The organism is Legionella sp. (genome assembly GCF_049790535.1).
Lineage (GTDB): Bacteria > Pseudomonadota > Gammaproteobacteria > Legionellales > Legionellaceae > Legionella.
This window is the reverse complement of record NZ_JBAQZB010000064.1, coordinates 1-50039: the sequence shown is the minus strand read 5'-3', so window position 1 is coordinate 50039 and position 50039 is coordinate 1. Positions and strand designations below refer to the sequence as shown.

Genomic DNA, 50039 nt, shown 5'->3' with positions numbered 1-50039 from the left:
GGGAAGAATTACGTAATGGATTATCGCCTCAAGCCGCAATTTATGCTGGTTATGAACGTGCATTCTCTACCATTCTCGATGCGAACGTTACTACGTTAATTGTGGCAATCATTCTTTTTGCAGTGGGCACAGGACCTGTGCGTGGATTTGCGGTAACTTTGTCTTTGGGGTTATTAACTTCTATGTTAACGGGTATTACTTATACTCGTGCTCTTGTAAATTGGTATTATGGTGGCCGTACTGTAAAAAAATTATCTATTGGTATTTAAGACGAGGCTCAGATGGAATTTTTTAATCCAAATTCAAAAGTGGACTTTATGGGGGCTCGTCGTTGGACAGCCTTATTCTCCATGTTAATTTTTGTCGTTTCGATTGGTGCTCTTCTTATACATGGACTGAAATGGGGGCTTGATTTTACCGGTGGTACACAAGTTGAAGTGTCTTACCCGCAAGCTGCTGATTTAGCCGCGATTAGGGAAAGCCTCAGTAATGCTGGTTTTAAAGAAGCTCAGGTAGTGAGCTATGGTACTTCTAAAGATGTATTAGTCAGTATTGCACCGAGACAAAATACGGATCAAACTCATGTGATTGATCAAGTCATGAATGCTTTGCCGGGTGCGGTGAAACAACGTGTTGACTTTGTGGGACCGCAAGTAGGTAAAGAACTAGCGACAAAAGGGGCTTTAGCAGTTCTCGTTTCCTTACTAGCAACAATGATTTATATCGCCATGCGCTTTGAATACAGGCTAGCCGTAAGTTCTGCTGTAGCACTAATTCATGACCCTATATTAATTTTAGGCATTTTTGCTATTTTTGGTATTGAGTTTGATTTAAAGGCATTGGCAGGTTTGTTAGCGGTTATCGGTTATTCATTGAACGATACGATTGTGGTCTTTGATAGAGTTCGTGAGAATTTTATTAAAATTCGTCGTGGTACACCTGTAGAAATAATGAATATTTCCATCAACCAGACATTGTCTAGAACAATTATGACGTCATTGCTGACTCTATTTGTGGTGGTTGCCCTTTTCATTTATGGTGGTGAAGCTATTTATGGTTTTTCTTTAGCATTGATTATTGGAATAGTTATTGGTACTTATTCTTCAATCTATGTAGCGGGAGCTTTAGCTGTGGCTATGGGACTGAATAAAAACGATTTTATGCCAAGCCAACGTAAAGAGTTGGATAACCGTCCTTAATAAGTGATCGTTTTGTGTAATAATAAAATTTATTTCGAGGTACCTAAAGTTATTTCTTAAAAACTGGAGAATGTAATGGTTTTTTTAGAAAATTGTACCAATCATTTCATTCTCATAAGTTTGAACACTATGAGCAGCTGTCTCAAGAACTAAAGAAGGAAATAGCGAAGAATTTATCGTCAAAAGATGTAAGGGCTTTACAACGAAGTTCAAAAGACAATTACCAATTATTTCAGCCCATTCTCGATGTCCGAAAACTGCTACGCCATTTAGTTCGTGGCGAGCAGGAAGCCGCCAAAGCCCTGTTAGAAGAAAATACCTATTTGCTATGCAAAAAAGACCGTGTTACTGATTACTCAGGCCGCACTTTTTAGATCTGAGTCCTTTTCAACGTGCTCTATGGGCCTTAGATAAATACATGTGGGCCATGATGCTCGATTGTTTACCTAAAAATGAATAAAGCAAACGGATAAGAAAAAACTTATATTGGATACACATATTGGTTTTATTTAGCAATTAATACTCTGAGATGATGCTTTTTTTCAGGAGTGTGATACTTTAAAATGTAACCTGGAAAAGCAGTTGAATCTATGATGATGCTGCGTGTGTAAAAAAGGTGATTGAATTGACAGATGAGATGATAAAGGTAAGTTTCATGCAGCGGCTTAAACATTTGTTTATGCTTCTTCGTGTACCTCATTGGGCTAAAGCAGTTTTTGTACTGTTAGGATTTTGTTATTCACCGGTCCCAGGATATTTTGTGCCTGCATTATTGGCATCTCTTGCATTTTGTTTAATTTCCAGCGCAGTGTATATTTATAACGATATCGAAGACAAAACCGAAGACAGTTTGCACCCACATAAACAATATAGACCTTTAGCGAGTGAAAAAATTTCTATAGCTGAAGCGATATGTATATTGTTTTTATTGTTGATTATGGGTCTCATTTTAAGTTGGTTTATTTCAAAAAAATTAACACTGATACTCTGCACTTATTTGATTGTTAATATAGCATACAACCATGTTTTAAAACTCATTCCTATTTGTGATGTCGTGTGTATTGCTCTGGGGTTTATGTTACGAATTTTAGCAGGAACAGTAGGTATTGGATTGCCTATTTCAACTTGGCTTACTTTAGCCGCGACTTTATTGAGCTTATTTATTGCTTTAAACAAGCGCAGATTGGAGATGCGATTAGGATTAAAACATTCAACACGCCAGGTTCTTAGAAAATATCATCCTGCACTATTGCGTGCGTTGATTATTGGTATTGGAATTGCCACGTTTGTTACCTACATTCTGTATATAATTTATGCTCGCAATGAATCCTTTTATTTTATGCTGACCGTTCCTTTTGCAGCCATTGCCTTGTGGCGCTTTGGATGGCTTGTAACTCAGGATATTGATAATGATGATCCGGTTATTGTTTTTTTAAGTGATCGCTTGTCGCGAATCAATCTTTGGTGTTTTGTTGTTTTAACCTTTATGGCTTTAACACAGTGAAACTTAAATTACGATGGTATGACTGTTTTTTTATTTTTCTTTTTATTTATTTATTTGTTTTACAAATATTGGCGATTTGGCCATTTACAATTGATGATATGTATATTTCCTTACGGTATGCCAAAAATTGGGCCAGTGGCAATGGTCTGCTCTGGAATGTACATGCTCCTTCCGTAGAAGGATACTCCAATTTTAGTTTTGTTGTTTTAGGCATGTTAATTTTATTATTCAATGGTAATCCGGTAATTTTTTTAAAAATCGTAGGGGTGTTCGGCTTATTTTTTACCTGTTGTTTTATTTATTTGATTACCCGTTTTTGGTTTCCCCAAAGAAAATCTCTTCTCCCTTGTCTGGCTCTCTTGTTTTATAAAGGACAAATTATTTGGACCGCTAGTGGATTAGAAACAGCGGTATATGAGGCGCTAATTAGTGGTTCGGTGTATTTTTGTTTACGTGGGATGGGCTATCAATTATTTCCGCATAATCGTGGAAAACCGAAACCTAGTTCATTTATTTTGACTGGATTATTGCTGGCATTGGCTGGGATGACACGCCCTGAAGCACCAGTCTTAATGCTCCTATTATTGATTCTTATCTATTTTGACAGACCTAAAACGGAATTAAGTTATTATTGGAATGGTGTTTTTCTTTCTTGCCTGATGTTAATGATTTTTTATATACCATATTTTGTCTGGCGTTTCTTTTATTTTGGTTATTTATTTCCTAATTCAGTGTATTGTAAGGGGATTGCTCAAGTCTTTACCTTTTCTTTGGATCGTGCTTATCTTAAATTGATATGGCCTTTCGCGCTTCTTGCTTTACCAGCTTGTCTGAAAGCTCAGGATAAACGTCACTATTTTTTATGGTTACCTAGCCTTGTCTATTTATTGATGCTTGCAGATTCTGATCCAGTAGTTGCTTTTGATAATCGACTTTTTTTGCCGGCCTTTATTTTACTTCTTCCTCTGGTACTTCAGGGCATAGATACCATCGTATTTTGGTTTTTGCAAAATAGAAGTATTGGAGAATTCTTTTTTTATTTTTTCTTTTTCTGGACGGTTTTTTTCTTTATTCCAGGAATGACTTTAGCAGATTATCGTTATTTCAGTGAAAATCCAGTTAAGGGTGAGGAATTGCGTGGAAAAGTACTGAGTTGGTTAAAAACTTATACTGCGCCTGGAGATGTTATTGTATTAGCTGATAGCGGAATGATACCTTATCACAGCGATTTAAACTTTATTGATTCATATTGTCTGAATAATGTGTCTATGGCACATTACAATGCAAAGCAACGTTATCAACAATTTTGTCAGGAACTCTTGTATGAAAAACCAGCTGTAATTATTTTAACTTCTTTAATCAAGGGGAAACGGATCCACTATACACCTGCAGATAAGTGTTTGAAAAAAATGCTTGATAAACAGAAGGATTATAAATTCCAACACGCTTTTGTGGGTAACGCTTCTGATTCAACATATCGTTATGAATTATATATTCGAATGTTGAATGATTAACATAAATGTTAAATAAATTATCATACTTGAATTTAACTAATGATTCTTAGTGTTATAAAGACTGACATGGTATATTATCTTAATAGATAAATTGAACGTCTTATATTTACGATGCAGAAACTAACATTATTTATGAGAAAATTCTTCTTAAAATTACCTGTGCTTTTGTACGATGTTACTGTGATTTCTATAGCATGGTATGCTGCGTATTGGTTGCGTTATAACATGCAACCATTTCCTAAAATGTTAACCTCTACTCCTTCCTTTATGGCATTATCTTTATTAATTGCTATTCAGACAGTATGTTATTATTATTTTAAAACGTATCGGGGATTGTGGCGTTTTTCTTCCTTAAACGATGTATTGCGTATTATAAAAGCTTCTCTTAGCGCTATGATGCTAGTTATTCCTGTTTTTTATTTATCCTCCATACTTCATCATTTACCACGAAGTATTCTTCCATTGTATTGCATGATTTTAACTATCTTTCTGTGTTCAGGACGCTTAATGGTGCGTATTTATTGGGATCGGCGTGCACGAGGTTATGAGACAAAAGAAATTAAGCGAGTGCTTATTGTTGGGGCAGGTTTGGCAGGAGAGGGATTAGTTCGTGATTTAAAGCGTAGTAATTATTATCAACCCGTGGGTTTTGTCGATGATAATAAGAGTAAACGTGGTTTGGACGTGCACGGAGTCCCTGTTCTAGGTACTATCGATCAAATTTCCGAACGTGTCCGCGAATATTCAATTGATTTAATTTTCATTGCAATTCCATCAGCACGTTCTGCTGCCATGCGGCGGATAGTAACTTATTGTGAGAAAAGTAACGTTCTTTTTAGAACCTTACCTAGCCTTTCCGCCTTAGCCTCTGGGCAGGTTGAAGTAAATGCCTTAAGACCCGTAAATATAGAAGATTTATTGGGGCGAGATGAAGTTAATTTGCAATGGGATAAATTAACTGCAGGTATTGCTGGTAAACGTGTATTAGTTACCGGAGGCGGTGGTTCTATTGGCTCAGAATTATGTCGACAAATTATGGCAATTAGACCTGCCAGTTTAGCTATCGTAGAAAATAGTGAATTTAATTTGTATCAAATTGATCAGGAGTTGAGTGAAAAATTCCCTGATATTCCAATGCAGCTTAATCTGGTCAGCATCACTGATAAAGTTGCTATCAGCCGTTTATTCGCTGATTTTTCACCGGAAATTGTTTTTCATGCTGCAGCTTATAAACATGTTCCTTTACTGCAGGATCAAGTGCGGGTCGCGGTATTAAATAATGTACTTGGTACACAGGTTATAGCAAAAGCTAGTGTGGCTTCCGGGGTAGAAAAATTCATTTTAATTTCCTCTGATAAAGCAGTGAACCCCACTAATATCATGGGCACCACCAAACGAGTTGCTGAAATTTATTGCCAAAATTTAGATCGTCGTGTGAAAACACAATTTATTACGGTTCGTTTTGGAAATGTTTTGGGTTCAGCAGGTAGTGTTGTCCCTTTATTTCAAAAACAATTAAAAAGCGGTGGGCCGATCACAGTAACACATCCTGAAATGCAGCGTTTTTTTATGACGATTCCTGAAGCATGTCAGTTAATTTTACAAGCGATGGTGAATGGTTCGGGTGGTGAAATTTTTGTCTTAGATATGGGTGAACCCGTTAAAATTAATTATTTAGCAGAACAAATGATTCGTTTGGCAGGGAAAGAGCCAGGCAAAGACATTCTGATTGAATATACTGGGTTACGCCCTGGAGAAAAACTATTTGAGGAATTATTCTATGAGTCGGAACAATTAGAATCAACAGAGCACAAAAAGCTTTTTAAAGCTAAATTTCGTGAATTGAATTGGGATGACTTATCGCAAACCATGTACTTACTAAATACAGCTTGTACTGAGTATCAGAATGGAGAGTTATTTATTTTATTAAAAAGTTTGGTACCTGAATTACGCTCCACCACTTTATCACTTGCTTAATTGAAACACTTAAAAAGATGTCTTAGACTCCTGCCGTTTTATTAAAGTACTCATCAATTTTTCAATATTAGTAACATACGGATGTTCTTGTAATAAAAGCGCTTGGGTCCGCTCTTCACAATAGCCTTTAACTTCTTTATCCGGAAAAATATAAAACTTTTTTTGTTCCACATCATGCACGATGTTTTTTGCTGTGTCTAAGGCGGGTCGTGAGTGTGATAAAAGTGCTTGTAATGCGCGGTGAAATGATGAATTTCCTTCTGCATTGTTTGATAATAACCCAGTATCCGTAAATGACGGAAACGCAATGGAAACACCTACGGGTTTGTTTAAACGGGTTAAATCGAAATATAATGATTCTGATAACGCAAGCACTGCATGCTTGGATATGGAATAGGAGGCAGTTTGTGAGCTGGCACATAATGCATATAAACTGGCTATATTGATAATATGTGACTTTAAATTTTGCTCAAATAAAAGAGGCATAAAGGATTGAATAATGTGAATCATGCCATGCAAATTCACATTCATTACATGTTTTACATCTTCAGGATCTAACTCCCAGATAGGATCTAATGGACCAATAATTCCTGCATTATTATAGATCCAATCCACCCGTCCTAATTTGTTTTTTGTTTGTTGTGCTAGTTGAGCTACTTCATTTTTATTGGCGACATCACAGCAAATTGCTAAAACATTTTCTGGAAATTCAGTGTTTAACTGCTCAATTTCCTGATTTAGCTTGGTTTTATCTTTATCAACCATGACTACAGTGTTACCGCGTTGTAAATGAACTTGGCTTAACGCCAGCCCAATCCCATTTGCAGCTCCGGTTATTACCGCTACTTTCATTTGATTTTTATCTCCAGAATTAAATTGAGCCTAGAAAACTTTTAGAATGTGCTGCTTCGGTTGCTACTTGTGACAACAATTTCTACAAAGAGGCGATTACATTTTCCAAGATTATTATACTTTATATCGAACTTAATTTTGCTATAATTTATGTGGCTTGTACAAAAATAGGAGGTTATTTTGAAAAATGACAATGAAATGCCATCTCCAAACGAGTTTCCTGAAATCCCTAATGAGTATCCATCTAATCCAAAGCCATACGAACCTGATTATCCTGTTACTCCAGAGCCTGAGCCGGTTGATGTACCGGAACCTGATTTAGAATAAATATTCTCTGCGAATGATTTATCATCAATAAATTTTTTAACAACTGTTCGGAAATGAGTGTAGAAGAAATTGATTTGAAGTCGGTAGTTTGAGTGGCCAGAATCGGGTTTATTAAGCTAATCCCTAAAATAAAACTTAAATACCCTTGCTTAAAATGAGACTGTTTAATAATTAAATTCCTTTTAAAGGATAAAACAATAATATTAGTGTGATGATTTTGCAATATTTTAACGGTAATTTAATAAATTAAAAGTTTCTTATACCGAGCTGAGATTATCTTAAAAAATTTGCTAATAATTGATGGCCATATTGCGTCAAAATGGCTTCTGGATGAAATTGGAGACCAAAAACCGGGTAGTGACGATGTGAAATTGCCATAATTGTATCTCCTACCCAGGCATCTATGGAAAAACACTCAGGTAGACTGGATTTTTCAACTGCGAGGGAATGGTAACGAGTTGCCTGAAACTGATTGGGAATTTTTTGAAATATACGTTGCTGGTTGTGTTGAATCAGCGAGGTTTTGCCATGCATAATTTCTGGGGCTGAGATAATTTGACCCCCGAATGCTTGAGCTATGCATTGATGTCCAAGACAAATACCTAGGATGGGAATATCTTGATAAAATTCATTAATGACAGCTATGGAAATGCCGGCATCGTCTGGCGCTTTAGGTCCTGGGGAAATAACCAGATAGTCTGGGGCGAGTTTTTTAATTTGCGGTAGGCTGATTTGATCATGCGCATAAACAGCTACTTCCTGTTTTAAGCATTGAAAATATTGTACTAAGTTGTAAGTAAATGAATCGTAATTATCAATAATAAGTAGCATGTCCGGATCACACCATATTTTTTATGTAACCATCCAGCCTGATCTTTCTCCAAGAGTTAAGATCTTTCCCTGAACAGATACTTTTACAACGTAAAGTCTTCACCTAAATACACAGTTCTCACTTGCTGATTCGCAAGTATTACCTGAGGTGTTCCTTCACACAATATTTTTCCCTGGCTCACTATATATGCCCGCTCACAGATATCTAATGTCTCGCGGACATTGTGATCGGTGATTAAAACACCAATTCCTTTATTGCATAGATGCTGAATAATTTTTTTAATATCAATTACTGATATAGGGTCTACTCCAGCAAAGGGTTCATCTAAGAGAATAAATGAGGGTTCAATAGCCAACGCTCTAGCGATTTCAACTCGTCGTCGTTCACCCCCAGATAAGGCCATACCTAAGCTATTACTAATATGTGTGATATGAAATTCCTGCAATAATAAATCGAGCTTCTCTTGCCTACCCTGTTCATTTAAATCAGTACGAAGTTCCAAAATGGCCATAATATTTTCAGCAACAGTGAGCTTACGAAAAACAGAAGCTTCCTGAGGAAGATAGCTAATTCCTCTACGTGCACGTTGGTGCATAGCACTAAGTGTGATATTGTGTCCATCCAGAATAATCTGTCCTTCATCACAGGATTGCAAACCGACAATCATGTAAAAACAAGTGGTTTTACCGGCACCATTAGGCCCTAGTAAACCCACACATTCACTTTTTTTAATCTGAATGCTAATCCCATCCACTACTGTACGTGATTTAAAGGATTTTTTTAGATTTCGCGCTTCCAGACAACCTTTTTGCTTATCCTTTTCACTCCCAACAACAGGAGATGATGAATTGCTTGGATGAAATTTTTTACTAATGTTTGTCTCCGCAGGCTCGATTATGTCTAATAAACTCATATTTATTTCTTCTCAGGATGATAGATTATCGTTATTCTTTGTTTTCCATTACCTTGAGACAGTACGTGTTGCTTAATGGTGTCATAAATTATTTTAGCTGCGCTGAATGAATTATTACCTTGTTCTACGCGAGCATTACCAATTAATTCAATCACATGACGTACAGGATAATACTTTATGGTATCTGCATAAGCATGGACAATAGGCTTATTGGGTTCATTTAACGTCCAATAATGTGCTTGTTTGTCTTTGCTGCCATTGGCTATGGCCAAAACAAGTTGATTTTTTTCATCTCCTTGAGTAATTGCAGTATCTGCACGCAAATTCGTTGTACCTTGGATGAGTTCAAAATTTCCCGTATAGGCACCCTTATGTTCATGTTGCCTCAAATCTGCGGAGTCTGCCATCACCTGCATCACTTGTTCTTTATCCGTGGCTAGCGCATAGACTGAAGAATGGTATGTAAGAAAAAAAACAGTTAGGAGGAGGTAATTAACCATTTTGTGGAACATATCTTCCTCGAGCTTGATGGAGCAACTCCACTCTTTTTTCATCTAGATAAGCATTCATGCCCTGAGATTGGATGATATTGCCTGGTTGCTCATAGGTTACTAAAAGATCGGTACTTGCTTTTTTTTCTTTAGGAAAATAGGTAACTTCTTCTGTTTTTAATGTACTTTCATGCGTTTTGCTTCCTTGTTTTTGATGTACGATGACATTACCAGAAAAAAGGATTCGCTTACCGCCTTCAAAAGATTTGCCGCTGTTAGAGTGGATATCCCATGGTGGTTGTTCCTCCTGACTTACTAAAATATGTGGGTTTTGAAAAAGGTAAACGTCACCGTTTTGAATATGCTGCATGATTGGGGTGGTTAATAAATTAACTAATGTACCTTCAGTATTGAATTGGTGTACTTTTAAATTAGAAACTGTTGTTTCAACTGAGTTGTTTAAAGTCTCACGATCAAGACGTTTAATGAGCGATGAATGTGTGTAGTACCAACCTGAGCAGGCTAAGGTAATTAACATGAAAAAAAGCCAAATAATTTGCTTTGCGGCATTCATTGTTTTAGGTAGCCCATTACTGCCAAATCCATTTTATTCTGCGCGTAGAGAATAAGGTCACATAATTCTCTTACCGCCCCACGACCACCAGAACGTTCTGTTTGCCAGGTAGCAATTTCTTTGACCTGATGTACCGCATTTGCCACGGCAACACTTAATCCTACTTGCTGCATAATGGGTATGTCAGGTAAGTCATCTCCAATATAAGCGAATTGTTCATCTTCCAGATTTAGCTTTTTTTTCAATTGCTGATACATATCATTTTTATCCAATTGATCTTTATAGTAATATTTAATGCCTAATTGTTGCATTCGGTGATCAACCACGGGATTAAAAGAACCGGTAATAACTGCTATCTCAATTCCTGCAGTCATGAGTAATTTTAAGCCTACACCATCATGAATATGAAAAGTTTTCAGTTCATTAAAATGATTATCTATATATAATAGACCATCAGTTAACACACCATCCATATCACAGATGAGGCAGCTTACTTTTTTTGCTAAGGATATGATTTCACTCATTTAAAATACCCCTGCTTTTAATAAATCATGAAGATGAAGTACTGCAAGAGGACAATTATCATCATTGGTAACAATCAATGATGTGATACTGTATTTTTGCATTATGGCTAAAGCCTCCGCAGCAAGCATTCCTGGACGAATTGTTCGCGCATTACGTGTTATAACCTCTTTAAGTGGCGTTGTATTAATATCACATTGACGTGTTAATGTACGACGAATGTCTCCATCAGTATAAACACCAACTAGATAGCCTTTATAATCAACAACACAGGTCATCCCCAGTTTTTTAGCAGTGACTTCAATTAGTGCCTCGCTAATCGTAGCGTTTTCGTTAATTAGTGGCAACTCGTTTTCTTGATGATATAGTTCGTCAATGCGCAGCAAAAGTCTTTTGCCCAAAGAACCGCCTGGATGTGATAAAGCAAAGTCTTCTTCGCTAAATCCTCTCGCCTGCAGTAGAGCAATTGCCAATGCATCTCCCATTACTAAAGAAACAGTAGTACTGGTTGTTGGCGCAAGGCCGAGTGGGCAAGCTTCTTGTTTTATACTAACATCCAAATTAACGTCTGCAGCACGAGCTAAAATAGATTCTTTATTTCCAGTTAAAGTAATGAGAGGAATCTCTAAACGTTTTAATACGGGGAGCAAAGTAACTAATTCAGTAGTATTGCCTGAATGTGAAATGCCGATTACTGTATCTTGGCGAGTGATCATCCCTAAGTCGCCATGACTGGCTTCACCTGGATGCATGAAGAATGCAGGACTACCTGTACTCGATAAGGTCGCAGCTATTTTGTTGGCAATATGTCCAGATTTACCCATTCCGGATACGACAATACGTCCTTTGCACGCGAGCAATAATTCACAGGCTTTTTCAAATCGGGCATCAATACGTTGAGTTAATTCAAAGACAGCCTGTGCTTCAGTTTCGATAACAGCAAGTCCAAGGGTACAAAAATTCATAAGTTATTTTTTGTTTTTTGTGTGTTTTTCATTCTAACACAATGATTCCTCGTTTCAAAAGTGAGTGAAATTATGAGCTATTATTGTACACTAGTAAAAAAAATTGCAGATGAATCAAGAAAGGCAATTTTTTTAGATTAAAATAGAGCTTAAATCCTCTTTTTTTTTAGGAACCGGTATATACTTATACTTTAGGTCATCATTGGAAATTAGAGCATGTCTGAGACTTGGGTAGAAATAAATAATCTAATCTTTGCTCGCGAGAATCGCCGTATTTTCAATGACATTAATATGCTCGTGAAGCAGGGTAAAATTACTGCCATTATGGGACCTAGTGGTTCTGGAAAAACAACGTTACTGCAATTGATTGGTGCCCAATTAACACCAGATAGTGGTATCATACAGGTTAATGGGCAAAATATACATCAATTACCACGAAAAGCAGTGTATGAAGCAAGACGCAATATGGGGCTATTGTTCCAAAGTTCTGCCTTATTTACCCATCTTTCGGTGTTTGAGAATGTTGCTTTCCCATTACATGAGCATACTCAATTAAATGAATCCATGATAAGAGATATTGTAGTAATGAAGCTTGAGGCAGTGGGATTGCGTGGTGCGGCGGCCTTAATGCCCGCACAACTTTCCGGTGGTATGGCACGACGCGTTGCTTTGGCGCGTACTATAGCGCTTGATCCTGAATTAATGATGTACGATGAACCATTTACTGGACAAGATCCGATTTCTCTTGGTGTTTTAGTTCGATTGATTAAACGTTTAAATCAGTTATTACATACGACAACAATTATTGTGTCCCACGATGTTGAGGAAACATGTTCTATTGCAGATTACATTTATCTCATTTCATCCGGAAAAATTATAGGGCAGGGTACCCCTGAGGCGCTAATTCATTCATCAGAACCACAAGTCAGACAGTTTATGCATGGGGAAGCAGATGGCGTTGTGCCTTTTCATTATCCAGCCCGGGCCTATACAGAGGAGTTGTTAGATGCTTGAGTTAATCATGCGTTTTGGGAGCCGTGGTAGTCGTATTTTACATGATTGGGGTAGTTCAGGATTATTTTTATTGTGTATGTTATTTAGGAGGCCTAATTTTAAGCGGCTCTGGCCCTTATTATGTTACCAGATCCATTTCGTTGGCGTTTTGTCCTGTTTAATTATTGTGGTTTCTGCTTTATTTATTGGTATGGTTGTGGGATTGCAAGGTCATAATACATTGCAAAAATTCGGTGCTTCCAGCCAATTGGGTCAGTTATTGGCTTTAAGTGTTTCTAGAGAACTAGGACCTGTAATTAGTGCGTTATTATTTGCTGGACGTGCGGGCTCTGCACTAACAGCTGAAATTGGCCTAATGAAAACCACAGAACAATTATCCAGTATGGATATGATGGGTGTAGATCCTTTAGGTCGAGTTATTTATCCCCGTTTTATGGCTGGATTTATTACCTTACCCGTGCTGTCAATAATTTTTTCAGCTACGGCTATTCTAAGTGGTTATTTTATTGGTGTGCATTGGTTAGGAGTTGATGCGGGTAGCTTTTGGTCTAACATGCAAGCCGCCGTAAATTTTCGCATCGACATACTGAGTGGTATCATCAAAAGTCTAGTTTTTGCTTTTATTGTGACCTGGATAGCAGTATTCCAGGGTTTTGAATGTTTGCCTACTGCGGAAGGGATTAGTCAAGCAACAACTAAAACAGTAGTTTATTCTTCGCTTGCTGTGTTAGGACTTGATTTTTTATTGACTGCAATGATGATTGGAGATTGGTAAATGAGTAAGCAACGTTATCTGGATGTGAGCGTAGGCCTCTTTATGTTGCTGGGTTTATTGGCTTTGCTGGTTTTGGCAATGAAGGTGAGTAATCTATCTGATTTTATGTCTCATAAAAGCTATAATGTTACGGCAGATTTTACGGATATTGGCGCTTTAAAAGTACGGGCTCCGGTAACAATAGCTGGCGTTAAAATTGGTGAAGTAAGTCATATTGAGTTGCAACCTGGTCAGTTGAATGCCAAAGTTACGATGCGTTTGCAAAGTGATAAAAAAATACCTTATGAAGACTCTTCAGCACGTATTTTGACTCAAGGTTTGCTTGGGTCTAATTATGTGAGTATCGTTCCGGGTTTTGATGACGAAAACAACAAAGATCATCCTTATTTACAAAATGGGGATGTGATTGCTAAAACTCAAGAAGCAATTATTCTTGAAAATTTAATTGGTCAATTATTATTTAATATTAAAAAATAAGGTAGGACATGAGAATATTAAAAACAATTTTATTGGCGGTCAGTGTGATTTTATCTCCAATGATTATGGCTCAAAGCTCACCTGTACCTATGTTAGAGCAAAAGGCAAATGAGATTATTTCAACACTGAAAGAAAATAAATCCAATCTGAAAAATAATCCCAATATTATTTATAATGCAGTAGAAAAATATTTGTTGCCGATTGTTGATGTTGCTGGTATGTCTCGTTCGGTTTTAGGAAGAGAAGTTTGGAATAAAGCGTCTGCAGCACAAAGAGCTCAATTTTCTGAAGCCTTTACCCGTTTAATTATACGTACTTACTCCAGTCCTTTAGCTCAATATTCTAATGAGACGATTCAATTTTTACCTGTAAGAGATTCATTAAATTCTCGTTTTATGCGTGTGAACAGCATGATTGTTCGTTCTGAAGGTCAAAACATCACATTGACTTACAGCCTAGTAGACAAAAATGGTCAATGGAAAATTTATGATATTAGTGTTGAGGGTGTCAGCTTATTGCAAAGTTTTAGGTCGCAATTTGCACAAGTATTGCAAAACTCCACTATTGATGAAGTGATTAAGAAAATGCAACAAAAACAAATTAAAAAGGTTTCTTAAAATGAAAACAGTTCATTTTAAGCCAGGGGCTGAACTTACATTCAAAACAATTGTTGAAGTGCAAGCACGGCTTTATAGAGCTTTACAGGATGAGACAAGTGACCACTTCACTCTCGATTTAAGCGATGTCACGCACTGTGATAGCGCTGGGATAGCTTTGCTTATCGAAGCCAGAAAGCGATGCAAAAATAATAATAAGACGTTCAAAATTGTTGATATGCCCTTAGAGACTCAATCTTTGGCGGATTTTTGTGGTGTGAAAAATATTTTGGAGATGGTTTAGAGGCTGTTGACAATTTAGGATGCTGCAATTTATTAATGAGAATACTATTTAAATTCTCAAGATCTTGCAGAAAGTTCCAGGGACAGATGGTTTCAAGAAATAAATTGTTAACAGACCTCATATAGATTCGATCATAAGGTGCAGAAGTATTTATATGATGGTGTGCAGAAAATTGTATTTTTTTTAACTTGTGAGCTAATTTTAATGTTAAGTAATGAAGAAGTAGAACAAAAACTTAGATCCAATAACGAAGTGTTTTTCGTTAAAGTGGATGGAGATGGTTATCAATATCAGTTAACTGTAGTCAGTGATACGTTTTTAAATAAATCTAAAGTAGCTCGCCAACAGTGGGTTTATGCACAACTTAAAGAATTTATTACCACGGGAATGCTTCATGCAATCAGCATGAAAACGTGGACAAAAGAAGAGTGGGGAAGAGAGCATGGATAAATTATTAATTAATGGCGGTAAGGCATTACATGGTGAAGTAGTTATTTCAGGTGCGAAAAACGCAGCTTTACCTATTATGGCTGCCAGTTTACTTGCAAGTGATCATGTAACGATTTCTAATGTTCCCCATCTTAAAGATATTACTACCATGATGGAATTATTGGGTCAGTTGGGGGCTCATCTAATTGTTGATGAAAAAATGAATGTTCAGGTTGATGCCTGTCAAGTGAATGAATTTGTTGCACCCTACGATCTGGTTAAAACAATGCGCGCTTCTATTTTGGTATTAGGACCAATGTTAGCACGTTTTGGTAAAGCTGACGTATCATTACCCGGCGGTTGTGCTATTGGTACGCGTCCTGTTGATTTACATTTAAAAGCATTAAAAGCTATGGGCGCGGAGATTAACGTTAAAAATGGTTATATCAACGCACGTTGCAAACGTGGACGTTTACAGGGTAAGCGCATCATGTTTGATACAGTGACGGTTACTGGTACTGAGAACATTTTAATGGCTGCTGTGCTTGCGGAGGGTACAACCATCATAAAAAATGCAGCACGGGAGCCTGAAGTAGTAGATTTAGCTAATTTCCTCATTCACATGGGTGCAAAAATTTCGGGTGCTGGAACATCAATTATTGAAGTTGAAGGGGTTGAGGCTTTATCCGGTGGTACGTATTCTGTAATGTCTGATCGTATTGAGGCAGGTACTTATCTGGCAGCAGGTGCGCTTACTCGTGGTCACGTGACAGTAAAACGAGTGCGTCCTGATACCTTATTATCACAATTGTGTAAATTTGAAGAGGCAGGCGCAGAATTAACCATCGGAGAAGATTGGGTAAGTCTCAATATGCATAATAAACGTCCTCAGGCAGTGAATATTTCTACGGCTCCCTATCCTGCTTTTGCAACAGACATGCAAGCTCAGTTTATGGCAATGAATTCAGTAGCGGATGGTTGTTCAACAATTGTGGAAACAATTTTTGAAAATCGTTTTATGCATGTGCAGGAATTACAACGTATGGGAGCGCAAATTCAACTGAATGGAAATACAGCAATCATTACTGGGGTTGAAAAATTAATGGGTGCTCCAGTGATGGCAACTGATTTGCGTGCTTCAGCAAGTCTGATTTTAGCAGGTCTTGTTGCTGAAGGTGAAACAACGGTGGAGCGTATTTACCATGTTGATCGTGGATATGAACGTATTGAAGAAAAACTTTCGTTATTAGGCGCTGATATTAAACGAGTTTCTGACCGGTGACTACGCAAAAAGAACTTTCTTTATATTTGCATCAACTGTTAAATTGTGATCGTTATAATGATTATGCACCTAATGGCATGCAGGTTGAGGGTAAAGAACAAATAAAACGTATTTGTACTGCAGTGACGGCTTCTGCTGAAGTGATTACACAAGCAATTTCTTGGCAAGCAGATACTTTGCTTGTGCATCACGGCTATTTTTGGCGTGGTGAGGCGCCAGTTATTACAGGTATGAAACGCCAGCGTCTTCATAAACTTTTGCGCCACGATATTAATTTATTTGCTTATCATTTACCTCTGGATTGTCATCCTGAACTTGGAAATAATGCCTGCCTAGCGAAACTATTTGAGCTTGATACAGTACAGATGCATCGCGCAGGTAGTACTGATAATTTGCTTTGGTCTGGTCAATTATCGAAAGCCATGACTCATTCTGAATTTTTCAGATTTTTAAGTAAAAAACTAAACCGTGCTCCTTTATTTATTGAAGGCACTAGTAAAACCATCACTCGTATTGCCTGGTGCAGCGGTGGGGCTCAAGATTTCATTGAAGAGGCAAATCGCTTGGGTGTTGATGCTTATTTGAGTGGTGAAGTTTCGGAACGTACTTATTATCAAGCTAAAGAGCTGGGTATTCATTATTATTCATGTGGACATCATGCTACTGAGCGCTATGGCATTAAGGCATTAGGTGAATATCTTGCTTCTTATTTTAAATTAGATCATCTGTTTATTGATAGTGATAATCCTGTTTAAATCCTGGAAAAGTAAACCCAGCGTAATGCAAAATAAGTTCTATTGCCTCAAAATAGCAAAAAACCAACTGCTACTTAGTCTGCGAGAATTTAAACTTCAAAAATAGTACATTTATTCTTTATTTTTATTTTCTTCGGGCTTTACAGGATCAGATTTAGATTCTTCTGATTTTGTTTCTTTACTAACATTATCATTTACTTCAGGACTAACTCTTGTTTTTTTGTAATCCTCAATAATTTCTCCTACGCTAGTTTTTATATCTTTAAATAATTTGCCCGTCATAGAGCTCAATTCTTTAAAGTTAGGAAATTTAGATTTCGTGTCACTCATTGCTTATTCCCTCCATTGGATAATATAACATAATTATATACCATTCTATTTTACTTTGCTGAATTATATAGGATTAACTTATCCTGCAATCTACAAGTGAATTTTTAATTTCTTCATTGACTTAATGTTCGCGTGATGTCATTTTTTTCTGTTTAAACTCTCCCCTGATTGCACCTTATGATCTCAAATATTTTAGACTGGCCTCGTCACTGAAGCTGCACTCAAGATTCAGGGCAGTCAGGGTGATATTTTTCTTGAGTGCATCGCTGATATATTTTGTACCCTGATCTCCTTTAGATGTTTTTGAAAGCAATAAAAAAGTCAACGTGTTGTTTTTTGAGCGATTCGCTGAAGGATATAAGAGTGGTATCGTCCATGTTGTTCACACTGAGGATCAATCGGTTCAAACGTGAATCATTCTGTTGGATTTCTTTCAATGTGTTTATTAGCATGATAATTCAACTTAATTTATTAGAATCTGGGATTCTTAACAAAAACAGCTTAAGTGTATCGTTCTCTGGCTGCTGTTTAACCCCAAGGATGCATTAATCTCATTGCTGGTTTGAGTAATTTGTTTGCCAACGAAGTTTTTATAGGAATTGTTATCTTAAATGCATTGTATTCTGCCATTTTTTCAGTGAGGTACTCATCGCTTGTAGATAATTTGTCAATAAGATTCAGATCGAAGGCGTCTTTTGCTAGCCAATGCTCACCCGTAGAAATTTTATCCATATCAAGCTCCCCACGGTTGGTAGCAATATAATTTCTAAAGGCAGCATGAATTTTTTCTAAATCTTCTTGAAATTTTTTTCTGCCCTTTTCCGTATTTTCACCTAGAAGTGTTAAAGTTCGCTTATACTCGCCGGCTGTTAACAATTCCACATCTACATCATGTTTTTTAAGCCAACGATGGAAATTAGGAACTTGTGCCACAACACCAATAGATCCAATAATAGCAAAAGGAGCAGCAATGATACGATTAGCCACACAGGCCATTAGATAGCCACCACTAGCAGCGATTTTATCGATGCTAACCGTCAGTGGAATATTTTTATCACGAATACGTTGTAATTGTGATGCAGCCAAACCATAACCATTGACAATACCTCCTGGACTATCTAAACATACTAAAACTTCATCTTTAGGTTGAGCAATACAGAGAATGGCAGTGATTTCTTCACGCAGTTGCTCTACTTGAGATGCTTTCATGTCGCCATGAAAATTAATCACATAAAGTATAGGTTTTTTAGCATTTTTAATTTTTTTCTTTCTAGATAATTTTTTTCCCAGAATTTCTTTATTCATTAATGAATTTAAATGTTCATAATGTTCATTTAATGAGTTAATTTGCAACTTAGATTTCGCCTGCCGGCTCATAGAAAAAAAACCTGCAAAAATTACCAAGAATGCACCAACCACAGTTAAAGCTTTTAAAAAAAACAAACCGTATTGACTTAAAAATTCCATTATTTAACCTTTAAAATAAATAAAAAGCTGATTATGGCGCTCAATTGTGATAGGTGCAAGGGTTCAGAAAGCAAGGAAGGAAAAATTTTAGCAGGCAAACTGTCTTTGAGAAAGAAAGGAGTAGAGGGCTTTGCAACTGCTGGTGGTAACTCAAATTATCCGTATAATCCGCTTCGTGCCGCCCGTGAAGAATCTACCGCCGTTATATAAGAACTGTAAGATTGTGCTTAGTATCTTCATTTTGGAGATGAATATTTTTCTTAATCTCTTTTAAAAGAGGCTGCTCAATTTTTTTAGAAAAAAGAATTTCTTTCGCAAAAAAGTTACGATATAGGGGTTTGACACCAAAGCTTAAAATATCGATTAATCTTTTGATAAATTTTCTTTCCGACCAATCCGGTTGATTATTCTGACAGTGTTTAAACCCATCCAAAGTTCTGTGAGGATGGCAGCACAAAGATGAGTACCTCATCCTCTTGTTGGGGGATTGTTGCTTTGGTAATTGTCTAAAACTCAAAGAGTAAGCTAATTATTTCCAAGATTTTTTTTTAAGAAATGGGTTGGTATCCTCTAATTGAGATAGAATTTTCATCAGATTATCAGCACGAGTGATGGAATCGTATTTGCCGATAGAAATAAATTCTGAAAAATCTAAGGAGGATTGTTTAATGAAGTCCTTTGTCTTTTGATTGAGCATAAGCATTTTCTTTAATTACAATAAACTCTGTTTTATCGAATTTGTTTATTAATACAAACGTTTTTTTCATTTTTAGTAAATAGTCCATTAATTTAAAATTTTGATCCTGATGTTTTTTCTGAGATCAACCCAAAATATCGGATGTAACATTTCCAATTTATCGTGATTTTAAACCTAATTTTGCTAATAGACTAGAACTATTAGATAAAGCCTCGTATCGTCTTTTTAGTGTATAATTTGTTGTAGTTGTTAATCTCCTTGCTAACTTGACAAAAGTAAATTTTTTTTTCTAAAATGTAATGGCCAATTAATTTGGCCTCTCAAAAAACTTATCAACCAACGTAAAAGGAATTTACTCATGAACAAAATTAAATTAACAGGCGTCGCTCTTGCAGTAGGTGCTGCCTCTATGTTTGCTTTGGCTCCAGCATTTGCAAGTGATGGTGCGTCTTCTGCACCAATGGTTCAATGTAAAGGTGGAAATGCATGTAAAGGACAAAGCAGCTGCAAAAACGCTGATAATTCATGCAAAGGGCAAAACTCATGCAAAGGCAAAGGTGTTTCCCAAATGTCGAAAGAGGATTGTGACAAAGCAGGTGGTACTGTTGCTCAATAACTATAGTTATCATACTTCAGGCATGGATGACATGCCTGTTTTTTTCTAGGTTTAATATGGATGGTTTTCACTGTAAAACACAGAAATTGCCTTTTCTTGGTTTTGGCTTGGGATTACGTCCTGATTATTATGAGGAAATTTTAGCGCAAAAACCCGATTTAGACTGGTTGGAAATAATAACTGAGAATTACCTAGTCCCCGGTGGCAAACCACTTTATTATCTGGATAAAATACGCGCGCTCTATCCCATAGTAATGCACGGAGTTTCTCTTTCTTTAGGAAGCACAGATCCTTTGGATAGAGATTATCTAAAACAATTAAAAGCTTTAATTGCCCGAGTGGAACCCATATGGATTTCTGACCATTTATGTTGGACTGGAGTGAACGGCATTAATGCTCATGATTTATTGCCAATTCCGTATACGTATCAGGCTGTGGATCATATTGTTTCCCGAATTCAGCAAATACAAGATTTTTTGGGTCGCGTGATTTTAATTGAAAATGTATCCAGCTATCTTACCTACAAACAATCTGAAATGACCGAATGGGAATTTATCCTGGAATTAGTGAAACACTCTGGTTGTCATATTTTATTGGATGTCAATAATGTGTATGTTAGTTCAATTAATCATCAATTTAATCCTTTAGACTACATTAATGCCATGGCAGCAGACTGTGTGGCACAAATCCATTTAGCAGGTCACTCCAATCACGGCAATTATATTATTGACACCCATGATGCCCCGGTAATTCAAGCTGTTTGGGATCTGTATGCAGCAACTATTCAACGTTTAGGTAAGGTATCAACGATGATTGAACGGGATGACAACATGCCACCTTTAGCTGAACTTCTAGCAGAAGTTAATCAGGCGAGACAAATTTCTCAATCTGTTTTGCTAGCTGAGGTGACGGTATGACGGAGCTTGTTCGCTTACAAGAACAATTTCAAAAATTTTTATTAGTAGGTGAATCAGACATTAACGATGCAATTGTGCAAACGGAAATTGTTTCTATAGACACCCGTTTAGCTATTTATCGCGATGCCTATGTGCAAAGATTGATTGAAAGTTTAACAGCAAATTTTCCTTTTTTGTATTCTTATTTAGGAACAGAGGAATTTAACCGCTTAGCCCAAGCATATATTAGCGCTCATCCTTCTTGTTATCGTTCTATTCGCTGGTTCGGAGATGTATTAGCTGATTTTGTAAAAAATTATTATCGGCAAAATCCACATTTAGCTGAGTTGGCAGATTTCGAATGGAACATGACGTTGATATTTGATGCGGCTGATGCTTTAGTAGTTCGGATTGAAGATATGGCAGTAGTCCCTGTTGAAGCATGGGCCAATTTACAATTCATCTTGCATCCATCGGTGCGGCGAGTTAATTATTTTTGGAATGTGATTCCTTTATGGCAGAAATTAGCTCATGATGAGGAATTACCAGATTTGCACTATAGTTCCTCGGCCATAGCCTGGGTTTTATGGCGCTCACCAGAATACCTGATTCAATTTTATAGTTTGTCTCAGCAAGAAGCATGGGCCTTAGATGCTTTAATTCGAGGCAGTTCATTTGCAGAACTTTGTGAGGGATTATGTCAGTGGACTAAGCCTGAGGATGTAGCTTTGTGTGCTGCTTCTTATTTAAAGAGCTGGATTCAACACGGTTTATTATCTCAATTAGTAAATTCGTGAAATTTTAAACTTTGTCAGTTTCTTCTTAAACGGCTGAATAGGTGACCCATTGTATGAGTTTATTTATAGAAAAGGAAAAGTTTGGTCAATTTAGATTTTTTTCCTATTCAATAGAGTAATGGCCGGTGATAAAAAAGAAAGGAAGATAATCGCATAAATAACTAAGGTAAAATTTTCTTTAATTAATGGAATTGACCCAAAAAAATAACCAAAACTAAGCAGAGTACCAATCCACAGAAAAGCACCGAATAGATTATATAAAGAAAAAGCAAGTACTTTCATGGTTCCGATGCCAGCAACAAAGGGAGCAAAGGTACGTATTATTGGTATAAAGCGTGCAAAAATAAGTGTTTTCCCACCATGTTTCTCATAAAAAATATGTGTTTCTTGCAAATATTTTTTATTAAGTAACCACGATTCATTTGCAAAGAAAATCTTTGGCCCTAATCTGCGACCAATTAAAAAATTGATTTGATTCCCTAAAGTAGATGCGAGAAATAATAATAAAAATAAAAGCAAAATATTAAACGAATTGTCTGGGTGGGCAGCGATACTTCCTGCTGCGAATAACAAGGAATCTCCGGGTAAAAAAGGAGTTACAATAAGTCCTGTTTCACAGAAAATTACCGCAAATAATACAAAATAGGTGCAAAATCCATAAGTGGAAACAAAACTATTCAGATAAACATCAATGTGAAGAATAGGATCAATAAGTTGATATAAATAATGCATTTTATTCTCGAATCTGTAATGAATTCCATATATTATGTATTTTTACATAGTTTATTCTCTTTTGTCGATTGATGAATTATAGAAATTTGTATTTAGTAAAATATAATGGCATATAATTTTAGAGAGAACTACTTTATTCATTTGTGAATTAATTTTCAATCAAGGATAGGTTGTGTCACGTTTTTTATTTCCTTTTTGTTTGTTTCTTGGTGCAGTACTTCTGTTTAGTATCCAACCTATGGCAGCAAGAGCCTTATTACCTGTTTACGGTGGAACTCCGGCTGTGTGGACGGTCTGCATGTTGTTTTTTCAGACGGTGCTATTACTTGGTTATGGATATGCTGCATTTTTGAGTTTATTTAAAAAAAGCATTTTTTGGCAATTACTCCATAGTATCTTGCTAATTCTTAGTTTTACGGCAATACCTCTTTTATTTTATCCCTTACCAATTGAAGGGTCTCCTGAATGGAATATTTTATACAATTTATTTACCCAGTTAGGTTTGCCGTTACTCGTTCTTAGTGCTTCAGCACCTTTATTGCAATATGCTTATAGTCAAACTAAGGCAAAAGGAGCTGCTGATCCCTATTTTTTATACATTGCTTCAAATTTGGGTAGTCTTGCTTCTTTGCTGCTTTACCCAGTAGTGATTGAGCGATTTATTGGCATAAGAAATCAATTTTATTTATGGAGTATAGGCTATATTTTCTATGCAGGTATTTTATTTTTTGTTCTTTATATGAACCGTTATAAACCTTCGAGGGTAGAAGGTGAAAAACATACTTCTTTGCAGTGGCAAACGATATGCTCATGGGTAATTTTAAGTTTTGTTCCTTGCAGTTTTATGTTAGGTGTCACTTTGTATATCACCACGGATGTAGCTGCAACACCATTATTTTGGACATTACCTCTAGCCTTATATCTTGTGACTTTTATATTGGCCTTTACGAACAGGCCTCTCATATCTTTTTCATGGCTTGCACGAAATTGTCCCTTTTTTCTTGTATTCGTCATTCTTGGTTTTATCTTAAATGCAAGTCAAATCCGGGTTTGGCAAACTATTTTATTTAATCTGCTCTGTTTTTTTATTGTGGCATTGCTTTGTCATAGACAGCTATTTTTAAGAAGACCAAAACCGAACTTACTTACTTTGTTTTATTTATGTCTGGCTCTTGGTGGAGTTCTTGCTGGTATATTTAATGGGATTATAGCCCCACATATATTTAATCAGGTGTATGAATATCCCTTAGCAATTCTATTAAGTTTATTAGTATTGTCTCCATCCCCTATAAAAATATTTAAGTTTAATAGCTATAAATCTTTATTAGAATTAATTACCCCCTTGATTGTTTTAGGCCTATTACTAAGCCAGTATATTATTCCTGAGATTCATTGGCCTAACAATTTTTCAACATTTCAAATTAGTGCTATTTTGGCTTTGGTGGTAGCAGTTGTTTGGCAACGAAGTGAAATTAATCTGTTTTTCTCCATCTTTATTTTATTTGGATTTATTTTTTCACCCGCTTTACAAAAGGAAGATGTTTTAGCCCAAGAGCGTAATTTTTATGGCGTAAAAAAAGTAGTGGATAAAGGAATGGTTCACGCATTGATTAGTCAATCTACTGTTCATGGATTACAGTTTATGGGAGATACAAAGCCTAATGGCTCTATTTCATATTACGGAGCAATTAAGTCTGTAATTGAAAATTTACAAGATGGATCAAATTCAATGCCAGTAACTATCATGGGTTTGGGGATTGGTACCCTTGCATGTCAATTTCGTCAGCAAGATCAACTTAATTTTATTGAAATTGATGAGCAGGTCATTCAATTGGCGAAAAATCCTCAATTATTTACTTACTTGCGTGATTGTCCCCCACATAAAAATATTATCAAAGACGATGGTCGTTTGGCTGTAGAAAAACTTTCCGATTCCTCACAAAAACTATTAATATTGGATGCCTTTAATTCTGATGCTGTTCCCGTACATTTAATGACTCAGGAGGCATTTACTTTATATAAACAAAAAATTAATAAAGAGGGAGCGATCTTAGTTAATTTAAGTAACCGTCATCTGGAATTACTGTCGGTGCTTACAGCCGCAGGCCGATCTTTAGATTTTATGGTATTTCATGTACTACATGATGGTGATAGAGCATTAGGACAGTTTTCTTCCGAATGGGGTTTATTAACCAGAAATGAGAATTTGGTATTTAAATTAATGAGTAATACAAATTGGCATTTTGTTGCCAGTGATAAGCAGTTTTTATGGACCGATGATTATTCTAATGTTATTCCTTTATTAAAATTATAAAGAGTTTATAAATGGAGAAAAATCAATTCGTTAGCAGGATAAATTATTTGGTTTATAGGGTTATACGTGGAGAATCAGGAGTAAAATACATTATTTTTCGTTGCAATATATCTCATAACGTGTAAAAATTGTTCTCATATGAAAGCAAAAATATTATCTATATTACTACTTTTTGTCTTAACTTTACTGAGTATAGTAACTTGGTGGTTCTGGCAATTAGAGCAACCTAAACAGCCAACATCGATGTTCAGGCCGGTTACTTTTAAGCAGCTTCCTGGATGGAATTCTGCCGATCTGAAAAAGTCATTGGAAACATTTCAGACTTCTTGCCGTGCTTTTGTAAAGCAAAATCCCGAACAGGTCGTGGGTACTGAGCATATTGATTTGCAAGTAAAAGATTGGCATCCTGCTTGTTATGCTGCATTAAACATTAACCCAGTCACTGAGAACGACGCGAAGTCTTTTTTTCAGGAATGGTTTCAACCTGTGGAGTTTTATGACAAAAAAACAGGGCCTGGTTTATTTACTGGTTATTATGTACCTGCAATTAAAGGCAGTTATACTAAAACGAATGAGTTTAGTGTTCCCTTATATGAAACTCCTGAAGATCTAGTTACTTCAGATTTAGGAATGTTTTTCAATGACTTGAAAAATCGCAGGCTTGTCGGCCGATTAGTAAAACAAAAATTAGTTCCTTATCATACTCGTGCTCAAATAAATAATGGTGCACTTAAAGATAAAGCAAAAGTTTTAGTATGGATTAATAGCCCTATAGATCGGTTATTTTTAGAAATTCAGGGCTCAGGCGTAATTGAATTTGAAAATGGTGATAATATCTCCATTGGTTATGATGCACAAAATGGTCAGCCTTATACTGCCATAGCAGGTGTCTTAATCAAAGAAGGTGTGATGACTAAAGATAATGCTTCCATGCAAGCAATTAAACGTTATTTAACTGAGCACCCTAAACAGTTAAATAAGGTAATTAATCAAAATAAATCTTTTATATTTTTCCGTAAAATGGCCCAAAACAGGGCTTTAGGGTCACAAGGGGTATCTTTAACTCCGGGTTATTCTCTAGCCATTGATAAACAATGGATACCGATGGGTACGCCATTATGGCTCAATACTACACGTCCCGACAGTAAAAATCCTAACGTGAATAAGCCCATGCAGCGTTTAATGATTGCTCAGGATACTGGAGGGGCAATTCGTGGTAAAATTAGAGGTGACGTATTTTGGGGAGGTGGAGATAGGGCAACTTTAGTTGCAGGTCATATGAAAAATACAGGACATTATTGGCTTCTGTTACCGAAACACGCGATCCCCCGATTAGAAGAGAAAGTAAGTTAAGTCGACGTCATACTACAACCATGCAACTACAGTACAACTGCTTTAATTAGGCACTGTTTCTTTTGGCGGTTGTTCGGTAAGATTATTTGTTGATTCCGTATTATCATTCAAAGGCTGAGCAATAGTTCCTGTTAAGGCATCAGCCAAGCTAATAAATTTGTATCCATTTTTTTTGTACAACTGAATTACGTCTTCTAAACATAAGCTATTGAGCAGATTAGCATGAATCAATAAAATTTGTTTTCCAGGTTGTCCCCCTGCTTTATTTGCTCTGCGTTCTGCAGCTAAAGTTTGTTTCCAGATATAGGCTAGATAGCGTTTTTTGAATTGATCGAGATTTTGTGCTCTTTTTCTATAAGGAATTCTATAGAATTGGGCATTAAATTCATAATCTTTGCTGTCAATCGTAACAGGCGCAATCGTGTATTGATGAGCAGTCAGATAATCAAGAACTTTTTGTTTCTTGGCTCCCGTTCCTTCAGCAAGATAAGGATAACGGAAGTATTTAGGTTGAGTCATCACGGAGGCTAATTTTACATCAGCACGTTCAATATCTGCAATGTATTTATCAGCACTCATTCCACCTAAACTTTGGTGTGTGTATGTATGATTACCTAAAGCAAAACCTTGATTCCGAAAGGTTTCCAGAAATTCCCACTCATTTTTTGCAACAGCGCCACCAATGGCGAACCCCGTAGCGGGTACTCGATTATCGACAAGCGCTTTTACTATAGCCATAAATCGATCTTGAGTTCTTTTAAAATTAGCTGGGGTGTTGGTTCCTGATCCTACAAAGGGTAAATCATCAATGGTGATCGCGATTTCACGCTCGTCAGCGGCAAAGCATGGAATATTGAGAGTGCACAGCAATAAGGTAACAAAACTCCATCGCAGTAACATAATATCCCCTGTTTATTATTCTAATTATTGGTCAATTAAACTATAGTAGATAATTTGAAAAAATACAGGCAGACTAATTGATACCTTTTAAGATTTATGTAAACATCAAATAAGCTTAGGTGAGGCTTTGTGGCCTCACCTAAGCTTATTAGTATTATCTGACCAAGAAAAATTTTCATCATTATCTTTCTCTAATTCCAATCCATTATTTAAATCAAAGAGTTGTTTAAAGTACGATAGAATTTTTTCTAGAATTTTTTCTAGAATATTTTGCTGATTATCTTTAAGAAATTGATAAGCATCACTAGCGTTTGGAGTATCTGATATTTGTGTGATATTGAAATCCGTTATTGCTACTTTTTGGGGAGTAATATCAATATATATCAGGGCTGAAATTGCAGGTTTTCTAGGATCTATGGTAATGTCATCCAAAATAAATTTGAAGATGAAAGTTACCTTTTCATTACTAGTGACTTCAAGACTTGCTTTGCTTTGGTCTTGATTTATTGCAAACTTATTATCTTGGCTATTGAACCAATCAATGAGGATTGCACCTAATCCAAATTGAAGTCCTATTTTCGTTTGTAAGACCATGTAAAGAACTTTATTTTGAAAGTCTAAATCATCAATGTCTCTTTCATCCAAAGCCTGCCTGAATGATTTTATAGTGACTTTACCGCCTTTATTTACATCGTCAATTAATTCTGGGAACATTGCATAGCTTGAGCCCCGACTAATTTCACCTTCATCAACCTGTGTAAACTTAACCAAAGAATTTAAAAGCTTAAATTCTTTAACTTTTTTATTCATCTTAGTTATGTTAGAAAAGAAACCTAGATTTCTTTTTGCATGTTTTAAGTTCAAAGATTCTTTGGCCATGATAAAACCCCCACTGTCTGTTAATTTTATTGTAGGCCCAATTTCTTAAGATAAAATTAAGTGGGAAAACTTTTTCAGGTCAAGGTTAGAGCAATTGTATAATTTAAGTGCAAATAATTAAGATTTTCACTTTTGAGGCGCAAGCTCAAGCTATGCGCCAACTAATTTGTGAAAAGAAACTATCATTTATTTTTTTCAAATTTAAATAAACGATACACTATACCTGCTATAAGACCTCCTGCCAAAGGAGCCAGCCAGAACATCCACAGCTGTTGTAAAGCCCAACCGCCTACTATTAGAGCAGGGCCGGTACTTCGAGCAGGATTTACGGAAGTGTTGGTAAGAGGGATAGTGATTAAATGAATTAGGGTCAATGTCAGACCTATAGCTAAAGGTGCAAAACCAGCAGGAGCACGCTTATCAGTTACTCCAAGTATAATCATTATAAACATAAAGGACATTAACATTTCAGCAATCAAACAGGAAGACATTGTATAACCACCGGGAGAGTGATTGCCATAACCATTATTAGCTAAGCCATGGGCTATATCAAAACCAGGCTTGCCACTGGCTATCCAGTAAAGCAGCGCAGCTGCAACAATACCACCGATTACTTGAACCACCATATAAGGTATTACGTCACTGCCCTTGAAACGGCCGCCGGCAAAAAGACCTAGAGAAATTGCTGGATTAAAATGTCCGCCAGAAATATGACCAAAGGCATAGACCATAGTTAGCACGGTTAAACCAAAAGCAAGAGCAACGCCCATAAACCCTATGCCAAGGCCACCGGCAAATTTTGCTGCTAGTACTGCACTACCACACCCACCAAAAACTAACCAGAAAGTACCTAAGAATTCCACATATAAACGTTTAGACATTGACATAAAGATTATCCTTAATCAGTTATCTGAATTCTAGTATCTAAGTTTTTAAGATAATTGTAAATATTAATTCACTTTGCAGGGTTGGGCAATTTAATATCTATATTCTCTTGATCTGTAGACAGTTCATTATTTTCATTAACTGCATTAGATTTTATGTCTTTGCTATAACTATGTTTAGAAGATGGTCTTTCAGGCTGCATTTTTTTTGTAAATAATCCCTGTGATATAGCAAGGGATGTGGTTCCTACCGTGGTTATAACGACCGCTGCTGCTAATGTAATTGGAATAAGGGGTGGGAATGCAATTGCCAAGATGCCGACTGCTAATGCGCCAACGCTGATGGCAGCTAACGAACTCAGACATTTTAACTGAAATGAATGGTTATGAGAAAATTGGGCATCAAAATTAATTTCATAGCTTCTTCTAACTTCTTTCTGAATAGCATCAATGATTCCAGGCTGTTTAATGCTGTTACTATGCAAAATCTTAACTAAATTGGCTAATAACTTTATTTTATATTCATAACTTACATCAACTAATTCTTTATTATATTCATTAATGGCATTTCTAGCAGCTTTCGGTAGTTCATCAAAAATTTTGACACGCTTTTTTTTGAACTCAGCTAAATAGTTAGTATTGATTGTTTTAAGTGGTTTAGGAACAACACCTGCATCTCTCATCAAGTCTCGAGCTTGTTCATTAAGCACCGTTATTCTAGCTTGAACTTTAGTCATGTACGCATCAAACAAAGAGGGGTTAGTTACGCCAAATTTTTCCAGTTCATTAGTGGAGCAAAAGGCAGTGATACCACCTTGCTCGAGTAAGAATCGAGAGTATCCCGCACAGTTATGATATCGACTAAAAAACTTAAAATAAATTTCATTGAAGCCGCGATAAACGATATTTTTTTGATCTTCAAATTTTTTTATACCGTTTTCAATTCCTTTTACATTTAATCCGAATAAGTTTAACTGCTCAAGGTACTCATCATTATTATCTAACATAAGTGAATTTCCCAATGGTAAAACCCATTCTTTAAGAGGCAATTTACCATACATGCTGTCTTCATCAGCATTTTCTGTGTCGATACTCAGACCTTTTTGAAATTTCAATTGCTCCACAAAATCTAAAATAATGTATTTTTTTTCAAGCGTAGTTTTATCTTCTCGCAGTTTTTCTATCAAAGGACGTAATGCTTCGTGAGTCTCAGCTTTTACTAATGATTGAACACGTTTTTCTGAGCCACTTGTAGTATTAATTTCAACTTGTTTTGAAGTTTTAATAGTATCTAGCAGGTAATCATCATCAAGTGCATGATATTCAAGCATTATTTGATACAGTGATTTTAGTAGTTCAATCTGATCTTCACGGATATAAAGAGAACAATCTTCCCAAAAATCATCAACAAATGAAGGGATTTTTTTCTTTTTACCTTCAAACCAGATGTTAATCAGATCTTTGAACACCTCTGGGGTATAGTTTGATGTGTATCGTTTCTCTGGATCACTATCGTGTGTAAGGGTGAATTTTTCAGTATGAACCACTCTGCCTTCCTCATCACACACCGCTAAAAATTTTCCATCCGCAAAAGTGTGATTGGTTTGAGTAATATTAAAGGCAATATGATTTGTACTCCAATAATATACTGTAACACTTTTCAAATAGTTCATTATAAAATACCAAGAAATCTTTGTGATTTCTTTATTATAGTAGACAAAAATTAAGAAAATATGTCTAAATTAAGCTCATATAGAGCAAAAAATTTTATTAAACAATATAATTCAAAACTATTTGTTCTACCAATTAAGAGTGTTCATATATAAAAAGAGATAAGTTGCTGATAGCTCGTTAGCGATTTTTCGAAGATATTCCGAAAGTATCTCAGTTCTAGTTAAACTTTTGGAGGAGCTTTAAAAGACTAAAAGACAGCAGTGACTCAAATATTTTTTGAAATACGATTTTTTTAGAATTTGTAAGAGACACTTAAACTAAAGTTAAATTTGCGCTATCATTGCGCACTTAGATTTTTCGGAGAGCATAGTTTATGACTACACCAACAGAACAATTGCGAGAATTATTAACAAGTGGAACCTTTGAGCAAGATTTTAAGCAATTAGCAATGGCCTTGGTTAGACAAGGGGCCGATATTACCGTTCGCTCAAGTTCTGGTTTAAAGTCTACATTATTGCACATTTTTGCACTTCAAAATGAAAATAGTGCGAATAACGATGAGATAGCTGAACTAGTTGGGCTAAATGCTGATGTTTTAAAAAGCACTGATGGCTGCCATCGTACCGCATTGCAATCATTAATGGATGCGCTAATAAATAAAAAATGTTCTTTTGCCAATTTTAAGCAATCGGCTATGACTTTGGCACGGCAAGGGGCTGACACAACACTGCAATCCACTGAGGGTTTAAAGCTTACATTATTGCACATTCTTGCACTTCAAAATGAAGATGGTAAGAATGACAAAGATATAGCTGAACTAGTTAGGCTAAATGATAATGTTTTAAAAAGCACTGATTGCTGCAATCGTACCGCACTGCAATCATTAATGGATGCGTTAATAAATAAAAAATGTTCTTTTGCCAATTTTAAGCAATCGGCTATGACTTTGGCACGGCAAGGGGCTGACATAACACTGCAATCCACTGAGGGTTTAAAGCTTACATTATTGCACATTCTTGCACTTCAAAATGAAAATGGTAAGAATAACAAATATATAGCTGAACTAGTTGGGCTAAATGCTGATGTTTTAAAAAGCACTGATTGCTGCAGTCGTACCGCGCTGCAATCATTAATAGATGCGTTCTTAAAAGAAAAATGTTCTTTTGCTAATTATAAACAATCAGCTATGACTTTGGCACAACAAGGGGCTGATCTTTCTTTACAAGGAAAGGCTGGAACAGGGCCTACTTTGTTACATGCCCTAGTCCTTAACCATATAGATGAAAATAAGAGCGAAATAGATGCACTAATTGAATTAAACCACGAGGTACTAAATTTCAAAGATTATTTTGGTCGTACTCCAGTCCACTCTATATTAAGTAAAAATCCAAATGCGACTATAGATGTTATTGAGGGATTACTTTCGGAAACAAATCTACATTTAAAAGATAACCAAAATGCTACGCTTTTGCATGCGGCATGCCATTCTGGGAATCTAACTGCTGTAGAGTATTTTGTTGGTAAAGAGTTAAGTTTAACTGCATTAACAAACAGAAATGAGACACTTATTCATTATGCTGTGTCATCGGGTAATATGACATTGATCCAATGGTTGATTGATAGGAAACAAATAGACATCAATGCAAAAGATAAATCTGGTGAAACGGCATTGGATATTGCGACTAGGCAAAATAACTATGAAGTGGCTGAACTGTTGACTCATAATGGAGCAGATCTCACTATTAAAAATAATAATGGCCAAGAAGCATCTGAAATTGCTACTATCATGGGAGATAATGATGCTGTTGATATGACTGGTGAAATGGCATCGCATCCTGCGAATTGCCAAAATAACAATGAAGTGGTTGAACTGATTACTCATAATGAAGCAGATCTCACTATTAAAAATAATAATGGTCAAGAGGCATCTGTAATGTCTAATCCCAAAGATGATTTTTTTCATAAAATCCAGGCCATGGAAGATTATGGCGTATTGCTTAGAGACCAAGGTGTATCGAAAGGCCAAGTTGCAATTGATTTGGCTAATGCCCTAAAGACTATGGCAAATCAGTTTTTTGAACAAAACCCTGAGCAACGTAATTTTGCTAAATTTAAACCACAATTTTTAGCATTATTGCACAGCAAAGATCAAGAAATGAGTGCCTATCGCATTTCATGGGGAACAATCCTTGCAAATATCGGGATTGCTTTGACGGGTATTGGGCTACTTGTAATTGCCGGAAAATTGATTCATTCGAAAGTAATAGAAAACCAGGCATTGTTCTTTTTCCAGAATAGGAAAACAACAAGCGAAGAAAATATTGCTGATGTTGAGCATGCCGTGAGCTTAATTGCTCCAAGTGCTTAAAATCGCTAATTTTTATTATTGTTTATCGTAATTTTCTAATTATGTCTCATCAGGGAAGCTGCCGTTTCTAATGAGACATATCCTTATTTTTATGGTTTGAATTTATTTTGCACTCAGTGTATATTCGAAAACCGAATGAAATTCGATATACAATTTTTGTTCTTTTTAAAAACGAGAAAATATTATGAAAATGAAACTTTTTGCAGTAGGTGATAGTATTGAAACGGCTGAATATTCATCTTGGCTTAGCAAAACGTTCACACCAGTAACCGAAATTCCATCAATTAAGACCAATTTTGATAAAAAAATAATACTTAATTCTATTCTCAAATGTGGCTCAGTGCAATTTTTTCCATCAGAAGAATCCGCCTTAAATTATGCTCAATCTAAAGCTAAAGAACATGAATTTGATGACAGATTTGTTACATGTCCAGTTGTTTGTGAAGTGGATATGGAGCTAATAGATTCTAAACAATTTAATTGTATTGCTGTTTTATCAGCCAAAATCTGCAATAATCAACATACATTTGTTACTCAATTAATAAATCATTATATTAAGCTGGATCCTATCTCGAGCTTCTCTTTTTTTAATCCGTTATCGTTAAATTCATCCGTAATTAAATGCACTAAAGAAAATTATCATGGTAATTTTGATGAATTACTTACTCCTATAAATAATTTTACATTTCCTTTGTAGAAAGAGCGGAGGATTTACATCTAATGGTCAATAACACATATAAGTACCCTCAGATTTCAATTAAGTAGTAGAGGCACATCCAGGGTAGGAAAATTATATTTTTGGTAACACCATGATTTTATCGTTAAAATCATGGTGGCCAGAGGCTGAACCACCGAGACAAGGATTTTCAATCCTAATAATTCAATTTTTTATTAATCCGTTCTCAAAAATTGGGGAATAAGTAGAGGAATTACTAGCTCTCACTTCAAGTGAGAGCTTTGATTAATTAGTTGAACCGAGCCGTGGATGTTTCTACATTCTCTACATTTGTGGTAGTTTGTGTTGTAAACATACTAAAAAAAGTTGCAACTGTACTACTAAATAAAGAAGCTTCATTTGGTTTTTTAGTATATATTTTTGTGTCGTCAAGAAGTTTATTGCCATCACTATCGGTAACTGTAACATGTAAGGTGCTTTCATTTTTACAAGATAGGAGAAGGGGAGCAAATGGAACAAATTGTCCTGACAAATTATAAGAATTAACATATTGTTTGGATTCAACATTTAAATCAGAATTTTCAATAATCTCTAAACTACAAGTAAATAATTCTCGTGCGGCCGCCCATTCTTGCAACCTGTTTTTTTCAGATAAAGCAACAATAAAGTCAGCCGTATTTGTTTTAAGAACAGAAGAACTGAATAGTTCTGTCATTTTATGCAAAACTTCAGGTTGTTTTGTACCATAACTCAAGATGAAAAACTTATTACGAGCGGTAATCAACAATGAATTCTCCTGTAAGGAGGACATTAGGTTTTCCAATTCTTGTTGATATCCCTGATTATTTTTACCATCAGTAAATAATAAGACATTATTATGTTGTGTTGATTCAAGCAGCAAAGATAATTGATCGTGAATAGCGCCAAAAAGACGAGTAGCTCCTGACGCTTTCAGGCTATTGATATTCTGAGTTAGCTCGGCAAAGTTTTCTTTTTGATAATGCCCCAGTTTTGTTGTTGTTGTATTAAATTCTGTAATATGAATCCCTGCGTTAGGCTGAAATTGAAATAGAGCATCAGCCAGTTCGATTACACTTTTTTTCACGAGATTCAAACGCTCATTATTCATACTTTCACTTGTATCCAAAACAAAATGATAAACAGGCGGTATCAGGGTATTAGGGACAAAAAAGTAAGGAGTTACTTCAATCGTATCTTCATCTACTGATTTTTCTGCGTAAAAAACTTTTTTATTTTCAAACAATTCTGAGGGAATAATAAGTGAAGGAGATTTTTTATCAATTAAAACGAGTTCTTGTGGATGTGCTTTTAAAAATTCCTGCATATTAAATTTAATTTTATCATTATCTACGGTTAGGTATTTATAATTCAGGGACTTAAATATCGGGGTATAAATTGGGTCGAGTTGAATATTAAATTCTTGCTGTTGATCCTGCACTGTTTCTTGTAAATTATCCAATATTGTTAAGCAGATTTTTTTATTCATTTCCCCAAAATTGCCAGAATAAGTTGCTTTTTCAATCTCCTCAGTAAGTAAATCTTCAAACTTTATTTGCCTGACCGTTGGCACTACATCATTTTTTTGGATGATTTTTTGTAATTTTGCTGTAAGTTCCTGAGCTTCTTTTAAATTTTCTGGACTTAAAATAATAAGCTCATCTTTGCAAACAAGCTCAGTATTTTCTAAATGAATGCCCATAGCACTTAACAGTTCCACCATATTTTTTGTACGTAATTCATTATTAACGAGATGATTCATAAAAAAACCTTTTATTTAAAATAGATACACAGTCGATATAAATTTTACATTAAAACAAAAGTAAAAAAACTCTTTAAGTGAAGTTTTTTCAAATATAAGTTATTGAACTTTATGTTGATTTTATTGTTCGATTTTGCAATCGTTATTAGATCTAGATTTTGGCTATTTTTACTAGATTAGATAAAGACGCGGATACAGGAGAGCAAAAATAAGAGTAAAATGAGCAGGTAGCTCCGTTCGTCATAAAAGGGGACAAATCATGACCCCCTTAGGCCCCTTATTCACAGTTGATTTTTGGGAGTATTTACTGGCAGATGTAAAATGAGAGAGTTTGTTGCGTTAGAAAATATTTAAACGGCTACAAGGCAATTTAAAGGGTAGTAGGAGCTGGTTCTTGGACTGGTAATATAAATCTCCTTTCTGATTTGGATTCTATGTAGAGCATAATCTATAATTGTTAATTGTAAATTAACAAGGAAAAAAATGGGCGTGATGATTGACGGTCAATGGCAGGATGTTTGGTACGATACTTCCAAGACGGGTGGCGCATTTAAACGAGAGCCTACCCAATTTCACTTTGCAATCAGTAATGCACCCAAAGCACGTTTTCCTGCTGAAAAAGGACGTTATCATTTGTATGTATCCTTTGCTTGTCCATGGGCACATCGTACTTTGATCTTCAGGAAACTGAAGAAATTGGATGATTATATAGATGTGTCTATCGTTCATCCTCACATGCTTGAAAAGGGGTGGGAGTTTAAAAAGGGAATGGGGGCTAGTGGGGATACTCTTTATGGATTGAATTATTTATATGAACTTTATGTTAAAGCAAATAGCAACTACAGCGGTAGAGTAACCGTACCTGTATTATGGGATAAGAAGGAAAAAACAATTGTAAATAATGAATCAGCAGATATTATTCGTCAGTTCAATCAAGCGTTTAACCATTTAACAGGTGATACGAACGATTTTTACCCAGAAGCACTCCGTACGAAAATTGATGTGCTTAATGACCGAATTTATAATGCAATTAATAATGGGGTGTATCGCTGTGGTTTCGCTACAACTCAGGCATCGTATGAAGAGGCATATATCACATTGTTTGATTTGCTTGATGAACTGGAAATACGTTTGAGCAGCCGAAAATATTTGTTCGGAGAGCATTTAACTGAAACTGATTGGCGATTGTTCACCACGCTTATTCGTTTTGATGTAGTATATTATAGCCATTTCAAAACTAATAAACAGCGAATTTGTGATTACCGAGCTCTGCAGCGTTATTTGGAGCGCTTGTATTACCATCCTGGGGTACGAGAGACCGTAAATTTTTTACATATCAAACAGCATTACTATTTTAGTCATAAGACTATCAATCCAACCCAAATTGTACCCTTAGGGCCAAAACTACAGTTTGATTAAGAAGCAGCTTAAGTGAAGCCAACGTTTTAACCTGGCATCGCCAAGACTTCTCTAATTTCTTAAGTTAATCAGTATTTCAAACTGAATTCCAAGATTATTTGTTTGGTCACTCTGAATTTATAGAGTTCCTTCTTTTAAGTTAGGTTTAGGGAGGTTAATAAATTGTTTTTAAGTAGAGCGCTTAAATTTGACTGCTTCTTCAGAGCCACCAGTCATTCCCAGCTGTGTAAGGAATGCCTTGGCGATTCGTTCAGAGGTCAAATAAGCGGGCCAGAAGGGTTGGGACAAACCCGAATTCTTGCATCGTTTGTATTAAATGACTCTTAATCGCATTAGCAAGAGTAAAATGAGCAAGTTCCGTAGCTGCATTGCAAATATAATTTAAATTTGGCTCACTTTAATTGCCTCTATAAATTTTATAGTCCACAATAATTGTGAATGAGACAAATTTATTTGCCATTATCTGCAGATTCGGCTCTGCCGCCGAGAGTTTCTATTACGCAGGGAACAATTTTGACAGGAGGTTTTTAGTGATTAAAAAAGTAAAGTCTGTGGCGATTATTCTTGCAATTTGCTCAGTCTTTTTTACTGGAGCGAGAGCACAAGAGCACCCTGTGACCATTTTTGAAAATGTGCGTATCTTTGATGGGAAAAACCCAACCCTTTCCGGACCTTCGTATGTTCTAGTCCGTGGCAACATCATTGAGCAGATTACGAACACTCCCATTGCTATAGACCCGCGAACTAACACCCGTGTCATAACCGGTGGGGGAAGAGTGCTGATGCCTGGTCTCAGTGACATGCATTGGCATGCGATGTTTGTTCGCCCCACTCCCAGTCAGATGCTATCAAACGACATTGGATACACGACGCTGCTGGCAGGCGCGGAAGCCACTGCCACGCTGATGCGTGGATTTACGACAGTCAGGGATATGGGCGGTCCTGTCTTTGCCCTTAAGCGCGCCATTGACGAAAATATTATCCCCGGCCCACGTATTTATCCATCGGGCGCGATTATCACGGTTACGGGTGGCCACGGAGATTTCCGTGAACTTTGGGAATTGCCGCGAACTCCTGAGGCAATGAGCCGTATAGAACAGCTTGGTGGAAGCGTGATTGCGGACAGCCCGGATGCAGTTCGAAAACGCACACGCGAACAACTCATGCAAGGTGCGTCCCAGATCAAACTGACTGCGGGTGGAGGTGTAGCCTCGCCTCTTACTCCCCTTGACATCACCACCTTCAGTGAACCTGAATTGCAAGCAGCTGTCGAAGCAGCTGCAGATTGGGGAACCTATGTGGCTTCGCACGCCTATACGCCAGATGCCATTCGGCGTTCCATAATGGCAGGCGTCAAAGTGATCGAGCATGGTCACCTTATGGATGAAGCAACGGCCAGCCTCATGGCCCAAAAAAACATCTGGTTAAGTACACAACCGTTTGTAGACACTAGCGGTGCAGCCATGCTTACACCTACCCAACAGGCACAGATGCATCAAATTATCCAGGGGACTAACTCAATGTATGGGTTTGTGAAGAAGTTCAAGATCAAAACTGGCTTTGGGACCGATATTCTTTTCTCAAAAGCATTGGCAGAGCGTCAGGGGCAGGGTATTGTAAATCTCACACGATGGTTTACACCCGCAGAAGCACTTATCATGGCGACGTCTACCAATGGGGAGTTGCTGGCGTTTTGTGGTGCACGCAATCCCTATCCAGGCAAATTGGGAGTTGTCGAGGAAGGTGCATTGGCCGACCTTCTCCTCGTCGATGGCAATCCTCTGCAAGATATAGGCCTTGTCGCAGATCCTGAAAACAAGTTTCTCGTTATTATGAAGGATGGAGTCATCTACAAGGACATTATTCCCTAAATAAAGGTTCCTCATACTAATAATTTCAAATGATCAGCTTTTTCAAATTAAGTTAACTATGGGATTGAAAAAAAATCATTTTACTTTCTTCTAAATAATTACTTCCCACGGGTTTAGAAGTTCCACACCTGTTTCTTTAAAGTCTTTAATATTTCTTGTTACTACTATCAAGCCATGAACTAATGCAGTAGCCGATATAAGAGCATCTCGTTCAGAATGAGGATTCGGAATATGTAATTTTGCGCAACGCAGTGCAACTGCAACATCTAAATTTAGAATCCTGTCTGAAAAAGATGGTAATACATGAGAATCAAGCCAACGACGTAAAATCGCTCCCTGAGTGGGATCTTTACGTTCTTTCTGCAAAACTCCAGCTTCTATTTCAAGAATGGTAATTACCGACAAAAATAGCGAGGAAGCGGATACTGCCCTAGCCCAAGATAATACATTTGTATCCGCTTTTATCCCTTTCCTTAATTCAGAAATTATATTCGTATCTAGTAAATACATTACTCAAATTCCTCAACACGATAAATTGATCTTTTTATATTAGGTGCTTCGAAATCGATATCTGATGAGTCAGGCATAGCCAATAAGTCAACGATAGTCTCTTTAGTTTGGGTTAATTTTAAATAATCTTCAATCGATAAAAGAACATGGGCTGGATGGCCCCTATCAGTAATGAAAACAGGTCCTTGCCTGGTAGCTTTCTTTATTTTACTGACATCTTGATTAAATTCACGACTGGAAAATGAGGAAATAGTCATCTTAAGCCTCAGCTAAAAAATGTAGACAAGTAACTACATTATAGAGCAAATGTAGTTACTTGTCTACATGGTTCACGTAAAAATAACGGGGCGGCCTGTTGAAAAATATGATTAAATAAAAATGAAAATTAAAGTGGATAAGTCGCTTTTCAATATTTCAAAAAGGCAAATTAAAAACAATAGAATAACTAAGCCTATTTACTACGAGAAATAAAATTAGATAATGTAAAATACACTCAACAAGATAGTTAGGTAAATGAATGAAGAAATTTAATAGTTACTCCCTTATGTTAATTGGAATGTATATTCTGTCATTTATAGTTATGGAGTATGGGAGAAGTGGCTGGACTGAAGGACTCTCTAGCTTGCCAATCATTATTTTCATTGTATTTTGGTCAGAAAAAATAACCAATTATTTAAAAGACAGGAATAATCAACCAACGCACATAATATTTTATATAGATACATTTATTATCAACTATAGTCTTATATTGGCACTTGTCACGTCATTAGTGTTTCAACGGAGTAATGTTGATGCTCGAGGATGGTGGCCAGTAGCCATTATTTTTGGTGAATTATTCGCCCTATTGTTAGGTGTAGTATTTGCACTATTGGCTTTAATGTTAAATAAGCATCATGCTCGATACACTAATGGTTTTGCTATAGCTATCTTTGTTGGCTATGTCATTTTTAGTTTATTACCTTGGCGCTTTGTATATTTAGGTTCAATGGATGGATTCATGAGCTACATAATTTTATTGTTTATGTTTCATTTAGTTATTTGTTTATATCAGAAACTAAAAAATCAGCGTTGACAATTTGACCTTAACTCCAAAGTGCAGCGATTGGAACCGCAAATAGATTTTCTCCAAATGCAGTTGTATGATCGCCATCGTATAAAAGAATGCCAATTTTAAATTGTTTATTAGTTATTTCTTTTAATTTTTTTAGTCCAAGGAAATCTTTTTGGTTGATAGAAGAAGCGGCTTTTATTTCAATTCCAATGATTTCATCAAGACTATTTTCTATAACCAAATCAACTTCAACTTTGTCTTTATCTCGAAAATGAGAAAATTTTAGCTTTTCATCTGTAAAATAAGATTGTTTTTTCAATTCATTAAATAGGAACGTTTCAAGTAATGAACTGTATATTTCAGGATTTAATATTATTTTTTCTATAGTTAACCCACGTGCAGCACAAATAATTCCAGTATCTACAATATGTATTTTTGGTGTTTTAATTAATCTTTTATAAGCATTTGTATGCCATGCGGGTAAGAATTCAACAAGAAATAATTGTTGAAGTAGGGCTGTGTATTTTTTGACAGTTATGCGATTTAGTCCGACTTTTTCACCTAATTCACTAAAATTAATGAGTTTACCAGAATATAAGGTTAAAATTTCTAAAAGCTTATTCATATCATCATGATATTCAATATGCTCCAAATCACGAATGTCTTTTAGTATAAGACTTTGTAAATAACTGTTGTACCATGCACGAATTCTTGATTCTTTTTCTCTTTACACTGGTTCTGGGAAGCAGCCTGTAACGATTCTTTGTATTACATGATTCCTCACTCTTATTTCTTTTGTAATTGGTGCTTTGTCTTGTAGCAGTTTTTGTAAAAAAGTTGGGGTTCTGCCTAATATCTCATATTCTGATAGAGTACTAAGAGGTATCATTTCCATTCGACCAGCCAATGATTCTGATAAAGCTGGAAGCAATAGAGCATTTGCAGAACCAGTTAATAAAAAGCGTCCTGGGGTTCGATTTTCATCCACTGATTGTTTAATAGAAATAAATATCTCGGGTAAACGTTGGACTTCATCTAATACAATTGATTTATTTGTTGGGATGTTTCGGATAAAGCCAATAGGATCCGATTTCGCAATGTTTAATTGTGCGGCATCATCAAAGGTTATATATTCCCATTTTTCATTTATAATATCTTTGACAATTGTGGTTTTACCGGATTGTCACGGGCCCATAATATATACTACAGGCGTATCTTGTAATGCATTGCATATGTTATTTTTTATATATCGTTTAAACATTGATTTATCTCATAATTTACAATAAATTAGCGCGGCTATTTGTTTAATGACTTGTCGTCCAATTGTTTATTATAGTGTCGTCTAATTGTTTTCTCTTTTACCATCCGGATTTAGAGTATAGAAGAATTGAGAGGACAAGTGGGATACAGCATAAACAGGGAGGGGTTTGAAAAAAACATCCATTATTGATTATCCTTTTTGATTTTTATTCAATCTAATAAAGTAGTGTCAATCTGAAACTCTCTCCCTGAGTAAGAAATTTAATGGAGCTCTTTTTGAATTATTTGACCTTGTTGTAAATGAAACTTTATATGAGGACGAGTTGCTATTACAAATTCCTTTAATGATGAGTTAGACACATTTTTTAACAAGTTGTCATCTATCATTTTCAAAACAGCGGTATGTCCAGAAACCATGGCATTAATATAAGCTTTATCAAAATCTTTACTCTTTAGAGTGGATAAAGTAGCCAATCCTTTTACTCCTTCTTTTTGAAGAAAACTAACCGTTGAGCTGTCAACAGGAGCTAGGCCAATTTTCTTACTTAGCTTTAAAGCTTCATTTAAATTTTGTGTATGTTGCGTTTTAAGCATTTGAGCATAGTTCTTGATTTGTGGAGTTGTGTTTTTTTTTAAAGCTAATTTTGCTAATGCAATTTCATTTTTATCCACTGTTATCAAAATGGCTATAATTTCACCATCTTTTTGTGTTTGAGCCTTCCTGTTCTTCAGAGAGTTGGTATTAGGTTCAGTTGCGGCATAAGAGTTTGTAGCAAAAATAGAAGTTCCTATACATATTGAAATAATCAACGATAAAATTTTTTTTGATTTCATTATACGATTCCTTATAGATTAAATATTCTAATTCCCTCCAAGTAATAACTTATATTAAGAAATAACTCAACCTGGATAATAAATCTGAATGGGTCTCTTTTTTCTGTTAACGACTGCAAAAGAAGTTAAAGTATGAAGACGTACGGTGGTTTTACTCATTCTTGTAGAAGGATGTGAAAATAAACATCATCAAATGCCCCACTGCAATGTTTTCCAACTGCGGTTACTACTCCCTCTCTCCAGCCTTGAGATATTACTTTTTGAGTTCCCATTTTTTGTAATTTCATCTTGAGTTAAACCTGATTTTTTTCGCATAGAAAGCAATATGTCTATTATTGCAAACTCTGTTTAAAGTAAATCATATTCTGCTTTTACTTCTGGGTTTTGGAGCGCTTTATTTATTAGATTTTGAATACCTATTACTTGTTTCAATTGAGATATTATTTTACAAATTAAGGATAAAGAGGGGGTTAAAACAGTACTAGTTATCAACATGTCACTTACTGCTCGAGTGTGAATTGATTTCACTGACAAGTATGGTTTTAAAAGTCATTAGATGTCTATACCAGAATACAATATTAAATTTATGACGCCTCGCCATAAGGTTTTTTATTTTGACAATTTGTCTACTTAATAGTACATTAGACGCTGATTTTTTCAAAAGAATAATGCCATGTTATACAATGATAATGTCTACCTACTCACTAACAAATTCTATACTATCCCTGCTTACAAAGATTACCATCAAGCAAAAAACGCTCATTTAATAAAAATGGATCTGAATTATCAAGAGAAGAACCCACAGGAGAAATGGGCTTTACTCATGGCACAATTTGAAAATTCGCTGCAAGAAAATGACATGCCAAATATCTCATTAGAGGCCTTCAGGGACAGTTTATCTGTGTTTAAGCGTAAGCGTGAGGGGACATCAGCCAGCTTATTTAATTTATCATTAACGCAATGTGTTAATTATTTTGAAGAGTTTCATTTTTTATATACTACCAATGACTTGCGTTATAAACTGAAGTCGACTGAAAAAAAGGCATTGTTGCAATCAATCAGTGAGGCCATGGGTACATGTGAAACTGGAATAAATGGTCGATTTTATACAGCATTACAAGATCACCGAAAAGACAGCGACTGGATTCAAGATGAAATGTCGAAGATACGCTGTGAAGTATTGCATCTATTACATAATAATTATGGCAGTGAAGATGTCCATACTTACAATAAGCTGGTCGCGTTGGCTAATAAAGAAAATTTAGGAATCGTCACCAAAGAAGAAATATTGGATGCTCATGAAGGCTTAGTTGATACTCGTGCCGTAAAAGCATTTTTTATGCAAGAGTATCCAATATTGTTTGAAAAGTATGAAAAACAAACCATTGATAACCTCACTAATCACTATTTGAGCGAACTGATCTCTACTCTTGAACTATCTAGCGTAGACTGGATTAACAGCCCGTTGACCTTTCCTGCTAATAAAGCAATTATTTTACAACAGTCTATAGACGGTCATTTTAATGGGGCAAATCTTACTGATATAGTGGATTCATTAGGCGAAATGTCAGAGGACTACTCACAGTTCACGTTGAAAACAAAAAAAGACATAGAACCGATAATAAAACGTTTGGTTACCGAAAAATTATGTGCTGATCAATACTACGTTAGCTTGGAGGAATTAAAAGACAACCGTGCAACACATCCAGATTTACGTATAAGAAAAGGCGTATCACTTGAGAGTTTAATCAATGTATATGAAAGCTTGCAACAGAATGACGACCAGCAGATACGTGATGCATTAAGCCAAAATTCGCAGGTATTACTGAGTTATCCCGAACTTATATTGAGTCAAATCAAATCAAACCCTACTCTTCTATTGAAGATTCCCCGTTGGCTAAAAGCAGACACGCGATTTATTGATGGCGCAATGGTTATTCTTGATGAGACGTTGTGTAAAGCGATTGTGGAGGAGGACAATGAGAGAATTGACAGTGTCACGGCCAAAATTCTGCATTTAATTGAATCCGAATGCGGCTACTTACAGACATTATCTCCACCTATTTTGAAAAATGCACGCGTAGCGATGAGGCTATTAGAAAGTAATGCTTTATTTTTTGGTTACATGGATGATTCATTACAAAGCAATCAAGAGCTACTTGCGCAAGCAAAACAAGCAAATCCGTTTAGTGATGTCTCTGTCCATTATACCAACAAAAAATGGCTTGATATTGTAATGACAGCACATCCCGATATGCATTGGGATCTTCCGAGCCAATATGATCAGGAACCGAGTTTAGCGCTTCCCGCGCAGCCTCTAACCTATCATCAAGCGTTGGCTAATTTTTTGCGAATAAAAACTTTTCTCACATTATTATCGCCACAACAATTAACTGCGAGTGACGTCCTTAAGGTTATTGATAAAATAAATCCTGATTTAGTACTCAAGGCTATTGAATACCGTAAAATACACTCCTTCACACCCTTACCGTTCTTTGACAATAATAGAGCAGTCAATGACTTGAAACAATTTAATCAGGATATTAAAACTCGGTTGAATCTCGATTGGAGTCAAGACTACCTAGCTATTAGACGACGAGCTTGCGAGCAGGAAAATTTTGCATCCATTCGTAATCCTTTTTGCAAAAAAAATGCTGTAACGTATTTATCTAAAACAAAAGATTGGTTTACAGGCTTTAAACAATACCAAGCCTATCAAACAAGTAAAGAAAAATTATGGGCAGAGCTAATGGCCATTGCAAGCGCATGCTATGAACTTGTTATCTCCTTATTCAAAATCTGCTTATTATCCTTAGCTCTTGTCTATGTTTTACCAATTTTATCTAAAATAATAGCGCCTTATTTTTGGTACGGTTTTTTATGCAGTATAATCCTCTCAACACTCAATGATTGGTTTATAGGCAATCGTCTATTGGCTACTGTCAGTGACGTCATTTGGCGAATAATATTTCTGGATATTGAGTTTTTGTTTACCGTTGGTTTATCACTAATCGTGACAGGGTTAAGGAGTGCTAACCAATTGTTTAAAGTAATGAGTAGCAGTTATATCTTGTTAACTACATTATTAAAGGCAACTTTATCTTGCTTCGGAAAAAACGAAAATCTTGCTGCTACTTTAGAGGATACCTGTGACAAGGCGCTCGTGCGATTAGATAGTATCGATGAGATTTCTGCTCAAGAAAAAAGTGATGTATTGCGAGCATTGCTATTGCAGGTAAAAGCTGATGTCAATGAACAAAATTATACATTTAAAGAACGGCTAGGACAAAAGTACCACATTGTGCATCATGATCAAGAACATTATGTTTCTTTCTTGGAGGTCGCATCCCAACGACGGGCGCATCGGGGTGGATTTAAATTGAATAAACAACCGGATTCTATGCGCTTTTTCAGTGCAGCCACGACAACTGAAAAGTTAATGGGGGTTTTAGAAACTCCAGTTATAAGTATTAAATAATTAAACTCAGAGAGTTAGGTATAGGACGAGTCTATTTATTGAGCAAATATTCATAATGATTTTATTAATGAATAATAGCAAACGTGTAACAGTGTGTTTTTCTGGATTCCAAGAAATAGAATCTGAAGCAAGTTTGAAAAAATCCAACTAGATTTTGCTAATAATTTTAGCTGATTTTTGTCCGCATTTTGCTTGATCATATCCTGTAGGGTTATACTCAATGTCAAACCTTATCCAAGCGCCATTTATCAAAGCTTCATTTATTGAGTCTTCCTAAAGGATAAGTTACATGTTAAGTGTCATCCAATTAGTAACTCAGGCTGAGGTATGTGTTGAGACCTTTGCTCTTGGTACCATCCAAAGAGGTATTATGGCTTTAGTTGGTATTGAGAAAACAGATACTGAAAAAGAAGCCGAGAAATTATTTAGTAAGATATTGAATTATCGGATATTTCCAGATACAAATGGGAAAATGAATCTTAGTTTGAAAGACATACAGGGTGGGCTGTTGCTTGTTCCACAATTTACATTAGTAGCTGAAACAGATAAAGGCACGCGACCTGGTTTTTCAACAGGCATGCCACCTGAAGAAGGAAGGCAATTATTTGAATACTTGATAGAGCATGCTAAAAAACAGAACGATGTTTCAATAGCTAGCGGTTGCTTTGGTGCTTATATGCAAGTCAATTTATGTAATGATGGTCCTGTGACATTTATACTTCAAGTATAGGGAGGAGGGTTTAATGTATCTAGTGATTGAAACTGAACGACTTATTTTACGCCAACTTCACACGAGTGATGAAACGCCATTGAATGGAGCAATAGAATGAACTGTCAAACCACTTCGATTTTATATTCAAGGGAATCTATTTATTTCTAAACTATGATCATGTGATAATGAGATTAGAGTCATTGAGATAAGGAGTGTTCATGTTTTTAAAGCAATGTAATATTGATAAAACGGACAGAATGAATCGTGTGGTGATTGGTGCTATTTTGTTTTTCGCAGCACTCATTGGTATGGGCAAGGTATTTTTTATGGTGGTTGGGCTTGTTTTAGTGGTTGAAGGCTTAATTGGTTGGTGCTCTATTCCTTATTTGATCAGTAAAATCAAAGGAAAATAGTATATTTAAGTTGAGACTTTTGCTACAGATGAAAAATAAGGGATATTAAGCTAATGTCATTCTATAACTGTTAGAGTAGAAACATTTCTCCTCTAGTTAATGACGGAATTTTTGATGTTGCCATGCCACTGGATTATGAGCATTTAGCTGCAGAGAGGTGGAATCGAACCATCGGCACCAGGATTTTCAATCCTAATAATTCAATTTTTATTAATTATTATTAAACCTTCTCTATCTTTTTATTCGACTTGATAAACAAACTTATTGGTAAGGCGAATAATTTAATTTCATTTTGCGAGAAAGGTAAGTGCTATTTTTTAGTCCCGTAGGGGACTAAAAAATGAACGGACGCAGGACAGCCAGGGCCGCCGGAGGCATACTTGTCGCGTTGTGCGATTAGATTTCAGCCATGGATTGCTGAAATCTATCAGGAGCTAGCGACACTATCGGATCTTTCTAAGCGATACTCTTATCAACAAGGTAATGCAAATAACATTCCATTCGAGGATAATACTTTTGATATGGTTACTTGCCAAACCCTATTAATTCATGTTGGTGATGTTGATCATGTTTTAAGTGAAATGATTAGAGTATTAAAACCAGGTGGTTTGTTAGTTACGGTGGAACCGAATAACATTGCCCGTAGTCTATGTTTAAGTACATTTAAAAGAATGGTCTAAAAATTTATTCTGGATTTGGAATAAAGAGGACATTAAACGATATTATTTAGCCGGTGGTGGTGAATCAGAGAAGTTTGATTTTTATTGGGATAAAGCGTTAGATCGTCAAAATGACCGCGTTCTTAAAGGGATTGAAAACGGTGAATATGCTGCCGTAGGGGGAAAATTAACTTTTTGTATCTCTGGAAGAAAATAATAATGATGTAAGGTGCGCATGATGCACTGTCGCGAAATGTTTAGGGCACGTTTGAGGAATAAAAATTAAAGGATTTTTTTGATTTTAAGTCATCAATAAGGTATCATAATTTGAAATAATATTTTCAATACGCAGACTTTTTATTTGGCGCCGGAAATTGAAAAGACGTATGCGGCCACAAAGTCCACTAATGCTCTGGCTTTCGGTGAACTGTTTGTAGGTATGCAAAAATCATTGACTTCTCAATGGTTGGGGCAATTGGGATTGGCGGCCGCCACCACCGGCAGGGCCAAACTGCAGGGCGTGTATGGGATGATGCTGACTCTGAATTTGATAATTACAGCTACCTTTACAAAGTACGAAACTCTCGCCTAGCTGTACAAGCTGTTGCTTGATAAAGGTTATTGGGCAATGCCCTGGGTGAGTGCAAGCCTTGGAGTGGGGTTTACCGTGCCCATGATTTTACCAATACACCCTTGATTTTTGAGGTCTTGCCGAATTCTAATTTTGCAGATCACACGACAACGGCCTTTACTTATATGCCAGGTAGGTGGCGTGCAAAAAGCGTTCACCTCTACACCAATGGTGTTTTATTGAATCTTACTCATGTGGCATAAGGACTGACATCATGCAAAGAAAAAAAAGACATTATTTTAGGAATACCATACTAACCGCCTTTTTCTCCTGTTTAATGCTGTCTGGCGTGCAGGCGGCGAGGCCCTTATGGACGTTTGTACCACAAACACCGACCGACATCACTACCGCGAAAGGGAGTAGCGCGCAGGTTATTTACACGATACAAAATCAATCTTCGAGAGCCAAAACTTTGGTGATGAAACCCATTGCTGGGATAAGTCAAAGCACATCCTGCCAGCTTCCTGCGAAAGGAATTTGCACACTGACGCTCAACGTGAATGGCTCCGCCTTGCAGGGAGATATTGTGGGTGGCCCGGTATTGTGCCAACAGGGTAATGCCTTACAGTGTTACCAGCCGAGTCCAGCCAATATTTTACGTATTCGTCTGGCACAGCAGCCACCCACAACGCTGTCTCCTCTTACACAAAACCTGGCCCTGTCCATCAACAACCCCGGAGCCGACCCTGCACTGGTTGGTAATGCTCGCATCATTCGAATAGAAAATACGGGCTCCATACAGGCAAACAACCTGCAGGTAAGTACGTCCGGATTTCCAGCCGGCACCTTGATTAGCAATAATGGCTGCACGGGCACGCTGAATGCAGGAGTTACCTGCGACATTACCATTACCCCGGGTGGTACGGCCAGCCCTGACAACAGTTCTAATGCTTGTACCACATCGCCAGGAACAGAACCTGTACCGACCATTGTTACAGTCAGTGCTGATGACGCTCCATCCACAGATATCAATGTCTTGGTATTGGGATATGGTTGTATTTATCAAGGCGGATTTTTGTTTTCCGTCGATGATGCCACTCTTAATACCGGAAGTATCGGTGGGAAAGTAGCGGCGTTGTCGGATGAAGAAAGAAATCCAGGTGTCTTTACTTTTCAATGGGCAACAGTATCCAATATCACGGGAGCGGACAGTATCACGGATGGATTAAGTAACACTAATGCTCTTGCAAACCCTGCGGGTCAATATCCAGGCGCACAAGCCTGTCTAGCTAAGAGTGACCAAGGGTTTATTGACTGGTTCATGCCGGCAATTTGCGAGTTGGGACGCTTTGTAGGGGCAGGGGGTTCTGATGCTGGCTGTGGCACTACCAACCCCAACTTATATACAACATTGTATATAAATAATTTGGGGGCTTTTACCAATGACAACTACTGGAGTTCTACCGAGTTTTCCAGCAATCCTATGGTCGACGCCTGGCTTCAGAGCTTCATCAATGGCATCCAGAATGGCGTCACTAAGGTCTTCGATGTTCGAGTTAGGTGTGTTCGGGCTTTTACCCCTTAAACCCTTTACCC

General features: G+C 36.4%; 49 protein-coding genes and 1 pseudogene. 30 read left to right on the top strand and 20 right to left on the bottom strand.

Translation table 11 applies throughout. The features are described 5' to 3' along the window. From WA877_RS03675 to WA877_RS03655, 5 genes are all read left to right on the top strand, one after another. On the top strand, positions 1-269 hold a 269-nt coding region (locus tag WA877_RS03675), incomplete at its 5' end, for an MMPL family transporter (RefSeq protein WP_425169576.1). A gap of 12 nt (positions 270-281) precedes the next feature. After that, positions 282-1199 carry a protein translocase subunit SecF gene (gene secF / locus WA877_RS03670; protein WP_425169575.1) on the top strand — a complete coding sequence of 306 codons (918 nt, stop codon included), beginning with the start codon at positions 282-284 and terminating at the stop codon, positions 1197-1199. A 655-nt stretch (positions 1200-1854) separates the two neighbouring features. Beyond that, the gene (locus WA877_RS03665) at positions 1855-2703 is read left to right on the top strand and encodes a decaprenyl-phosphate phosphoribosyltransferase (RefSeq protein ID WP_425169574.1); all 849 of its coding nucleotides are present in this window, start codon (positions 1855-1857) and stop codon (positions 2701-2703) included. Next, entirely contained in the window at positions 2700-4217 is a 1518-nt protein-coding gene (locus tag WA877_RS03660) for a protein LphB (RefSeq protein ID WP_425169573.1), read from the top strand. The genes WA877_RS03665 and WA877_RS03660 overlap by 4 nt, the downstream gene beginning before the upstream one ends. A 111-nt stretch (positions 4218-4328) precedes the next feature. After that, positions 4329-6194 (top strand): polysaccharide biosynthesis protein, encoded by a 1866-nt coding sequence (locus tag WA877_RS03655; RefSeq protein ID WP_425169572.1) that lies wholly within the window; start codon positions 4329-4331, stop codon positions 6192-6194. 9 nt (positions 6195-6203) lie between these two features. Here the strand turns inward: WA877_RS03655 and WA877_RS03650 are convergent, their stop codons facing one another. Then, complete coding sequence (locus WA877_RS03650) at positions 6204-7046, bottom strand: SDR family NAD(P)-dependent oxidoreductase (RefSeq protein WP_425169571.1); 843 nt, start codon at positions 7044-7046, stop codon at positions 6204-6206. A gap of 180 nt (positions 7047-7226) precedes the next feature. Between WA877_RS03650 and WA877_RS03645 the strand changes: the two genes are divergently transcribed. Next, positions 7227-7373, top strand: coding sequence for a hypothetical protein (locus WA877_RS03645; RefSeq protein WP_425169570.1), 147 nt, complete (start codon positions 7227-7229; stop codon positions 7371-7373). A 273-nt stretch (positions 7374-7646) separates the two neighbouring features. Here WA877_RS03645 and WA877_RS03640 read toward each other — a convergent pair whose 3' ends face one another. The 6 genes from WA877_RS03640 to WA877_RS03615 form a co-directional block, all read right to left on the bottom strand. Next, positions 7647-8204 (bottom strand): anthranilate synthase component II, encoded by a 558-nt coding sequence (locus WA877_RS03640; RefSeq protein ID WP_425169569.1) that lies wholly within the window; start codon positions 8202-8204, stop codon positions 7647-7649. An 83-nt stretch (positions 8205-8287) separates the two neighbouring features. Further along, positions 8288-9118: an LPS export ABC transporter ATP-binding protein gene (gene lptB / locus WA877_RS03635; protein ID WP_425169568.1), complete on the bottom strand. Its 831-nt coding sequence runs from the start codon at positions 9116-9118 to the stop codon at positions 8288-8290. A 2-nt stretch (positions 9119-9120) separates the two neighbouring features. Then, a complete protein-coding gene (gene lptA, locus WA877_RS03630) occupies positions 9121-9630 on the bottom strand; it encodes a lipopolysaccharide transport periplasmic protein LptA (protein ID WP_425169567.1) in 510 nt (169 codons plus the stop codon). Next, positions 9611-10183, bottom strand: coding sequence for an LPS export ABC transporter periplasmic protein LptC (gene lptC / locus WA877_RS03625; protein ID WP_425169566.1), 573 nt, complete (start codon positions 10181-10183; stop codon positions 9611-9613). The genes lptA and lptC overlap by 20 nt, the downstream gene beginning before the upstream one ends. Continuing rightward, on the bottom strand, positions 10180-10707 hold the full coding sequence (locus WA877_RS03620) for a KdsC family phosphatase (protein ID WP_425169565.1): 528 nt from the start codon (positions 10705-10707) through the stop codon (positions 10180-10182). The genes lptC and WA877_RS03620 overlap by 4 nt, the downstream gene beginning before the upstream one ends. Next, complete coding sequence (locus WA877_RS03615; RefSeq protein WP_425169564.1) at positions 10708-11670, bottom strand: KpsF/GutQ family sugar-phosphate isomerase; 963 nt, start codon at positions 11668-11670, stop codon at positions 10708-10710. It lies immediately after the preceding gene. 216 nt (positions 11671-11886) lie between these two features. On the opposite strand from WA877_RS03615, the gene WA877_RS03610 reads away from it, so the two are divergent. The 8 genes from WA877_RS03610 (at position 11887) to WA877_RS03575 (ending at position 17302) form a co-directional block, all read left to right on the top strand. Beyond that, complete coding sequence (locus tag WA877_RS03610) at positions 11887-12684, top strand: ATP-binding cassette domain-containing protein (RefSeq protein ID WP_425169563.1); 798 nt, start codon at positions 11887-11889, stop codon at positions 12682-12684. After that, positions 12677-13459, top strand: a complete 783-nt coding sequence (gene mlaE, locus WA877_RS03605; protein WP_425169562.1) for a lipid asymmetry maintenance ABC transporter permease subunit MlaE — start codon at positions 12677-12679, stop codon at positions 13457-13459. Before WA877_RS03610 ends, mlaE begins: the two co-directional genes overlap by 8 nt. Beyond that, positions 13460-13936: an outer membrane lipid asymmetry maintenance protein MlaD gene (mlaD, locus tag WA877_RS03600; RefSeq protein WP_425169561.1), complete on the top strand. Its 477-nt coding sequence runs from the start codon at positions 13460-13462 to the stop codon at positions 13934-13936. Positions 13937-13944: 8 nt separating this feature from the next. Beyond that, positions 13945-14553 (top strand): MlaC/ttg2D family ABC transporter substrate-binding protein, encoded by a 609-nt coding sequence (locus WA877_RS03595; protein ID WP_425169560.1) that lies wholly within the window; start codon positions 13945-13947, stop codon positions 14551-14553. A 1-nt stretch (position 14554) separates the two neighbouring features. After that, on the top strand, positions 14555-14836 hold the full coding sequence (locus WA877_RS03590; RefSeq protein ID WP_425169559.1) for an STAS domain-containing protein: 282 nt from the start codon (positions 14555-14557) through the stop codon (positions 14834-14836). Between the two features lie 204 nt (positions 14837-15040). Next, positions 15041-15286, top strand: a complete 246-nt coding sequence (locus tag WA877_RS03585) for a BolA family protein (RefSeq protein ID WP_425169558.1) — start codon at positions 15041-15043, stop codon at positions 15284-15286. After that, positions 15279-16547, top strand: coding sequence for a UDP-N-acetylglucosamine 1-carboxyvinyltransferase (gene murA / locus WA877_RS03580; RefSeq protein ID WP_425169557.1), 1269 nt, complete (start codon positions 15279-15281; stop codon positions 16545-16547). Before WA877_RS03585 ends, murA begins: the two co-directional genes overlap by 8 nt. Beyond that, on the top strand, positions 16544-17302 hold the full coding sequence (locus WA877_RS03575) for a Nif3-like dinuclear metal center hexameric protein (protein WP_425169556.1): 759 nt from the start codon (positions 16544-16546) through the stop codon (positions 17300-17302). Before murA ends, WA877_RS03575 begins: the two co-directional genes overlap by 4 nt. A gap of 111 nt (positions 17303-17413) precedes the next feature. Here WA877_RS03575 and WA877_RS03570 read toward each other — a convergent pair whose 3' ends face one another. Together WA877_RS03570 and sohB are read right to left on the bottom strand one after the other, a co-directional pair. Beyond that, complete coding sequence (locus WA877_RS03570; RefSeq protein ID WP_425169555.1) at positions 17414-17632, bottom strand: hypothetical protein; 219 nt, start codon at positions 17630-17632, stop codon at positions 17414-17416. 528 nt (positions 17633-18160) lie between these two features. Then, complete coding sequence (gene sohB / locus WA877_RS03565) at positions 18161-19099, bottom strand: protease SohB (protein WP_425169554.1); 939 nt, start codon at positions 19097-19099, stop codon at positions 18161-18163. 1055 nt (positions 19100-20154) lie between these two features. Here sohB and WA877_RS03560 point away from each other — a divergent pair. The 3 genes from WA877_RS03560 to WA877_RS03550 are packed head-to-tail and all read left to right on the top strand — an operon-like array spanning position 20155 to position 22105. Further along, the gene (locus tag WA877_RS03560) at positions 20155-20412 is read left to right on the top strand and encodes a hypothetical protein (RefSeq protein ID WP_425169553.1); all 258 of its coding nucleotides are present in this window, start codon (positions 20155-20157) and stop codon (positions 20410-20412) included. A 56-nt stretch (positions 20413-20468) separates the two neighbouring features. After that, the gene (locus WA877_RS03555; protein ID WP_425169552.1) at positions 20469-21329 is read left to right on the top strand and encodes a DUF692 domain-containing protein; all 861 of its coding nucleotides are present in this window, start codon (positions 20469-20471) and stop codon (positions 21327-21329) included. Then, the gene (locus WA877_RS03550) at positions 21326-22105 is read left to right on the top strand and encodes a DNA-binding domain-containing protein (RefSeq protein ID WP_425169551.1); all 780 of its coding nucleotides are present in this window, start codon (positions 21326-21328) and stop codon (positions 22103-22105) included. Before WA877_RS03555 ends, WA877_RS03550 begins: the two co-directional genes overlap by 4 nt. A 90-nt stretch (positions 22106-22195) precedes the next feature. Here WA877_RS03550 and WA877_RS03545 read toward each other — a convergent pair whose 3' ends face one another. Next, positions 22196-22837, bottom strand: coding sequence for a DedA family protein (locus tag WA877_RS03545; protein ID WP_425169550.1), 642 nt, complete (start codon positions 22835-22837; stop codon positions 22196-22198). 172 nt (positions 22838-23009) lie between these two features. On the opposite strand from WA877_RS03545, the gene WA877_RS03540 reads away from it, so the two are divergent. Both WA877_RS03540 and WA877_RS03535 read left to right on the top strand, forming a co-directional pair. After that, positions 23010-25151: a fused MFS/spermidine synthase gene (locus tag WA877_RS03540; protein ID WP_425169549.1), complete on the top strand. Its 2142-nt coding sequence runs from the start codon at positions 23010-23012 to the stop codon at positions 25149-25151. Between the two features lie 138 nt (positions 25152-25289). Further along, positions 25290-26504, top strand: a complete 1215-nt coding sequence (locus tag WA877_RS03535) for a murein transglycosylase A (RefSeq protein ID WP_425169548.1) — start codon at positions 25290-25292, stop codon at positions 26502-26504. Between the two features lie 42 nt (positions 26505-26546). On the opposite strand, the gene WA877_RS03530 is transcribed toward WA877_RS03535, so the two are convergent. The 4 genes from WA877_RS03530 to WA877_RS03515 form a co-directional block, all read right to left on the bottom strand. Further along, complete coding sequence (locus WA877_RS03530) at positions 26547-27404, bottom strand: polysaccharide deacetylase family protein (RefSeq protein WP_425169547.1); 858 nt, start codon at positions 27402-27404, stop codon at positions 26547-26549. Positions 27405-27539: 135 nt separating this feature from the next. Further along, complete coding sequence (locus tag WA877_RS03525) at positions 27540-28283, bottom strand: hypothetical protein (protein WP_425169546.1); 744 nt, start codon at positions 28281-28283, stop codon at positions 27540-27542. 182 nt (positions 28284-28465) lie between these two features. Further along, positions 28466-29170, bottom strand: a complete 705-nt coding sequence (aqpZ, locus tag WA877_RS03520; RefSeq protein ID WP_425169545.1) for an aquaporin Z — start codon at positions 29168-29170, stop codon at positions 28466-28468. A 68-nt stretch (positions 29171-29238) separates the two neighbouring features. Beyond that, positions 29239-30840, bottom strand: coding sequence for a hypothetical protein (locus WA877_RS03515; RefSeq protein ID WP_425169544.1), 1602 nt, complete (start codon positions 30838-30840; stop codon positions 29239-29241). A 374-nt stretch (positions 30841-31214) separates the two neighbouring features. Here WA877_RS03515 and WA877_RS03510 point away from each other — a divergent pair, with 374 nt between their 5' ends. Together WA877_RS03510 and WA877_RS03505 are read left to right on the top strand one after the other, a co-directional pair. Further along, complete coding sequence (locus WA877_RS03510) at positions 31215-33209, top strand: ankyrin repeat domain-containing protein (RefSeq protein WP_425169543.1); 1995 nt, start codon at positions 31215-31217, stop codon at positions 33207-33209. A gap of 184 nt (positions 33210-33393) precedes the next feature. Beyond that, positions 33394-33906: a hypothetical protein gene (locus WA877_RS03505; RefSeq protein WP_425169542.1), complete on the top strand. Its 513-nt coding sequence runs from the start codon at positions 33394-33396 to the stop codon at positions 33904-33906. A gap of 268 nt (positions 33907-34174) precedes the next feature. Here the strand turns inward: WA877_RS03505 and WA877_RS03500 are convergent, their stop codons facing one another. Continuing rightward, complete coding sequence (locus tag WA877_RS03500; protein WP_425169541.1) at positions 34175-35665, bottom strand: VWA domain-containing protein; 1491 nt, start codon at positions 35663-35665, stop codon at positions 34175-34177. A 483-nt stretch (positions 35666-36148) separates the two neighbouring features. Between WA877_RS03500 and WA877_RS03495 the strand changes: the two genes are divergently transcribed. Both WA877_RS03495 and WA877_RS03490 read left to right on the top strand, forming a co-directional pair. Then, positions 36149-37084, top strand: a complete 936-nt coding sequence (locus WA877_RS03495) for a glutathione S-transferase family protein (RefSeq protein ID WP_425169540.1) — start codon at positions 36149-36151, stop codon at positions 37082-37084. 530 nt (positions 37085-37614) lie between these two features. Next, positions 37615-38955, top strand: coding sequence for an amidohydrolase family protein (locus WA877_RS03490; RefSeq protein WP_425169539.1), 1341 nt, complete (start codon positions 37615-37617; stop codon positions 38953-38955). 90 nt (positions 38956-39045) lie between these two features. Here the strand turns inward: WA877_RS03490 and WA877_RS03485 are convergent, their stop codons facing one another. Together WA877_RS03485 and WA877_RS03480 are read right to left on the bottom strand one after the other, a co-directional pair. Further along, positions 39046-39465: a type II toxin-antitoxin system VapC family toxin gene (locus WA877_RS03485; RefSeq protein WP_425169538.1), complete on the bottom strand. Its 420-nt coding sequence runs from the start codon at positions 39463-39465 to the stop codon at positions 39046-39048. After that, complete coding sequence (locus tag WA877_RS03480) at positions 39465-39722, bottom strand: type II toxin-antitoxin system Phd/YefM family antitoxin (RefSeq protein WP_425169537.1); 258 nt, start codon at positions 39720-39722, stop codon at positions 39465-39467. The genes WA877_RS03485 and WA877_RS03480 overlap by 1 nt, the downstream gene beginning before the upstream one ends. A 260-nt stretch (positions 39723-39982) precedes the next feature. Between WA877_RS03480 and WA877_RS03475 the strand changes: the two genes are divergently transcribed. Then, positions 39983-40537 (top strand): hypothetical protein, encoded by a 555-nt coding sequence (locus WA877_RS03475; protein WP_425169536.1) that lies wholly within the window; start codon positions 39983-39985, stop codon positions 40535-40537. Between the two features lie 10 nt (positions 40538-40547). Here the strand turns inward: WA877_RS03475 and WA877_RS03470 are convergent, their stop codons facing one another. The 3 genes and pseudogenes from WA877_RS03470 to WA877_RS03460 all read right to left on the bottom strand — a co-directional run bounded on the left by WA877_RS03470 (position 40548) and on the right by WA877_RS03460 (position 42610). Beyond that, positions 40548-41177: an ATP-binding protein gene (locus WA877_RS03470; RefSeq protein ID WP_425169577.1), complete on the bottom strand. Its 630-nt coding sequence runs from the start codon at positions 41175-41177 to the stop codon at positions 40548-40550. Positions 41178-41243: 66 nt separating this feature from the next. After that, positions 41244-41687 (bottom strand): annotated as a pseudogene (locus WA877_RS03465) (AAA family ATPase); the annotation flags it as partial. A 350-nt stretch (positions 41688-42037) separates the two neighbouring features. After that, positions 42038-42610, bottom strand: a complete 573-nt coding sequence (locus WA877_RS03460) for a DUF4142 domain-containing protein (RefSeq protein WP_425169535.1) — start codon at positions 42608-42610, stop codon at positions 42038-42040. Positions 42611-43283: 673 nt separating this feature from the next. On the opposite strand from WA877_RS03460, the gene WA877_RS03455 reads away from it, so the two are divergent. The 6 genes from WA877_RS03455 (at position 43284) to WA877_RS03430 (ending at position 50028) form a co-directional block, all read left to right on the top strand. Next, the gene (locus WA877_RS03455) at positions 43284-46088 is read left to right on the top strand and encodes a hypothetical protein (protein WP_425169534.1); all 2805 of its coding nucleotides are present in this window, start codon (positions 43284-43286) and stop codon (positions 46086-46088) included. A 289-nt stretch (positions 46089-46377) separates the two neighbouring features. Continuing rightward, positions 46378-46818: a D-aminoacyl-tRNA deacylase gene (gene dtd / locus WA877_RS03450; protein WP_425169533.1), complete on the top strand. Its 441-nt coding sequence runs from the start codon at positions 46378-46380 to the stop codon at positions 46816-46818. Between the two features lie 200 nt (positions 46819-47018). Continuing rightward, positions 47019-47213, top strand: a complete 195-nt coding sequence (locus WA877_RS03445; RefSeq protein WP_425169532.1) for a YgaP-like transmembrane domain — start codon at positions 47019-47021, stop codon at positions 47211-47213. Between the two features lie 380 nt (positions 47214-47593). Beyond that, on the top strand, positions 47594-47893 hold the full coding sequence (locus tag WA877_RS03440; protein ID WP_425169531.1) for a class I SAM-dependent methyltransferase: 300 nt from the start codon (positions 47594-47596) through the stop codon (positions 47891-47893). A gap of 340 nt (positions 47894-48233) precedes the next feature. Next, positions 48234-48464 carry a hypothetical protein gene (locus WA877_RS03435; RefSeq protein WP_425169530.1) on the top strand — a complete coding sequence of 77 codons (231 nt, stop codon included), beginning with the start codon at positions 48234-48236 and terminating at the stop codon, positions 48462-48464. Between the two features lie 253 nt (positions 48465-48717). Continuing rightward, positions 48718-50028: a DUF1566 domain-containing protein gene (locus tag WA877_RS03430; RefSeq protein WP_425169529.1), complete on the top strand. Its 1311-nt coding sequence runs from the start codon at positions 48718-48720 to the stop codon at positions 50026-50028. The last annotated feature ends 11 nt before the right edge of the window (positions 50029-50039 follow it).

Bases quoted from the DNA above. Each gene is read 5' to 3' on its own strand.
- secF (WP_425169575.1), top strand. From the start codon at position 282: ATGGAATTTTTTAATCCAAATTCAAAAGTGGACTTTATGGGGGCTCGT.
- WA877_RS03665 (WP_425169574.1), top strand. From the start codon at position 1,855: ATGCAGCGGCTTAAACATTTGTTTATGCTTCTTCGTGTACCTCATTGG.
- WA877_RS03655 (WP_425169572.1), top strand. From the start codon at position 4,329: ATGCAGAAACTAACATTATTTATGAGAAAATTCTTCTTAAAATTACCT.
- WA877_RS03650 (WP_425169571.1), bottom strand. From the start codon at position 7,046: ATGAAAGTAGCGGTAATAACCGGAGCTGCAAATGGGATTGGGCTGGCG.
- WA877_RS03640 (WP_425169569.1), bottom strand. From the start codon at position 8,204: ATGCTACTTATTATTGATAATTACGATTCATTTACTTACAACTTAGTA.
- lptB (WP_425169568.1), bottom strand. From the start codon at position 9,118: ATGAGTTTATTAGACATAATCGAGCCTGCGGAGACAAACATTAGTAAA.
- lptA (WP_425169567.1), bottom strand. From the start codon at position 9,630: ATGTTCCACAAAATGGTTAATTACCTCCTCCTAACTGTTTTTTTTCTT.
- lptC (WP_425169566.1), bottom strand. From the start codon at position 10,183: ATGAATGCCGCAAAGCAAATTATTTGGCTTTTTTTCATGTTAATTACC.
- WA877_RS03620 (WP_425169565.1), bottom strand. From the start codon at position 10,707: ATGAGTGAAATCATATCCTTAGCAAAAAAAGTAAGCTGCCTCATCTGT.
- WA877_RS03615 (WP_425169564.1), bottom strand. From the start codon at position 11,670: ATGAATTTTTGTACCCTTGGACTTGCTGTTATCGAAACTGAAGCACAG.
- WA877_RS03610 (WP_425169563.1), top strand. From the start codon at position 11,887: ATGTCTGAGACTTGGGTAGAAATAAATAATCTAATCTTTGCTCGCGAG.
- mlaE (WP_425169562.1), top strand. From the start codon at position 12,677: ATGCTTGAGTTAATCATGCGTTTTGGGAGCCGTGGTAGTCGTATTTTA.
- mlaD (WP_425169561.1), top strand. From the start codon at position 13,460: ATGAGTAAGCAACGTTATCTGGATGTGAGCGTAGGCCTCTTTATGTTG.
- WA877_RS03595 (WP_425169560.1), top strand. From the start codon at position 13,945: ATGAGAATATTAAAAACAATTTTATTGGCGGTCAGTGTGATTTTATCT.
- WA877_RS03590 (WP_425169559.1), top strand. From the start codon at position 14,555: ATGAAAACAGTTCATTTTAAGCCAGGGGCTGAACTTACATTCAAAACA.
- WA877_RS03585 (WP_425169558.1), top strand. From the start codon at position 15,041: ATGTTAAGTAATGAAGAAGTAGAACAAAAACTTAGATCCAATAACGAA.
- murA (WP_425169557.1), top strand. From the start codon at position 15,279: ATGGATAAATTATTAATTAATGGCGGTAAGGCATTACATGGTGAAGTA.
- WA877_RS03570 (WP_425169555.1), bottom strand. From the start codon at position 17,632: ATGAGTGACACGAAATCTAAATTTCCTAACTTTAAAGAATTGAGCTCT.
- sohB (WP_425169554.1), bottom strand. From the start codon at position 19,099: ATGGAATTTTTAAGTCAATACGGTTTGTTTTTTTTAAAAGCTTTAACT.
- WA877_RS03560 (WP_425169553.1), top strand. From the start codon at position 20,155: ATGAACAAAATTAAATTAACAGGCGTCGCTCTTGCAGTAGGTGCTGCC.
- WA877_RS03555 (WP_425169552.1), top strand. From the start codon at position 20,469: ATGGATGGTTTTCACTGTAAAACACAGAAATTGCCTTTTCTTGGTTTT.
- WA877_RS03550 (WP_425169551.1), top strand. From the start codon at position 21,326: ATGACGGAGCTTGTTCGCTTACAAGAACAATTTCAAAAATTTTTATTA.
- WA877_RS03545 (WP_425169550.1), bottom strand. From the start codon at position 22,837: ATGCATTATTTATATCAACTTATTGATCCTATTCTTCACATTGATGTT.
- WA877_RS03535 (WP_425169548.1), top strand. From the start codon at position 25,290: ATGAAAGCAAAAATATTATCTATATTACTACTTTTTGTCTTAACTTTA.
- WA877_RS03530 (WP_425169547.1), bottom strand. From the start codon at position 27,404: ATGTTACTGCGATGGAGTTTTGTTACCTTATTGCTGTGCACTCTCAAT.
- WA877_RS03525 (WP_425169546.1), bottom strand. From the start codon at position 28,283: ATGGCCAAAGAATCTTTGAACTTAAAACATGCAAAAAGAAATCTAGGT.
- aqpZ (WP_425169545.1), bottom strand. From the start codon at position 29,170: ATGTCAATGTCTAAACGTTTATATGTGGAATTCTTAGGTACTTTCTGG.
- WA877_RS03515 (WP_425169544.1), bottom strand. From the start codon at position 30,840: ATGAACTATTTGAAAAGTGTTACAGTATATTATTGGAGTACAAATCAT.
- WA877_RS03510 (WP_425169543.1), top strand. From the start codon at position 31,215: ATGACTACACCAACAGAACAATTGCGAGAATTATTAACAAGTGGAACC.
- WA877_RS03505 (WP_425169542.1), top strand. From the start codon at position 33,394: ATGAAAATGAAACTTTTTGCAGTAGGTGATAGTATTGAAACGGCTGAA.
- WA877_RS03500 (WP_425169541.1), bottom strand. From the start codon at position 35,665: ATGAATCATCTCGTTAATAATGAATTACGTACAAAAAATATGGTGGAA.
- WA877_RS03495 (WP_425169540.1), top strand. From the start codon at position 36,149: ATGGGCGTGATGATTGACGGTCAATGGCAGGATGTTTGGTACGATACT.
- WA877_RS03485 (WP_425169538.1), bottom strand. From the start codon at position 39,465: ATGTATTTACTAGATACGAATATAATTTCTGAATTAAGGAAAGGGATA.
- WA877_RS03480 (WP_425169537.1), bottom strand. From the start codon at position 39,722: ATGACTATTTCCTCATTTTCCAGTCGTGAATTTAATCAAGATGTCAGT.
- WA877_RS03475 (WP_425169536.1), top strand. From the start codon at position 39,983: ATGAAGAAATTTAATAGTTACTCCCTTATGTTAATTGGAATGTATATT.
- WA877_RS03460 (WP_425169535.1), bottom strand. From the start codon at position 42,610: ATGAAATCAAAAAAAATTTTATCGTTGATTATTTCAATATGTATAGGA.
- WA877_RS03455 (WP_425169534.1), top strand. From the start codon at position 43,284: ATGTTATACAATGATAATGTCTACCTACTCACTAACAAATTCTATACT.
- dtd (WP_425169533.1), top strand. From the start codon at position 46,378: ATGTTAAGTGTCATCCAATTAGTAACTCAGGCTGAGGTATGTGTTGAG.
- WA877_RS03445 (WP_425169532.1), top strand. From the start codon at position 47,019: ATGTTTTTAAAGCAATGTAATATTGATAAAACGGACAGAATGAATCGT.
- WA877_RS03430 (WP_425169529.1), top strand. From the start codon at position 48,718: ATGCAAAGAAAAAAAAGACATTATTTTAGGAATACCATACTAACCGCC.